We start from the raw sequence: 57,671 nt of genomic DNA, 5'->3' as shown, positions 1-57,671 counted from the left end.
CAGAGCTGGTAGCTGCGTAGGGCAAATATTTTGATGTTACCCTTCCATATTGATCGTAGGATATGGGTTGAACAATATCCATATTATTAGGTGATCCTTTTACCTGAACTGTTTGTGAGGGTCTCCCTAATCCATCCATATATTGTATAGATTGCATCAGATCACAACTAGAATAGCCAGATGTAGCAGGATTATAACCGGCATTCCGTGGAATAGAAGTCATGATATAGTTCTGCCCCTGACTGGGATTGGTTGTGAGTGGCTGACAATCTATACTAGCGATATATAGATGTAAACATTGTCCCGCACTGGCAGTGAAACTAAAACCCGGACTCAATACAATGCTACCATAACTGTAGTATTCTCCCGCAGCAGGTGTGGTTGTTAAAGGTTGGGTAACCAGGGTTTGTGCAGCTAATCCCGGCCCTAAGAATAAGAGGGCTAGAATAGAAGAGAAAGACCTTAACCTATTTATTATAGCTGAATGTTGAGTAAGCATGTTGAAAAGATTTGAAAGTTAATTCCTTGCCTATTGTCCCTGGAAGTGATAATTTGTACGTTTAATAATATTTCCATCTTTATTTCTGACGTTCATTAACCGCTGCAGTCCATCATATTCAAAATAAGAGATTTCGCTTTTAGGATCTGAAGAACTCGTAATACCTATTAATGGGTCGTAGGTATATGAAGTCATCTGTGCACCTGCCGGATAAAGCCTTAATTCATCCAGTACTAAACCACTGGTACCGTTTACAGAAATAGTACCCTGATTACTCATGGTTACCTGATGCTCAAAATACCTTAGTCCATGGCTGTCGCTATTTCCCAATAAGGCAGGTGCACCCCCGTTAACTGTAAGTGCGCCACTCGCCCAGTAAGAGACGACATAAGTCCCAGCAGTGACATTACACGTAACGGCTCCCGATCCAATGCCGTAAAGCGCCATTCCTTCGTGTATACCTAAGCCTGGTGATAATGATGTAGTATTTACTCCCGTACTGGTGTAATTCCAATTACCGGAACTGGCACTTCCTTCTTCAAATCCTGTGTAGGCAACCTGACCAGCCGTAGCATTCTTCACCTCCGCTATCGGATATTGTTGATTATATCCCCATATAAATCCTCCTTGCGGGCCTGAAGTTTGATGATATGATAGAAGATTTCCCGAAGAATTATAACTATCGTAATTCATATCACCTCGTAAATATGAATTAGGCGCACCAACATAGGTAGTATAAGGTAAATTAGTATTGAAAATACCTAACATTGTTTTTCCGATTTGAGTAGTATTACCAGAAGTTTTATAAACTGATTTACTGACAGACGCCATGTACTCAACTCCAGAGTTATGGTCTCTCAGCGTCCCATCGACCTCAATCGGCAGAATCTGATTATTCTGTTGCATCATCATCAGTGCCTTTACTGAATCTACTGATGAAGATAACTGAGAATTATAGCAGGATACATAAGAAGATAGTGCCTGATTATAGTCGCTTACAGCTTGCCTCACTGATGTACGGTAAGAAGATTTTATTGCCCCGTACTGATTATATAAGTCAATTATATTCTGATCATATCCATGGTAGTTATTGTCAATTAAACATTGATTATAACTGGTACTTCCGGAATGATTTGGCGTCAAACATCCCCCGTTAATATTCCACCTTCTAAATACATAAGTAATCCATTGATTGTAAACAGGTAGCGATTGTGCATCAAAAGTTGATTTTAAACTTGTCAAGGTCGCTTTCAAGTTGGTTAAAGGCGTATTAGGGTTACATCCATCCAGTGAATAATCAGTTGAATAGGTAATTCTTTGTATTGCTATGTCAAGGTTGCTTTTGCTCAACTCTTTTCTAGTAACCATGAGATGATTTGGATTGTCATACACATAATCAGTTTGCGTACTGACCGGGTTAGCTCCATTTAGGTCATAATCTGTTGTCTGAGTGCTGGATAAAGCATTCCTGTAATTCACCTGACTAATAAGAGACACATAATAGGTATTAAAATTCCAAACTTCAGGTCCGTTAATCGTACCATCGAATTGTCCTCCATTGTCGTCATATATAGGTTGGTTTCCCGAAGTCGGTCTGAAATCACCCTGATCAAAAAGCCGGTGCACGGTAAAACAGGCAGTAGAATCTTGTTGAGTGGGAAAAAGGTCGGCATAGGTATTTTTAACATCCTTAATTAGAATAAAGTCGCTGCCAGAGCTTTTATATGTCTTCTGTTCCAGCAGCTGATTCCGCCTCCATGAATTATTAATCCTAACATAAGAGAAATTATCTACCGCAGCATCCTGGGATTTATTGAAATCATAAACAGTTTTGCCCAGTAAATTACCACTTTGATCAACCTGATACTCTTCTACTTCCTGATAAGCAACTGAGCCATCAGTGGCACCCGCCATCGATACAGTAAAGTTTTCAGTGTAAGTTTGCAAATAAGGAAGTAAGGAAGGCGAGTAATCAGATTGCCAGCTCCCGGGCGAACGTTGGTATTTCAAAAAAGTATATCCTTTTCCAACATCACTAAAATCTCCATTAAAAACATCTGAAATATAATATGGCAATTTATAGTTGTATCTTCTTGCTGTCAGTACTCCATTATCAGAACCATAATTAATCACCTGCTTGATACGGAGCCCGCCAGTAAGGACTAAATCAGCATGCGGGGTACTTGTTACGCTTGTCAGGCCTGCATGAAGTAAAGTCGCTTCCATATGATACCTGGGTTGTGACGTACCATTACCCGGACTGGGAAAATAGAAACGATAAATATGACCCGCAACAAGGTTAACGGAAAGGGTACCAGAGTATGGCATAGGAGGCGTACCTGCAAAGCCTAAAAAAGCTACCTGTGATCCTGTTCCACCACTGGTGACGTCATTAATATAAACCTGCGCCATGTTTTGCAAACAGTTGCTTGTACAACCACTGGTAATAGAGAGCTGTAGGCTTGCCTTAATAGTCTGATTTGCTGTAAACGTCTGATCCGTAGAAGTAGAATTATAAAGACCTATAGTTGACAAATGGTAAGATTGGAATGTACTATCGCTCGTGGTATAATTTCTTGTTGCCCGGTTAGGTTCAAACTGAAACTCAGTTATGCCCCCAGTAGGATATTTTATAGACTTAATACTGCCTGCAATCATATAGGTAGAATCTGGTACGCGGCTTGAAGCCGTTCCAATGGGATTTGAAATAATTAAATCTGTATTGGACTTTCCATTCCAATAGCCCCACAGGTCCTGACCATATTCACCTAGATAGGCTATCTGCCCTGTATTTCCTAAAGTATTGTAATTGATAACATAAGGAGGGTTGATTAGACTGCTTCCATCCGCGTTGATCCCTTCTTCGGAAATACCATCCAGGCGGAGGCGGCTATTAATCGTATTATCAGAACTATTGACTACGATCTGAGAGGCCGTGGTAGTCGAAGTGAAATATGATTGGTTCATATTTAAGCGCTTAATCTCTTTAAAAGCACCCCCCTTTGCCTGATAAATCCTTATCCGGCTTAGCTTGTAGGTTCCACGATCTATACGACTAGCATATTCAAACAACACTTTGCCATTTTTAAAATCAATTTCAGAAAGGTTAATGTTATTGGTGGTCACATTGGATAACGAATTGCTACTGGTAGATTGATTAGAGACTCCCCCACCGACACTCAAAGGATGAAACATATTTGTAATCTTCCCTTGATAAGCAAGCGTGTTGGTAGCATTATACTGACTGGCGTATTTAAAGGAAATTGTATCAGTGAGATCTGAAGAGATCATTTCAGTTAGAAACCAGGCGGTGACATTAGTACCTGTTTGACTAGGCGAGGAAGAAGTAACCAGATGACCTGTCGGATCTATATAATTGTTATAGGAGGTAGTTTGTGTATAGGACGTTTCCGTTGCAGTACTGTTATCTTTTACTGATCTGCCAAAAACATAGGCTGTTCCATCGGAATCATGAATGGTAAAACTGTCTCCCCCATTTGAAAAGCTCTCCATGTATTGAATTTTTATAGGGGTATATGGGATTGTACTAAAACTTGCGGCAATAGCAGAATCTACCGTGTTTTTCAAGATGAACTTACCGCTTTTACCTCCAAAATTAAAAAAGAAGTCATCCGGTTGTCCATCAAATTTTTGTAAACCACTCTGACTAGGTGCCATAGAAAGGCGGCCATAGTAATAACGCTGCTCATCATTCATCGGATCAAGGTTAGCCGGACTGGAGCCTATCGGCGGACTTGCATGCGCTCCTTGTACAACAACTTTATGTTTATAGCCATTATAATCAAAATCGGGCAAATCATTGATCTGACGTGTAATTGCGCCTCCGGCATTTAATGTCCACCCTAATCCTACGCTCGTAGCCTGTTCATGTACCTTAATACCATTTGCATGATAGCTAAGGCTGAGAGGCAGTGACATCCTGGACGTTTTTATCTCATACAGCGGAATGGATATGTTAGGGGTTCCATTCGTATAAGAAATTGGATAATTGCCATAAGTTCCCAGCGCTGTAGCATTGGCCGAAGGCAAATTGGGAAATGGCAAAGCTGCACCCGGAGTGGGAACCTGCGCCATACCGCGCAAATAACAAGTAGTTAAAAAAAAGATAATTAAGGATATGTTCTTTATAACATATAGGTGAAAATCAAAGACGTTTCTTCTTTTGTTCATTGTTTCAGATATTATAAATCTATTTATAGCGGGATAAGAGCATTACTCCCTGGGCCTTAAGCAGCGGGTTCCGGAGTTTCTTCTTAAAAATAGAAAACAGTAGTGCATAGAGAATGCACTCTTCACTTCTTTTAAAAAAAAAATTTAGGGATAAAAACAAGAAAACCATCAGCACAATGCATGCAGGAATGCATTTAGAATACCCGTAAAAAAATAAAGGACCAAGAAATTTCTATAAGCTGCAAATTGTAGCAAATTAAAGTGCAGCTACATAACACTGACTATTCTTAAGTTGGAGAAACAGCCATCGCTTTTGTAAGCGCATCTACAACAGCCTGAGTTATTTCCGCTTTTTTACTTCTTTGAAAGCCAAAGAAAAAAAAACCTTCTTCAAAATAATAATAGGTTTTACGCATGCTATTATACTTAATAGGCGCATTAAAACTCTCTTTCATATCTTTCAATATTTTGAGCAATTGTCGCTTAGAAATACCAACCTGTTTGGCTAATTCGTCTGGCGAACCAGTTACTCTCAATTGTATCAAATCGTTTATTCGTCTGTAATGAGTTACGTTAATATTCATTATTTATAGAAATAAATTAGTTTACATGGACAATGTTGATTTAAATAACTTAAGGTTTCCTTTTCATTTGCTCCGACAATTGTTGTATCAATTTATCCTGAGCTTTATATTTTTCATCCTGTCTAAGAATACGTTCATTTTGATCAATCAGATAAAGTGTGAGCTCTTCAATTTTTTTAGTCTGTGCTTTAATGATTTCACCCAAATCTATACTATCTTGTATAACCTCATCTGCTGACGATATATCGGATAGATGATGATGCAGATTATTATTACCATTTGCGAGCCACTGATCGGAGTACTGATAAAGCGACTAAGCATAGTACAATTTTTTTCATATATACATTTTGACTATTACCTTAGATTACTCACCTTTTGCTCCAAGATATTTAAACGCTCTTCCAGACTTTGATTAATTTTCTGCTGATCTTTTAACTGCTGATCTTTTTCAATGAGGTAAAGTGTGAGCTCTTCGATTTTTTTAAGCAATTTTTCATTCATATCTCCAAGCTTTACTCCTTGCGCAAGGACTTCCTTTTCAGAAGGCATATCAGGCAAATGGTGATTTTGACCAATATAAGTTTTTACATCAGCTAAAGGAAGGATACTATAATCTGTATTAAAAACATAATCGGACCAGCCTTTCATATCTACAATAACTTCCTGTGAATGAACAATTCCATTTACTGCCAGTTTTTCCAAAGGATTTGTGATACCAATACCCACATTACCATTGTATAATATTCTCATTTTTTCTACATTATTACCTGTATTAAACGAAAGACTACCACCAGTAAAACTGAGTCCTCTCAAAAAATTTATTGAACTATTGGTTTGACCGTAAAAACTATGTTCAATTGCAAAACTCTTTACATCGTACAAACTAGGAACTGCAGCTGAGGTTTGCGTATCATATCCTTTAATCCCCAAATAAGTTCCACCTCCAACATCATTTCCTTCAGACACCCTGGCTAAAACAGAACCTAATTCGCCAGATGCTAACATCTTGCCTACATCCAGAACCGATTTTGGATTGATTGTACCAACTCCTACAGCATTTTCAAAAAATCCAGTACCAGTATGAAATCCGGTAGCACCAACATTGGGACTAGCAGTATTCCAGTTCCTGGTTCTCAAATTCCTTGTACCAGGCTCTACATCCAAATAAAGATCGTCGCTAATCGATCCCGTTGGATGCCAGTATGTAGATCTTATCGCTCCGGCTACTTCCAGTTTATCCGTAGGGCTCGATGTCCCGATACCAACGTTACCTGTATTTGTATTCACAATGTTGACATTATTTCCATCCACAGACCATTGCGCATAAGAAAATCTGGAGAAAGCAAACATGGCTATCAAAACCATATAAGTTCTTTTCATGATGATAATTATTAATTATAATATAAATTAGGGTTTCTTTTTCATCTGCTCATACAATTGCTGTATCAACTTATCCTGAGCTTTATTTTTTTCATCCTGTTTAAGAATACGTTCATTTTGATCCACCAGATAAAGTGTGAGCTCTTCGATCTTTTTTAATAATTTTTTATTCATTTCACCTAATTCAATACCTTCTTTATCCACTTGTTTTGCAGACGGCATATCAGGCAAATGCTTATTCGATTTAATGTATTGTTCAACCTCATTCAGAGGCATAGAGTGATAGTTTTTATCAAACACATAATCCGGCCAATTTGCTGTTTCCACTTTAACTTCCTGCGCACGGATCTTTCCATTTACCTGAAACTGATATGTTGGGCTTACTACAGCTGTTCCAATATTTACATTCCCCATAATATTCATTTGCTGAACTGCATGTGTTTCCGTCATATCGGAATTAAAATCTGAAATATTACTAATTAAAGTTTGGTTAACAGCCGCACCATTGACCATATAGTTGACAATTTTTAAATTTTCGCCGGTTGAATTTGACCAACCAGAAAAATTAAATCCAATATTTTGATAAGCATCCTCGTAAGGAATATCCAGGGCAATATATTTTTTACCATTGTACATGCAGGTTTTAAGTTTCCAAGGAGCATCATTTGATAGAGATTGAACAGAGCCAGATGTACCTACATATGCAGATGATGTATTAACATATGCAACACCAATTCTCATATACGCATTAGTAGCACCTCGATATGCAGTAACTGTTCCTACTGCATTATTAAATGGTAAATAATTGCCATTATAAATTTCATGCAGTAAAATTAAAGAGTGGGTATAATCCCCTTGTCCATTATCACCAAGAAAAATATCTTTATACCCAGATGGGCCTGTTACAGTTTGACTATTAACCTCTGTTATCCAAAGCAGGCCTATAATTAATAAAAGAAAATGCTTCATATTATTTTTGCTCCAATGTTTTCACTCTTTCAGTTAATGCTTCATTAGCACTTTTAAGCTCAATCATATAAAGCGTCAGCTCCTCAATCTTTTTGAGCAATTTCTCATTCATATCTCCAATTTTAATTCCATTTGCAATCACTTCCTTTTCGGAAGGCATATCAGGCAAATGTTGATTTTGATCGATATAGTTTTTCACATCATTTAATGAAGGAAGCTGATAATCCTTTTTAAATACATAATCAGACCAGCCCAATTTATCTACTATTACTTCACTGGAGTGAATAGTTCCATTCACGGCCAGCTTTTCCTGAGGATTAGTGATACCAATACCTACATTTCCATTGTATGAAATTCTCATTTTTTCTGTATTGTCATTGGTGTTAAAAGCAATACTACCTCCTAAAGTATTTCCACCCCTAAAAAAATTTATAGAGCTATTTGTTACCCCGTAAAAGCTATGTTCAATTGCAAAACTCTTTACATTATTTGCCGACTGATCTGTCGAAGAAATCTGGGTGCTGTACCCTGTAACACCTAAGTAGGTACCTACACCGATAGTGTTACCTTCAGACAGCCTTGCAAGCACAGATCCTAAATCTCCTGGATTCAGGGTCTTACCTACATCCAGAACAGCATGCGGAGTTGAGGTTCCAATACCTATATTTCCATTAACCATGACATTATTTATTCCGAAATCAGCACCTGAAGATGCATAACCAACCAATAAACTTGAATTAAAAATCTTGACTGGCTTAGTACTTTCGCCACTTAGATTTAATCCAAAATTCTCCTGTATGGCAGTATTTGCACCACCACTTTGAAAAAGCAATAGAGATCCATTACCTATAGGCCCTCCAACAACATAAGGGACAACAGTTTGACTAAAAGAAAAAGTATTGACACCAAATAACACCAACAGCGATACGTATAGTTTTTTCATATTTAAATCTATTTATAATAAGTTTTGAGGGTAAATACAGCAGATATTTATTTTGAAATCTCAACAGCCTCCAGTTTTTCCAGACGTTTATTTTGTTCTATTACAATCAGAGTAAGTTCTTCTATCTTTTTCAATAGCTTGGTATTCATCTCTCCGAGTTTGATACCATCTGTCTCAATTTCCTCAGCAGTTGGAATTTCCGGCAGATGTTTATATTTTTTAATGAAGGTTTCCAATTCTGATACTGTACTAAGCTTATAAGATTGATAAAATACATAATCTGGCCAGTTTGCAGTCTCCACCTTAACTTCCATTGCACGGATATTTCCATATACAGAAAGTTTGTCATTAGGCACCCTAGTCCCAATACCAACATTTCCATTACTCAAGACAGTCATTCTTACATTGTACACACTGCCGTTATAATCTCCAATGGTTAATCTCCCTGTTGTATACCCAACAGGAGGTGTAGAAAAATAAATACTATGCTCATACGGCCCTCCATCCATATCTGTCCCTAACCCCATCCAAGCATGAGGGTCTGCATCTAATCCATATAATTGTAATCTCGGGGAACCAGAAAAAGCACCGCCAATATTTATAGCGGCAGCGGCAGAAGTTTTTTGAACCTGTAAGTTGTAAAGCGGAGTAAGCGTCCCAATCCCTACATTTCCAGTCGGTTGAATTTGATTTGTCTGAGCTATTGCCCCCAGGGAAAGACTTGTCAACAGAAGTGCCGCAGTTAATTGTTTTAAAATCATATAAAGAGTGAATTCTTCAGTTTTTCAGTAATGTTTAATCAATTCCCGCAATAAAGGAATGAGCGATCCTGGTGGAATAGTTGTTTCTAAGTGCTAAAAAACAACACGATAGTTAAGGGAAATTTCATAAGAGCATTTAGTTAATAAAATAGATATAAAGAGATTTAATTTCATTCAAATATATAATTAACCTGTATATTTTCAAATTAATTTTATTATATATCTTATATAATAAGATATTGTTTATTTACTTCTAAAAAACAGTGTTAATACTCATAACCATAGCAAATTATAAAGAGCGCAATACAACTTTCACTAATGCTTTTAACTATAATATTGATAGCTATAGCGAAACCCATTATACTTACGACCAAAACAGAAACACATTAACTTTAAAAAGGAACAGTTCTACCCCCGGAATGAATACCCTTGTTGAAGTTGATAACTTGACCTACAGTTATGACGCAGCAAATCCAAATCAACTCTTAACAGTTAATGATGGCACAACTACTGATTATACCAGTTATGGCTTCCGTAACCTAACAGCGAATACCGGTGGAACCTATACTTATGATCCCAATGGAAATCTTAAAACAGATCCATATAAAGGAATAAAAACTACTGGAAGTCCAATAGTCTTCAGATAAGAAAATTGTTATTATACAATATTGTTGGTTACTTAAACAAAATATTCAAAGGCTCTTATGTGAATAGTATTTTTCGTAATCTTTTATTAGGAGAAAATTAGCCATTCTAAGCAGCCAATAATTTAAATATTACTATTATTTCGCCAATTTTGCGATCTGTATTTTCAATTCGTCTATTTGTTTTTGCTGTATTTTGTTCTGTTTATCTGTTTCCTCTTTTTGGCGAATAAGATATAGTGTTAATTCTTCCACTTTCTTAATCAGCAACTTATTCATCTCACCCAGATTCTGTCCGTTTTCAATTATTTCCTTCTCTGATGGTATGTCTGGTAAATGCTGATTTTGCTTGATATAAGTCTTTACTTCTGTAAGGGAAAGAAGTGTATAACCTGGTTTAAAAACGTAATCAGGCCAACTTTTAGTGTCAACTTTTACCTCATTTGAATGGATAGTTCCATTAACAGATAATTGCGAATCGGGGGCAGTTGTGCCTATACCTACATTTCCTCCCTGAAATGTCAATACAGGAGTAGAAATACCATTAGTTAGTTGTGTAAACCTATAATCGATACCTGCGTTACTATTGTAGTTTGATAGTGTTAAGTTATATCCGGTTATTAAAGGATCCCATTCCTGCATTGGTATATTTGTAAGTGCAGCAGGTGATTTGACAATATGAAGTGGCACAAGAGGATTTGTTGTACCGATACCAATATTACCTCCCCTGAATGTTAAAACAGGATAGGGAGTGCCATTAGTAAATTGTGTGAATCTATAATCTATGCCAGCATCACTATTGTAGTTTGATAAGGTCAAATTATATCCGGCTATTGATGGGTCCCATTCCTGCATTGGAACATTTGTGAATGCAACAGGAGATTTAACAATTTGGAATGGCACAACAGGATTCGCTACCCCTACGCCAGCATTTCCGGTGGGAGGAAACGCATTAGTAGTCTGTGCATATATAAAATGGCTTACTCCTATTATAGCAATGGTTAGAAATATCTTTTTCATTTATTAATATTTTTTGTAGAACATTTACTATTTAAAATGCGCCTCTAATATATTAATTATTGCGTGGCAATAATTAATTATCATATCTTTAAGGCATTCAATAAATTTAATCTTACAAAACTCTCTTATTAAAATGTACAAGATCATTCCCCTATTCATCCTTTTTTATTTAATGTTCAATTATTCTTATGCTCAGACAAATATATTTCCGGACAATGGCAATGTCGGAATTGGGACAGTAAATCCACAGGCGAGTTTAGATGTTAATGGTACCGAAAATTTAAATGGAAATTTGACCTTTTCAACCGATCAAAGGGCATATTTTGTCCATGCACTTCTGAATGGAGGTGCTATACGTTTTAGGTCTAATGCATTGAGTCCAACAGACAGAAACCTGCAGTTTGGTAATATGGATAATAACGGTACATTTTATAGTTACATGACGGTTGGAGAAACAGGAAATATTGGTATAGGTACAGTTAGTCCGCGGGTGCCATTAGACGTTGCAATTGATTTAACCAACCAAAAGCTTGGATCAGTATTTGGCAGATTGCCTGAAGGCGACAATCAGGGGGAAGGTACATTTCTTGGTGTAAGAGGGTATTCAACTAATCCTAATTCAAAAGGTTTTGCCATTGAGCACAGTTTTTACGGAATTATCAATAGTTCAATTAATTTTTTTAGAGGAGGCACTACCGATGATGGTTGTATCGCCTTCAATACCTATCATAATACAGAGAAAATGCGCATTGATGTCAATGGAAATGTAGGTATTGGCACTTCAACACCTAAGGAAAAACTTTCCGTAAATGGCAAAATCAGAGCTCAGGAAGTGATGGTGGAGACAGCTAATTGGCCAGACTTTGTATTTGAATCTTCTTATCACCAGAAATCAGTCGAAGGCTTAGAAGCATTCATCCAAAAGCATAAACATCTTCCTGACATGCCATCCGCGGAAGAAGCAGAAACTAGTGGCATAAGCCTTGGAGAAATGAATAAAAAATTACTAAAAAAGGTTGAGGAGTTGACTTTATACATGATCGAACAGCACAAGGAAATTGAAGCCTTAAAGAAAAAAGTAAAATATTCATCAAAATAATTAAACTCTGTCCATCAGATCAATATTGGATTTACTAGACTTGAGTATAAATAAGAAGGCTAATAGCTGTATCAATTTCAATAGCATTAATAAATTGATTTTGATTACTAATATTTATAGTATATTTTTATAGCCTGAAAGATTTTGAAGTAAACAGGGTATGGATTTAACATCACCTTCTAATTTTGATAGTATAATTGCAAGTTCTGATAAGGCTTCTAATCAGGTAAATAAACTTTTAAGAGTTTATCCCGGTGAAACACCATGGCATCGCAACTGGAAGAAAGCCTTTCCTCCAACATTTAGGGAAGTCAGCTTTTCCGATCTTATCCTGGGTGAGCTCCACAGAGCCGATGTACATACTCCCTGCGGCACTACATTAGAGTTTCAAAACTCCCCTATTACCCTCGAAGAACTCCAAAGCAGGGAAGCCTTTTATCCAAACCTGGTTTGGGTATTAAATGGGAAGAAATTCAAAGGTTTCAGGATCCTGAAAAGCTTACCAGATGTAGACCACCCAAGGCTTGATAATTACGAGTTTTGCCATACAGACCATCTTTCCATGATCAGGAAGTCTGAACTGATGCGAATGCATATCAAACCACAAATTTTAAACTTTTATCACCCCGAGATCAAAGGCATCCCCTTAACCTCTCATTATTATTCTTTCTGCTGGAAAAACCCGCATCGCGTATGGTTTCAGGCTAAGTTTCCGATCATCGTAGATCTGGGCGGCCACTTTTTATACCAGCTAAAACAACGGAAACAGCTTTCCGGTAATTATGCATATTTGCACATGATCACCAAGAAGTCTTTTATAGAACGTTACGTCATTTGAAATAAATAGCAAAAAATGACTATTGCAGTGTAGTTCTTGTACAGATAAATTTAAGCCTAATATTTACTTATGAAGATTCTGGCTTGTTTAATTCTATTGTTATGGCTGATAACTGGTCTATTACTAGGTGTAGGCGGAGTAACAAAACTAAACTCTGATGAAGCCATTGAAACGATTAACAGACGAAAAGAGGAATTAATCAAACAAACGATCCCCCCTACTACAACATCACAGGGCACCTCTGTCGCTAATCTTTATGAATTACTTATCGCTAATGAACATGAAGGTATAGCATACTTTTTTACATGGACTGTCAACTTCCCAAAATTTACTGCTCTATGTATTACGGCAATGTCATTTGGCCTGTTGGGTTCAGTGATCAGTTTAATAAAAGAGCTTATTGATAAGTCAGTAAGTCCCGATTCAATCAATTTTATAGCTAAACCATTTCTAGGCATATTGACCGGCTTGGTGGTTTTAGGTATCTCTTACATGCTGCCCACGATATTAATTAAAGGCGCCAGCGAAATCAGACCCATCACATTAATGTTTATCAGCCTCTTTTGCGGTATATATATCGACAAATTCTATAAAAAATTAGAAAGTAGCTTTGATAAAATCATCTCTGTAAAATGAAAAGAATCTTCATTATTGTAATATTTATGTTCTATGGCATGCTCTGCAAGGCCCAGTCTGTAGATAGCTGTAGATATCAAGATTCAGATATAAAAGTTGATAAAAACCTTTTCAGACGTAAAAGCCCAACTCAAATTATTTTACCAGACCTTAAAAATAAGGTTTCAGCTTTGCCTTTAAACCTAACTGAAAAGGAACTTGAAAAAATCATTCAGGAGCATAACCAGTTTCCGCTTATCACAAAGGGTTACAAGTATAATTACAAAATTGATTTTGGTAAAAAAGATGTGTTAAAGGTAGAAATACAAACAAAATCCTCAAACCAAGACGGCGATGAACCATATCGATCTTCAATTTATGAAACATACATTAGCTATATTTGTACTGATCAAAAACATGATCCTAAACATAATTCATCAAATCTGGAAATGATGAAAAAGATCCAGGCACAAAAGAAGTGCAGCGGATATAGCATGATTATCTATAATACCGGCGATCTTTAAGGATTATTTTATTTTCCTTAAAATCTTTTTACCACTCGATCGTCTCTACTATTAAACAATTATAGATTAACCAGCCGGATGAGTGAAGACAAGAACAGTTACCTTTTAAAAACCATACAGGATTATGGAAAAGGATTACTGTCTTTTATCCGCCGCCGGGTAAGCAACGATGCCGATGCACAGGATATTCTGCAGGATATCTGGTATAAACTCAGCCTGATGGTAAATACTGCTCCGGTTGAACAGACCAGTGCGTGGTTATACAGAGTTGCACGCAATACCATTACCGACAAGTACCGCAAGCGTTCTGAAAGTCTACTGGACGACATTTTTGGCGACGATGACGACGAACCCGACTACAGCGCTATCCTGTTCCCGGATTCTGCTACTCCCGAAACAGAATATGTACGCAGCCTTTTCTGGAAGGAACTATTTACTGCACTGGATGAACTGCCCGAAGAACAAAAGCAGGTTTTCATCTGGCAGGAGATCGATGACATCCCCTTTCAGGAAATTGCGGAGCTAACAGGCGTTAACGTCCAAACGCTGGTATCACGAAAGCGGTATGCCGTGCTGCACCTGCGCAAGCGGTTAAAACAATTGTACGATGAATTGACAGATTAAATTTTAAAATCATGAGAAGAATATTTTTTAACCTACCAGCCTGGAGCCGGTTTATTTTTGTCCCTATTATGGCAGCGGCCTTTTTAGCGCTGATTAGTTATGTGGTGATGCAGTTATGGAATAACCTATTGCCTGATATTATTCATGTAGGCACGATTACCTTAACACAGGCCGCAGGGATTTTTATCCTGTGTAAGATACTGTTTGGCTTTGGCCGGCCAGGAGGCCGATTTGGCGGAGACCGATCGATGTTTAAAAAACGCCTGGCTGAGCGGATGCAACATATGGATCCTGAAGAACGCGCCCGGTTTAAGGAACAGTTTGGAAACAAGTTCGACCGTTGCAGAAATAATCGCTGGGGATCAAAAGAAGATGAAACCAGCGATATCTAATTATATGAATACTTATTTTACACATTGACATAGCCAATTGCCCGGAATATATTACCTTACAGGCAATTTAAGCTATGTCAATATTTAAAAAATTACTCCAAATAACGCTACTCATTACGGGCCTGATGTTATGCTATTTCTGCTCATCGGCACAAAAGTTAATTTCCATTCCAACCCAGAAAGACTGGTCCAGAGAGGAAGAACCTTTTCGCATCGCAGGTAACCTGTATTATGTAGGTACCTACGACCTGGCCTGTTACCTGATCACTACGCCAAAAGGCAATATCCTGATCAACACAGGCCTTGCAGGTTCGGCACCTATGATCCGCAGGCATATCGAAAAACTGGGATTCAGATTCAGCGACACAAAGATATTACTGGCTACACATGCACATTTTGATCACGTGGGTGCCCTGGCGGAAATAAAGAAACAAACCGGAGCGAAAGTAATGATCAATGAAAAGGATGCACCCGTACTGGCAGATGGAGGCAATTCAGATTTCATATTTGGCGGCAAAGGAAGTTCTTTTGCACCGGTAAAGGCCGACCGTCTGCTGCATGAGCAGGATACGGTAAGGTTTGGCGGTATGCAGCTCATTGTATTACACCATCCCGGACATACCAAGGGAGCCTGTAGTTTTTTATTCGATGTTAAAGATGGACACCGCAGCTATCGCGTACTGATTGCCAATATGCCCAGCATCCTTGACGAAACGAAACTTGCAGGTATGCCCACCTATCCCAATGTAGGAAAAGACTACGCTTACACATTAAAAGCAATGAAAAAACTGCAATTTGATATTTGGCTGGCCTCTCACGCCAGTCAGTTCAACATGCACCATAAACATAAAGCTGGCGATCCCTATCATCCTGAGGTTTTTATGGACCGTGCCGGATATGATACTGCGATTAATGATTTACAAAAAGACTACCAGAAAAAGTTAGCTGAGCAACGAAATCAGTCAGGAAATAAATTATAAGGTGATCGTTAATCAGACATTAATTCATTAATCTGCTGTTCAACAACCGACTTTTTCCATTCAAGCTGATGCAGCTCTGCTGCATTAGCTTCTGCATTTTCAATAGCTTTTTGCCTGACTTCGTAATTCTGCTGTGTCTGACCAATATCCTGCTCCAGCTTCAGGTGTTGCTGAAGAACATCCATTTGGTGAACAAGCACAGTCAGCTGGTTATTTAATTCATCTATCCTGTTTGTCTTTTGCCTCTTTAATTCCTTCACCTGCTGTGCCTCCTGAGCTGCCCTTGAAGATTGAGCTGCTGCCAGCAAGTTCGCCTTACCCAATTGAGCGCACTGGTTGTAATTTGAGATCAATGATACCACAAGACCGCCAACAGCAACCATAGCCGTAACAATAGCTACATTCTTTTTCCACTTTGACTTTTTTACACCCAAATCTTTTAGCTATTTAATACTTCCAACTCCCTGTCTATGGCCTCTGCCCGGGTTATTAAATTGCTGATCTCTTCTTTAAGAATGGTAACAGCACTTTGACGCTTTTCAATTTCCCTGTTAAACTCTTCTATTTTATTCATACAGGTCTTTTTTTGCTCATCAAAATGCTGTAGCTGCGACCTTACCAGCTTTATCGTTACCTGGTTGGAGTCGAAAGCCCCGTAGCCTATCAGGATGATATGGGCTTTTAATAGGTTATCCCGTTCTTCCTCGGTAGCTTTTTTAATGTATTCCTGCAAAATATCTATTGGCTCTTTATCAAATTCATTGATGTAGGCTGTGGCTATTGGACTTTCTCTGATCACATGGTCTGCACTGTCTTTGATTGTATTACTGTAGGTATATTGATTATCCCTTTCCCTGGTTAAAGAATCTACACACTTTTTACAACTAATTACTTCATCCTGCTTGGTGCTGATGGATGCGGCAATAGTATTTTTTTCATCTGTTTTCTCAGCTATCTTTTTTCCGTCTTTGCAGGAACAGGAAAATAATTGCGTAATCAAAATAGCCACAGCTATCATAACCCTTTGCTTTTTTAAGATGTACATCAGTTTTATATTTTGGAAACGTGAAATTAGAACTTAAGAAGTAGGGTATCAATAGTCATATCTTGTCATATTTTACACCGGTTCAGGATATAAAAAGAAATTGTAGCAGCATAAATTCGTTGCATATTGATAAATTCGCTACGTCGATTAAATACAGGATTTATGCAGGATATCAAATGGGGAATAATTGGTTGCGGAGATGTAACTGAAGTCAAAAGCGGCCCGGCTTTTAATAAAGTACCTCACTCCTCCCTGATTGCAGTAATGCGCAGGGACGCAGTAAAAGCACAGGATTATGCCAGCAGACATGGTGTGCCAAAATGGTACAGCAATGCCGCCGACCTGATCAATGACCCTGAGATAAATGCTATTTATATTGCCACTCCTCCTTTACAGCATGAAGAATATACTTTACAAGCCCTGGCAGCAGGCAAACCCGTTTATGTAGAAAAACCCATGACCTTAAATGCCGCATCAGCAAAAAGAATGGCCGATGCAGCCATCCATTATGGGGTTAAGCTAACCGTGGCGCATTACCGGAGGGAACAGCCTATGTTCCTTAAAATTAAAGCGATGCTTGATGAACAGCTGATCGGTGACATCCGCTTTGTACAATTGCAAATGCTGCAGCCCAAAAGCACAGACCTGATCGCCAGTTCCGCAACCAACTGGAGAATAGATCCTGCCATTTCCGGAGGTGGTCTTTTTCACGACCTGGCGCCGCACCAGCTAGACCTGATGTTGTATTATTTTGGTGCGGTAAAACGTTCTTCAGGAATTGCCATTCACCAGGATGGCCTTCACACGGCAGACGATCTGGTAACCGGTCAGATCTTGTTTGACCAGGGTGTAGTTTTTAATGGTACCTGGTGTTTTACTGTTGCTGAAAGCAATCAGGCCGATAGCTGTGAGATTTACGGAGCCAAAGGAAAAATCAGTTTCCCCGTATTTGGCAGTAAGATAACCGTAACACTGGATGGAGCAGTTCAGGAATATCCATTTGAGCCGCTACAGCACGTACAGCAACCCATGATTGCTAAAGTGGTAGATTATTTCCTGGATAAAGGGCCAAATCCATGCAGTGCAGAAGATGCCCTTCAATCGATGCAGTTGTTAGATAGCTTCACGATATTTTAACGGTATTTAACGGATTTTATGGCACGATTTGCTTTTAGGTCATAAATTCGTTACAACTATTATCCCGGTTAATCTAACATTCTGCTGTTAATCTTGTTAGGCTTGTTCAACCAGGTGTAAAAGATGAAAACCATACTTATATTTCCACTCAATATTTTAGCACATTACCTTAGATGCCTGGTACTGGCCGACCAGTACGATAAAGAAGAGTATCATATCCTGTTCTTACATTCTTCAACCTATGATAAATATGTGAAAGAACGCGGTTACGGCCAGTTTTTCTGCGAACAGTTTGAACCTGAATATGTAATGAACTGTTCCCGGAATTTCGACTTTTCCTGGTTAAACAAGGCCGATCTGGAACGGATTATGGTAGCGCAGGCTGCAGTAATCGATCAGTACCAGGCTGATATTGTCATCGGAGACGTTACCCCTACCTTAAAAATGGCTGCAGAGCTGACTGACGTAAAATACATCTCCCTGGTGAATGGATACATGACTAAATATTATGCACTGCCCCGCAAGTTATCCAAAAACCACAGTAAGTATAAATTTTTAAATAAACTACCTGTTTCGGTATCGGATGGCATCACTGTTTTTGCAGAAACCTTTGTCTTTCGAAAGGTTCACCGCCCTTTTAAATATCTCAGGAATAAGTATTCATTGCAGCCAGTCACAGATTATCTTTCAGAAATTGAAGGAGATGAAAACATAATTTGCGATCAGGAACAGCTTTTTCCTCAGAAAGCACTTCCCAAAACCTACCGTTTTGTTGGTCCGTTAATCTATCATTCACTACAATCTGAAAGTTCCTGGCTTTCAAAAATCGATCAAAGTAAGCCGCTGATCTGCGTATGTATGGGCAGTACCGGCGACTGGAACAAGCTTCAGTTTTTAAACGATGCGTATTATGCCCGTTATACCATCATTACTGCCGGAGATACAGATCAGATACTGAATGCCCCGCATATCATTTCAAAGGATTTTGTCAATTTGAACCAGGTATTGGAAAGGGCAAGCCTAATGATCTGTCATGGGGGTAATGGTACCATCTATACCGGAATAGCCAACGGGGTTTTCATGCTCTGTCTTTCCAGCCATTTTGAGCAGGAATGGAATATCAGTGCCATTGAAAGAAAAGGTTATGGCAAATCTGCCGATGGGTTAGACGAACAGGGTTGGAAAACTGAGATACAAAAGGCTATTGAGTTGTCAGAGGTTTTATCTGCTGAAAACCCGGTTACCTACATTGCTGTTTAAATATCTAAATTCCATATAGGTTTGTTATATTTGAATTTTACAACACAGCTATGGGTATTATATCAGTAGAAGAGTTCTATGAGCAGATTGGGCAGCTCAGCGGGGATGAAGTGAATCAACTCCTCCCGGATGGTATCAACAAAGAGATCGGCCACTTTAATATTTTTAGTATTGCAGATATTGCTGCAAGGGCAAAAAAAAAGGGGGCCTTTATGGCTTATGACCGTCGTGCTTATTATAAGATCAGCCTGGTGAGGGGTAAAAATATTGCAGAGTATGCCGATAAGACGATCAATATTGATCACAATGCTTTGTTGTTTGCTACACCCAAAATCCCTTACAATTACGAACCACAGGATGATCAGCAGACTGGTTTTTTCTGCATTTTTACCTCGGAATTTTTATTGCCCAGTAAAAGCGGAGTAGTACTGGACGACCTGCCCTTGTTTCGTCCCGGAGGTTATCCTGTATTTCAATTAAAGGATGAAGAAGTGGAAGATATTAACCAGATCTTCAATAAGATGTATAAGGAATTATCTTCAGATTACGCCTATAAATATGACCTGATCCGTAACTACGTACTCGAGTTGATCCACTACGGACAAAAGCTGCAACCCGTAACTACACTGTATGCCACACATAATGCTTCCGCCAGGGTATCTTCTTTATTCGTTGAGCTATTAGAGCGCCAGTTTCCTATCAACTCACCACACCAAAAGCTGAGTTTGCGCACGGCCAAAGATTATGCCGACCGTTTAGCGGTACATGTGAACCACCTCAATAAAGTATTAAAGGAAAATACAGGAAAAACTACCACCAGCATTATCAGCAACAGGATTATCCAGGAGGCAAAGATCCTATTGAAACAGACCGACTGGAATATTTCTGAAATATCCTACTGCCTTGGTTTTGAACAGGTAGCACATTTTTCTAACTTTTTCAAAAAACAAACCTCATTTGCCCCCCTCTCTTTTAGGGATTAGCCCGATAGATTGAAATTCGCAAACATTGGATTGATGTTCGCAAACTTGCCGGTGGCATCTGCCCCCATCTTTGTATTACAATTCAACTCATAAATATTAAATCATGACAACAAATAAAATTGCATTGGTAACTGGCGGCAGCCGCGGACTTGGAAAAGATATGGCCTTAAACCTGGCAAAAAAAGGGATTGATGTGATCTTAACCTATCACAGTAAAAAAGATGAAGCCCTTGCCGTAGTAGCAGAAATAGAAAAAACAGGTCGGAAAGCAGCAGCTTTACAATTGAGCGCAGGTGAAGTGAAAACATTTGACGGGTTTTTTACTCAGTTAAGCACTGTATTGAAAAGCCACTTTGATGCCGATCATTTTGATTTTCTAATCAACAATGCCGGAGTAGGTTTAATGGCCCCCTTCGCAGAGTTTACAGAGGATCACTTTGATGAGCTGATGAATCTGCATTTTAAAGGCGTGTTCTTTTTAACGCAGAAAGCATTACCGCTGATCAATGACGGCGGACGCATTGTCAATATCTCCAGCGGCCTTGCCCGTTTCACTACACCTGGGGCATCAGCTTATGCCAGTATGAAAGGCGCCATAGAAACATTAACCATGTACCAGGCAAAAGAACTGGGAGCACGTGGTATTGCCGTGAACGTTGTGGCCCCTGGTGCCATTGCTACTGATTTTGGCGGCGGTGCAGTAAGAGACAATGAACACGTAAATGCACATATTGCCGGCATTACAGCACTAGGCCGTGTAGGTAAAGCAGAAGACATAGGGAGTGTTGTGGCTTTCTTATGTACTGATGACGCCAGATGGATCAATGCACAACGCATAGAAGTGTCAGGAGGAATGAACCTCTAGTCTGATCATCAATTAGAAAAAAGAAAGCCCTTCAGCATATACCGGTATGCTGAAGGGCTTTCTTTTACACAAGCATTCAATAAAAATCTTTTAATTGAATGAAGCCCTGAATTCCAGTGGGGATAAGTTTGTTTTATTTTTAAACAGCTTATTAAAGGACTGCGGATATCCATAACCCAGCTGATAGGCGATCTCACTAATAGACAGAGAGGTAGTGCTTAACAATTCCTTAGCTCTTTCCATTAACTTATCGGTGATATGCTGCTGCGCATTCCTGCCTGTAACAGACCTTAACATATCGCTTAGGTAGGTAGGTGAAATATGCAGCTGTGCCGAGATGTCCTGAACCGTGGGCAAACCCAATTCTTTCACTTTTCCTTTGTCAAAATAGTCTGACAAAATATCTTCCAGCTGGACCAGCAGATCGTTATTTACCTTTTTACGGGTAATAAACTGCCTGTTATAAAACCGGTTACAATAGTTGAGCAGCAGTTCAATCTGAGATACGATAATATCCTGACTATAATGATCGATCGGTTTATCATATTCCAGGCGGATATTTTTCATCGTGGTTTCTACCATTTCCTCCTCTTCCGGTGATAAATGTAAAGCTTCATTTACGGCATAAGAAAAGAAACCATATTCCTTTATCTTTTTCGACAGTGCGTAAGGTTGTATAAAATCAGGATGAATCAGCAACGACCAGCCAGAAAGTTTAATGGTTTCACTTAATTCAGCCGCAATCACTTGTTTAGGGGAAAGAAATACCATTACGCCCTCATCAAAGTCGTAATATTGCTGCCCATATTTCATCTTCCCAACAAAGCCTTTTTTAATGCTCACCGTATAAAAATTATACGATTTCAGCTTTAGCCGTTCGTCAGTATAGGATTTGATATCTCCATAATTCACCACACTGATCAGGGGATGTTTCGGTTTTTCCAGCCCCAATATTCGGTGGTGTTCGGAGATAGAGTTAATGAGATAAGGAGTTTCAGGTTTCATCTGCTGTAGCGTAAAAAACAGGAAGATGATTACTCTTCCTGTTTTACAATTATCTTAATCAAAGTTGGTAGACAGGGTAATTTCTTTATAAGCCTCAAATTCCGCTATATCCGCCGCCTTTTTGTCCGTGATCCATTTGTAACTATCCGGCCCCAATATTAAATGTACCGGTGGATTTTCGTTTTCCCCCAGCCTGATCACCTCCGTAACCAGCTTATCGGGATCTCCAGGCTGTGTTCCTGCCCTTACGCTCATTCCTTCCAGCGTTTTGTCGCTTCCGTATTCTTCAATACGGTGATCGCCGGAGCTCAGTGATCCCTCTTCCAGGAAATTGGTCCTGAAAGAACCCGGCAGCAGCACAGTGGCTTTTACACCAAAGGATTTTACTTCCAGGGCAAGCGCTTCGGTAATGCCAACAAGGGCAAACTTTGAAGCCGCATAACTACCTACATTTGCCAACGCTACATATCCACCGGCAGAAGAAATATTGATGATATGCCCTGATCTTTGTTTTCTCAAATAAGGCATTGCCGATCTGATTACGTTCACTGTTCCAAACAAGTTCACATCCAGTGCCTGGCGAAATTCTTTATCGGTTAGTTCTTCAAAACTGCCCACCAAAGCATAACCTGCATTGTTCACTATAACATCCAATTTTCCAAATTTATCTACTGTTTGTTTTACAGCTTCCTTCACGCTCTCATCAGAAGTAAGATCCACTTTAAGAGGTAAAAAATGTTCGGTAAATTCCGTAACCTTTGCAGTGAGGTCGGCTATATTTCTTGATGTAGCAGCTACTTTATATCCCTTAGATAGTAATGATTTCACTAAGGACAGTCCCATTCCTTTTGATGCCCCGGTAACAAACCAGACTTTCTTATTTTCTTCCATGATGTATTGTTTTATTAAATGATAACACAAAGCTAAGGTGAGCTGTCGGTTTAAAAGTATCCAAAGCCGGTATTGTTGTATCCGACTTGAGTTTCACTAGTATCAACACCCAAGTCCATTATTTGTGTGAATATAGGTTTTATATCAAAGGGTTGCGGATTCCTTTGATTTTTATGATCATGAATAGATTTCAACAATGGTTTTATCCCCATAAAAATCCTTTAAATTTGCGTTATGGGCAATGGCGGTACTGCAACTACAATTTTCGATAAGATCTTATCTTTTATTGACTATACCAATCAGAATATTTTTCTCACCGGAAAGGCCGGAACGGGAAAAACAACTTTATTGAGACAGATCAAAGAAAAGAGTTCCAAGAAAATGGTAGTCGTAGCCCCTACCGGTGTGGCTGCGATGAACGCCAAAGGCACTACCATTAACTCTTTTTTCCAACTGCCTACAGGTTCTTTTTTTCCGGGAGATATCAGTTTGGAGAATTTACAGTCGGGCATTGTATCTATCCAATCGGTGGTTTCAGACCTGAGTTACAACAGGGAAAAGCTCAGTCTGCTGCGGGAACTCAAACTGCTGGTGATCGATGAGGTTTCTATGGTGCGCTGTGACCTGATGGACGTTATCGATGCCATACTCCGTTCCGTAAGAAAAAACAATGAACCTTTTGGCGGTGTGCAACTATTACTCATCGGCGACCTGTACCAGCTCCCTCCGGTAGCTAAAAGAGAAGATTGGGCATTTTTAAGCAAAGCCTATGCTTCCCCTTATTTTTTTGAGGCCCATGTGATCCGCAGGAACCCGCTTCTGCAAATAGAACTGACTACCGTTTTCCGCCAGACAGAGCCGGAGTTTATCAATATTTTAAATTCGATCAGAAATAACCAGATCAGCACCGATGCACTAGCTCTGTTAAATGAAAGATATGATCCGCTTTTTAGTGCCTCGGATGAATTAAACCCAATTATCATTACCTCACATAATGCCGAAGCCAATGCGATCAACAAGCAGAAGCTGGATGAAATTCCCGGTACAGAATATACGTTTACCGGAGAGGTGAACGGAGAATTCAGGGAAGCAGGCATGATGGCAGAGCAGGTATTAAAATTGAAAGAAGGTGCGCAGATTATGTTCATTAAGAACGATACCGGAGAAGACCGCAAGTTCTACAACGGAAAGATCGGAAAAGTAAAGTCTATTATAAACGGAGAGATCTGCATTTCTTTTCCCGGGGAAGACGACCTGCAGCTGGAGAAATCTTCCTGGCAGTCTTTTGAGTATAAAACGGACCAGGATGAAGCCATCGTACAGCAGCAGGTAGGTGAATTTTCCCAATATCCGATTAAACTGGCCTGGGCAGTAACCATCCACAAAAGCCAGGGTTTAACTTTTGATAGTGCCATCATTGATGCAGGAAAGTCATTTATCGCCGGACAGGTTTATGTGGCTTTAAGCCGCGTGAGAACATTAAGCGGGCTTATCTTAAAATCAAAGATCAGTACAGAAAGTCTACGCTCTAACGCCGAAGTGATCAGTTACATGAAACCTGCGGATGAAGAGGAACTGGACAGCATACTGGTTGCCGAACAGGAGAAATATATCCTTCAGCTGGTGCTGGACCATTTTACATTGACCCGCATGCTCAGCGGACTGGAGGTTATTGTTTCCCATCCTGAAGTGGTGAAGCTTAACCTGCCGGAATATAAGTCCTTATTTACCCAGCTCAACAAGTCGGTTACAGACCTGATCACTTTGGCCGACCGTTTCCAGATGCAGGTGAAAAAATTACATAAAGAAAGTGGTTTCAAAGAACAGCAGGCATTGCAGGACAGGATAGATTCTGCTTTGGTTTACTTTAAAAAGGAAATCACCATGCTGCTGTTAAATCCGCTGAATAAAAACATCAGGGTTAAACCCAAAAATAAGGTACAGCAACAGGTACAAAGTTTGTTTATCAAATACAGGCAGGTGATCGAAAACAGGATTACCCTGATGCACTTTGCTGCAGAACTACTGAAAGAGCCGGTTAAAGTTGGAGATTACAGATCATGGATCAGCAAACATCAGTTGCCGGTAAGCACCAAACCAGATACGGCTTCAGGAAACCAGGAATCTGTTACGTTGCAATTGTTTTAACGTATAACCTTTTAAAAGAGCAAATTACTACAGGATTACTGAAGGAAATCGTATCATCTTTATACAGGTCTTAAATCAACCCCATGTAGCCGAGATTACCTCATTATACCAATGAAAAATCAATAACACGCTTATTTGGTGCTCAAAGACGGTGCATTTTTTACACGCGATTTGAGTACCGGCAAATATTTTTTCACATAGGCTTTAATCGCCTTATCGCCATCGCTTGACCCCTGCTGGAAAAAATTCACTGCATCCTGAGCATCACTCGTGATAAGTGAAACATAAGTTTTATCGAACTGGTCGTCAGGAATATGTGTCAGCTTACTGATCTTTTCATTCAGGTTTAAGGGAGAAGAAGGATTATGGCCTCTCCATGGAGAATTAGCAGCGGCAACAGTAGAAGGATCTACCTCTGGCAACTTTACATTTTTTGAGGCAGCGAGGGATTCCAGGTCGGTTGCTGCTATTGTATGATCTTTGATAATCGTGGATGCATAATTTTTAACGGCTTCATTTTTAGTCCTGGACAAAGCGATCTGACTCAGCGCTTCCTCAGTTCTTCCATTGAGTGCTGTTTCAACAATGAACCATTGAATAAAATCTTTATTGGCAACGGATTTGGATTTCTTCGCTACAATCCTGGTACCATCAGGCATATATCCCGGGTCGGGACTTGGCCCTGTAGTATTGGGTGTTCCTTCAATTGGTGTGGACCCCTGAATGGCACCGTATCTAAATGTTCCTGCTGTATTGGAACTGCCTACCAGATCAAGGTCTTCTTTTAAACTATCATTCCCCGCATTTTGATCTACAACTGTTGTACTATTTCCGCCTGTATTAATTAATGTGGCACAGGACTGTATAATTAATGCCAGAGCTGACAGCATCATTATATATTTTAACTTTCTCATGATTTGGGTTTGATATGAGATCCTTTATCAAACACCGTGCTAGATTGAAGCTTTTTTGCCGAATATTTAAACAAAAATACAGGCGGATTGTAGTGTTAATTCAAAAACCAAAAACCTATGAATAGCATCAATCAAAATCAGGAAGAACAAAATCACCAGGACCTGGACAATATATCGGCCATTAAAAAAATCAAAGAGCTGGCTGGTATCGCAAATACTTGTTTTTTCTCCACTCAGGCATCATCCGGCCCTTCCAGAGGCACAAGACCAATGAGCATACAACAGGTAGATGATCAGGGAAACCTTTGGTTCCTTGTTGCCAACGACAGCCATACTTATGAAGATGTACAGTCCAATAACGAAGTAAAATTATACTTCCAGGGATCTGCACATTCAGACTTTCTTTATTTGGAAGGTGAAGCCACACTGTCAGCAGATCCGGCAAAGATTAAAGAATTATGGCAGCCCATTTTAAAGACCTGGTTTACCGAAGGCGAAAACGACCCGCGTATCGCTGTGATACAGGTAAGCCCTTTTGACGGCTACTATTGGGATAACAAACATGGAAATGCCATTGCAGGGATAAAAATGCTGGTTGGGGCCGTAATTGGCAAAACCCTTGATGATTCTATTGAAGGCGACCTTACGGTATAATAAAATCATTGCCCACCAGGAGATAAATAAAACCATTGATCATCAGAATCAGATTTTGATGATCAATGATTTTAGATTAAGTTTGAGTTACATAACAACAAAAATGTTCTCAAAGATTATACAATTTGTCTTTCTCCTATTGATCTGTTCTTCGCTCAGCGCACAACCTAAAAGTGCTGTGCCGGCAGAATCCCCCGAGCTTATAACTATAGATAGTCTTCTAAAGGCTAAGGATTTTGAAACCGCCACCGCTAGGCTTAATGGGATCATTCTAAAAGGCAGGTCCTCACACAATAAGCCCCTTCTGGTAAAAGCATATAGCAGACTGGGAAACATACTGTTAACCCAGAGAAATTTTGATCAGGCTCTGAAGCAGTATTTTATTGCGCTTGACTATTTAGATACAAAAACCCCTCCCCTTGAACTCAGCAGGATTTACACCAATATAGGCAGCCTGTATGCGATCATAAAAGACCTCCCTAAAGGTAAAGCCTATTTTTTAAAAGCTTTGGCAATCAATACCACTGAAAACCCCGACCGGTTAAAAACCCTGTCCAACCTCACAGGCATATATGCAGAACTCGGCGAAAAACAACAGGCGCTGAATAGTTTTACCACAGCACTTCAACTGGCCCAAAAGCTGCATAACCTGCCCATTGAGGCCATCCTGCAAACCAACCTGGGCAATTATTTTATCAAAGAAAAAGAATGGGAAAAAGCAATCGCAGCCTGCAGGAAAAGCCTGGCCTTGCGTGAGCAACTGAAGCAGCCCCTATCTGTGATCACCTTAAACAACCTTGGTTATGCCCTTACCCATACCGGTCAGGTCAAAGAAGGAATAGCCAATTTCCAGGCGGCAATTCCCGCAGCCAATGCCCTGGAGAAAAAACAGCTCTATTTTAACTTGTACAATGCCAGCAAATCCCTGGGAAATCTGCCTGCGGCTTTAAAAGAATTAGAGTTGTACAATACGATCAGTGATTCCCTGAGCAGATTAAATTACGATCAGAAAGTTGCTTCGCTATCTGCTGCCTATGAAACTGATAAAAAACAGGTCCATATTAATGTGCTGGAAAAAGTAACTGCTTTTCAGCAACAGCAGCTGCGCCAGCAAACTTACCTGGCCATCGCCGCTGCCCTGATCCTGGTATTGACTGCTATCCTGATCTTTATGCGTGTTAAGAATTACAATGTAAAAGAAGCTTTCGAAAAATCGCAGATCAAACGTCAGCTGCTACTGCTTCAGCTTAACCCCCATTTCATCTTCAATGCTTTACAAAGCGTACAGCAATTCATTTATCATCGTGACCAGGAACATTCCCTGGAATATTTAAACAGCTTCAGCAGGCTGATCCGTTTGATACTGGAAAATTCTGATAAAGACATGATCCCTCTGGATGAGGAAATTGAGATACTCGAACATTACCTTCACCTGCAACAGTTGGGGAATACGCCCAATTTTAACTATCAAATAGAAGTTGCGCAACACATAGAAACAGAAACCGTTGAAATCCCTGCCATGCTGATGCAGCCTTTTGTAGAAAATGCTGTTATGCATGGCGTTAAAGACCATCCCGATGGAAAGATCCTGATCCGGTTTGAGCAGGATGCCGGTGTACTGCACGTGTTGATCAAAGACAATGGTAAGGGTTATGGAAAAATCAGCAACCAATCGGGTAATAGCCTTCACCGCTCTATGGGAATGGATATCATGAACCAGCGCATCATCGAATTTAACAAAGCGCAAAATAAAGCCATTCAATTGTCCGTTACCCATCAGCATACCGCAGATCCGGTTTATACCGGTACTGTTGTGCATCTTCAATTTAAGATCTGATGATACATTCCCCGACCAGCATGTTCTCCTGTCTTTTACTGGAAGATGACCCCAAGGCATTAGAGCTGATGAAAGACATTTTATCAAGGGCTTATCCCAGCTTAAAAGTCCATTCCTGTAAGAACCTTTCAGAGGCTGACGATTCTTATGCCCTGCACCGGCAAAAGCTGCTGATCCTGGATGTAAACCTGCCTGACGGAAATAGTTTACACTGGCTAAAAAAGATCAGCGAAGATGCGGCAGCCAGTTTTAGCGTAATCTTTATCACCGCTTTTGCAGATTATGCTGTGGAGGCATTTAAATTCAGTGCGCTCGACTTTCTTCTGAAGCCCTATCTGCCAGCAGATCTGGTCAAGGCACTGAATAAAGCAGTTCAGAATTTTAGCAACCAGCGTTACCATCAGCAGCTGGAAATATTTTTCCATAATTATGACCACCAGGCTAAGGAAGACAAGAAAATTGTATTAAAAACAGTAGAAGATATATTTGTGGTGCCGGTAGATGATATCCTGGTTGCTGAAGCTGATAACAGCTATACCCTCTTCATTTTAAAAACCGGCCAGCGCATCCTGGTTTCCCAGTCGCTGAAAGAATTTGACCAGCAGTTAAGTCCCTTGGGCTTTCTCAGAGTTCACCAATCTTTTCTGATAAACCTGAAATACATTAAAACGTTTAAGAAAAAAAGCAATCTGCTGCTGCTTGAAGGAGAACTCCAGGTTCCCGTTTCTCAACATAAAAAGATCAGGCTGATGGATTACCTGAATAGCTTATAGCTCAGATCGCATTAAATTCAAGACAGATAGGGTCAAATACTAATCGGGTGCCCTAAAGCCCTTTTATTGAAGCTGTGCGCAGTAAATTTGAAAGAATTTATTAAACCGTAACAGATCATGAGACACCGTTTTTTTATCACCAGCTTAATATTTTGCTTTGCGCTTGGCATCCCCTCTACCCAGGCGCAGTTCTTAAAGAAGATGCAGCAAAAACTGCAGGATAAGGTCGACAAAAAAGTGGACGATACCATGAACGGTAACAAGGACACCAAAAACACCGACGGCAATAACAGCACTTCAGCTAAACTTCCCCACATAGAAGAAGTGTATTCTTTTACCCCCGGAAATACCGTTATTTTCTCGGATAATTTCTCAACCGAAACCAGCGGTCGTATGCCCAAACACTGGAAATCAAGTGGCGGCGGCAGTATAAATACTGTTTCCGATATACCCGGCAAATGGCTTGCACTGGCACCAAAAACCACGTACAGAATAAATAACCTGCTGCCCATGCCCGGCAATTTTACTGTTGAATTTGATATCGTAACCCGAAGTATGGCCGCAAAGGATATTGGTGCAATGTTATTTGGATTTGGCAGTGACAACTCTAACAGGGAATACGTTACCGATGCCTATAATGAAAATGCAATAACCGCTACCCAGCTTCATTTTTGGAATAAGGAAGTGACCAATTCCAGCAGTGCAACCAAAATAAACAATCCGCTGTCATTCCCGCTGAACAATTATGCCAATGGACTCTTACATGTAGCCATAGCTGTAGAAGGTGAAAATATGCGTGTGTATATCAATAAATCAAAACTGGTAGATACCCGCATGTTCAATAAGGATACACTGAAGTATTTTTACATCAGTGCCCCTTATAGCTATGATGCAGATGCGATGGTCTACTTTAGCAATTTTGTTATTGCGAAATAACGTTAAAATTGTGCTTTGGAAACCCCGCCATCCGCCAGATATAGATTATCGATTCCAGGTGCTGTTAAGGCATAATTGACCATAAATGATACGGTTCCGCACCCTTCAATTTTAGCAGGTAACATGCTGCAAATAGAGGTCAGGCTAATTGGAATTGAATGAACCACACCAGATTTTCCCTTTTCATTTTTTCTTTATTTTATTAGTTGCAGGGGTTATCGGTATAGTATTTCTATTATATTTGTTCAACAGCCATTAACAGCCAGAAAATTTGAACGGATCTCAACTCAATACACAAATTAAAGCGATATTTAAAGGTTATGGATGGGTTCTTCATACGGCTTACTGGTCGATCGTCCTGATTTTATATTACAGCAGTGTACAAAGCCTAAGCAAAGCAGGATTATATCCACCTAATTTTTTGGTATATTCTTATGCCGTACGGTTATCCTGTCTATTTTTCCTTTGTTATTCATTTTTACTATTTTTAATCCCCCTTTACAAATCAGCTAACCAATTTTATTTCTGGCTGACCCTAATTGGACTCGTTATATTCTGGGACCTGGCCCATATTTCCCTGGTTGCACTTATTGCCCATAACTTCCCTTCCATACACCGTCAGCCCGACGGTACTTTTTACGGAATAATGAAAAACCAGGGTTTTATGTTCGCCTGTTTTTTCGCCTTTTTTATTGCTTTTTATTACTTCCAGGATATATTTATCCGCCAACGTGAGCTGCAAATGCTGATCAAGTTTAAAACAGAAAAAATAGCACTCGAAAGCAGTTTCCTAAAGTCTCAGATTAATCCTCATTTCCTGTTTAATACCCTGAATAACATTTATGCCCTTAGCCTGAAGAAATCAAAACAAACCCCGGTGATTATAGAACGACTGGAATCTTTGCTGCATTACATGTTATACGAATGCAAGGCAGATCTTGTTCCCCTGGCCGATGAATTTACTTTCACCAATAGTTATATCGATCTGGAAAAACTAAGGCACCGTGAAGAACAATGTGTGGTGACAGTGGCGATAAAGGGTGAAGTTGGCAATCAGCATATTGCCCCCCTGCTCCTGATCAATTTTCTGGAAAATGCTTTTAAGCATGGCACTAAAACTACTTATGGTAATTCATGGATCGATATGAAGGTGACTGTCTATCAGCAGTCGCTGCATTTTGAACTGCAAAACAGTAAACCATTGTTGACATCGGTTCTGCAGCCTAATATTGAATATAATGGGGGCATTGGATTGAAAAATGTAAGGCGGCGCCTGGAAATTCTGTATCCCGGTAAACATAAATTGGTGATCACAGATCAAAAAGACAGGTTTGGAGTAGATTTAAGGGTTAATTTTTAATGATGAATTCGTTTATACAACAGGAAATTAATAAAAGGACCAGGTGGGTTTATTTTTCGAATTACCGCTGGATAGCACATGTGGCCTATTGGACTTGGGTACTGGTTATAGGTACGCTCACCCGCGTGGCAGTACCCATAACACCTGGAGTGCTCCTGAACCATTTTGTGATGTCCAATATTTTCATATTCATATTCTATTACCTGTACTGTCTTTTTCTAATCCCCTATTTTTTTAAGAGAAACAAAAACCTGCAGTTCTGGATTTTACTGACCGTTTCTTTCCTTGTACTTACAATAAGTAATGTATATTTTGATAAACGATATCTACGCTTATCAGAATATGCGGGGGAAGGTATGGACATGGGCTTCTGGAAAAATTACCTGCGTATAGTTTCAGGTTATGTTTTCAATTTTCTCTTTTTTACGATGCTGCTTTTCTTTATGGAGAAGAACGAGGAAAACAGCCTTTTTTCTGAGTTAGAAGAGGAAAAAAAAGAAATAGAATTGGTAAAACTCGATTTATTGAAAACAAATATCAGCCCTGATTTCATTCTACGTTCCCTCAAACAACTAAAAAAAACAGCTGCTGATGAGCAGCCCTATACACCACAATCTATCATTACTTTTTCTGAATTGCTGCGTTACCGCTTATATCGTGGTAAACAAACGCAAACACCTTTGCAGGAAGAAATTGCGGCCTTGCAAACATTTATTGAATTTATCACTTTTAACAGCCAGAACAATAACCTGATTGCAGAACTGGAGATCAGCGGAGACGTAAAAGACAAATTTGTTGTTCCTCTGGTGTTGGTGAACATATTGGAGATTTTCTGTAAGGTTATTCCTGAAAACCCTGCTCAACTGAGCCTGAAGTTACTGATCAAAGAAGATCTATTGATGATGACCATCATTTACGATAAAAAAGCGGAAGGACAGCTGTTTGCCGACCTTGAACAGTATGGAACCGATTACAGCTTGCTTTACGGGGAGATGATCGATTTCACATTCGACAATTGCGAAGACGAAACCTGCAGGATTGAGATGAAAATGAAGCTGTTATCGGGCAAGGCCTAGTTAAAAAATGTTAAGCTTTTATCAGTCGTTAGCAAGCTGAAACGTGCCTGGTAAAGACCACTAATGTTTTGATCTTTAGCTGGATGCCAATGAGATCATCGTGTCAATTTCTCTGACAATTTCATCATCATTGTCGGATGCACCAGTCATTTTAAACCTGATATTTCCCTTACCGTCAATGATAATTTTGGTAGGGATGGCGGTTACCTTATACTGATCAGCCACATCAAAATCAGTTGCGTCCCTTTTGTTCTGTGTATCCAGTAGTACATTAAAAGAATATTTCGTGGTATTTAAATAATCCTTAACTGCCTTTTCCCGTAGGGCATCACGCTCAAAAGTGTCAATAAATAAAAAAACAATGTTAGGGTTGTCCTTGTACTTGTTCACTGCATTTTGCATTCCCGGAAAGGATGCTTTACAAGGCCCGCACCAGGTAGCCCAATAATCAAGAATAACGATCTTACCTTTGTAATCTGACAAACTGATTTTTTGGCCTTTTAAATTCACTAAAGTAAAAGCGGGTGCTGGAATATTGACCATTTTATTACGCCATACTTCCTTCTCGTGCACAGCACCGGCAGATTCCAGTCTAGACAAATACTCATTGTAGTTTCCTTTCTTACCCAGTTTGGCATATAATATTTTTAAATCGTTTCTGGTAGAATCTGTACTACCACCATTTTTAATTATCATTTCATCTTCAGCTAAGGCTTTTTCCAGCTGATCAGCTTTTTCTAAATAATCGTGATAACTCCTATGCATATCTATGTCTGCATTTTTAGTTAAAGCGAATGCTTGTTCTTCATAAGCTACAGCTTCTTTATATCTCCCCAACTTATAAAGTGAAAACGCATAGTTACCCGCATATGTAGCATGATAATTATTTAGTTTTTCCATATACCTATCGGAAGTATAATAATTTGGCGTAGCTTCGCTTTTAGCCGCAACAATCAAATCAATTGATTTTTTAGAGATTTCTGCAGCATAGGCAGTATCTTCATTTTTATCTAACAGTATCGAGGCGAAAGAGTTATAAGTACTTGCCTGTGTAAGTTGATCAGTGATTCTGCTGGCGTAAAACTCAAATTTTTCTGTGTTTCTATCTTTAGCATAAAGGTCAGCAAGCCTGGGATATAGGTGAACGATGTGACGTTCATCAGCCTTATTATTTTCATCCAACTTAAATTTAGCGATCAATGTATTCAGTTTCCCTTCAAATATGGCCGCGTTCTTTTCAAAATTGAGTGAATCCTCCGCCATAGCAAGAGCCAGGCGGCCTGTAGGATAATATTTAAATATTCTGCTTTTTTCAGCATCTGCTGAATCCTTTTCCCCTACCATATGATATAAATTAAAGACCGTAGTCATATCCTTTTCACTTACCGCCTTATCCTTAATTATATACTCATTGTGGGCATTTAGTCCATTACTTTCACCAATTTTTTCTGAAATCGCCAGGGATGCACCTTTGTCGTTTGTCGGATTGTCGTTTGTGATCCGCTTTATAAGTGCTGGTTTACCTGCCGGACTACCGCCCGGGATCTGCTCAATGTATTCAGAAATTAACTTAATTCCTGCTGTTTTGTCCAGCCTGTGACTCATTAGTAAATAATCGTAAAGCATCTCTTTTTTTAACGCCGGATCTAAAATAAATGCCTGTTCATAATCTGCTAATCCCTTTTCAAGGTCTGGTTTTGTTCCGAAAGTATATTCTCCAAATCTGGTTAGTAAATACCCCTCATTAGCATATGCGGAGGCATTTAATGTGCCATGATGATATAATTTGGTATAGTAGCTATGTGGGTTGCTGTCATTTAGACTATCCTTATAAAAGTAGAGCGCAATCAAACTTGTGCTATCTGTAGTAGGAACAGTCGCATTATAAAGTGCAGCACCTTTAACTAAGGAAATAATTAAAGTTTTTGGCGACCCCTCAACCCTTGGAGACTTTGAATCAAATAAAAAAACCTCACACTTAATGTTTTTGGTATTTTCCAATGCTGTTCCCTTCGGATCATAAGTAAAACTGACGTTTTTCCCGGCTTCTTGTTTCAGCTCTGAGAATTTAACTTGCTGGGCTTGTATGGTTACGGTTGAAACAAGCAGTATGGAGAGTAATTTTAAAGATTTCATAACGAATAATTCGTTTATAATACTATCAGTCAAAGAGATGTTAAACTATCAATTGTTGTCTGATCTTTAGCTGGATGCCAATGAGATCATCGTGTCTAATTCTTTGACAATTTCATCATCATTGTCGGATGCACCAGTCATTTTAAACCTGATATTTCCCTTGCCGTCAATGATAATTTTGGTAGGGAGGGCGGTTACCTTATACTGACCGACTACTTCAAATTGTCCACCCTGCTTTTTACTTTGGACATCCAGCAATACGTTAAAGGTATATTTTGTACTGTTCATATAATCTTTGACAGTCTTTACTCTAAAATCATCACGCTGCAGGGTATTGATAAATAAAAAAACAACGTTAGGATTATCCTTATACTTATTGATTGCTTTTTGCATTCCGGGAAAAGTAGATTTACATGGACCACACCATATAGCCCAATAGTCCAGAATAACGATCTTACCTTTATAATCTGACAAACTGATTTTTTGGCCTTTTAAATTCATTAGCGAGAAGGCTGGAGCAGGAATATTTATCATTTTGCTACGCCAGTTTTCCCTTTCGTGCACTGCCCCTTCCGATTCCAGTTTAGACAAATACACTTTATAGTCTCCCTTTTTATCCAACCTGGTATATAACCCTTTTAAATCATTTCTGATGGAATCTGTGCCGCTGCCATTTTTTATGATAATTTCATCTTCTGTTAAAGCTTTTTCAAACTGTCCATTTTTTTCCAAATAGGTCTGATACCTGATATGCATATTTATATCATCATCTTTAGTGAAGGCGAATGCCTGTTCTTCATAAGCTACTGCGTCTTTGTATTTCCCTAACTTATAAAGAAGCGATGCATAAGTATCAGCATACGTTCCAGCATCGTTATCCAGTTTTTCAGCATACTTATCCGGAGTAGTATAATTAGGTAAAGGGTCACTTTTGACGTCGGCAATTAAATCGATAGATTTTTTTGAAAGTTCTGCAGCGTAAGCAACATCTTCATTTTTTTGTGCGAATAAAATAGCGGAGGAATTATAAATACTGGCGCGTGTAACTCTGTTTTTGATTCTGTTGGCATAGAAATCAAACTTTTCTTTATTTCCTTCCTTAGCATACAGGTCGGCAAGCCAGAGGTAGGTAAAAAAGATATGAAAGGCATCCTTATCATTGTTTACATCGAGCTTATATTTTGCGATAATGGCATTCAGCTTTTCTTCAAATACCGTAGCGTTATTTTCTAAATGAAGCGAATCGGCTGCCATACGAAGTGCAGTCGAACCTGTCGGATAATATTTCAACAGCCTATTTTTTGCGGCATCTGCCGAATCAATTTCCCCCAAAATCCGGTATAATTTAATAGTGTTGGATAAATCGTTTTCACTCATTTTTTTTGGGATTACCAGGGATGCATCTTTGTCATTTGTCGGATTGTCGCTAGTGATAGGCTTCGTTAGAGCCAATTTATTTACAGATCTGCTGCCGGAGATCTGCCCAATATACTCCATCATCAGTTTACTGCCCACTGTTTTGTCTAGCCGATACCGTATCACTAAATAATCGAACAACAATTTGTCTTCTAAAGAAGGATCTAATATAAATGCCTGTTCATAAGCTACCTGTGCCTTTTGAAGGTCTGGTTTCGTTCCAAAAGTGTATTGCACAAAACTTGTCAATAAATAAGCTTCATTAGCATAAGTTACGGCATTCAATTTCCCATGATGATATAACGGGGTATAATAGCCATCTGGGTTGTTATCACTTTTACTGCCCGAGTAAAAGTAGAGCGCTATCAAACTGGTACTATCATTAGTAGGAACAGTTGCCTTATAAATGCTCCCATCTTTTAGTAAAGAAATAATCAAGCTTCTCGGTGAAACTATAACTCCTGCCGATTTTGAATCAAATAAAAAGACATCACACTTGATGCTTTGAGAATTTTCCAATGCTGTTCCCTTCGGATCATAAGTAAAACTGACAGTTTTCCCGGCTTCTGGTTTTAAGTCTGAAAATTTAACTTGCTGGGCTTGTAATGCGCTTATCGAAAATAGGAATACGGAAAGTAATTTTAAGGATTTCATCGCTCTTTATTAATTAATAATAAAGATACTTTAATGTTTTAATTTTCCTTAAGATCAATAATAATTTAACAAAAATTAACTTATTGCCCTACCCATGATCCACAATTTGCTTAAATTAAAATATAACCTTCATTAAATACTCAATGATAAAAATAGATGGAAAAACCAATCAAATTGTATAAATTGCTTTTGCAGATTATTTATTTCCATCATTAATTGAACAGACGATTTTGGAAATACAAGCTTTTATGCTCTTAACCCTCTCTATATGCAAAAAATATACCTGTCCTTAATTCTTTCCTTATTAACCCTTTCAGGATTTTCGCAACAACGTTATCCAGTTACTTACCAACAGTTAAAAGAATACGAAGGTCATTACGAGTATATCAATCACACTACACTTAAGATTGCAGCTTCGCCAACCGATACTTTGTTGTATGCTATTATTAACGAAAGCAGGTATAGGCTAAAGCCTTCCGGTAAAGACCTTTTTTTGAATATGGGCAATCAAAAGATCCAGTTTTTCAGGGATAAAACGCATCATATTACAGGTTATACTTTAGAAAATAAAAGTTATCAGTTACTGGACAAACATGTTTTTTTTCCTCAGTCGATCTGGTATCCAAGGTTAGCCTCAGCTAAAAATTTTCATTACAAATATCAGCAGCCAAAAGACCTTAAAGATCAAATTCAAATTGGGAGCATCAATCAGTCGGGCTTAGATACTGCTTTGTTAAGCCAAATGATGCACAAGATCATTAAGGGTGACTACCCTAATGTGCACAGTATTTTAATCATTAAAGATGGTAAACTGGTGTTTGAGGAATACTTTTATGAGTATACTAAAGACAGTTTGCAGGAACTGCGGTCCGCTACAAAAAGCTTTGTATCTGCGCTGACAGGTATTGCTATTGACAAGGGCTTTATCAAAAGCAAAAGTGAGACTGTGCTTTCCTATTTTCCTGAATATACCTTCAAAAATATGTCCGAAGCTAAAAAGAAGATTACCCTTGAACATCTTCTGAGTAATCAAAATGGCCTTGATTATGACATCACTAATCCCAAAGCAGCAGGAAATGAAGTTGACATGGGTTATACGGACGACTGGGTAAAATATACATTAGACCTACCTATGATTGACACGCTGCATGTCAAAGGCATGTACTCTTCGGGCAATCCGGTAATCCTGGGACGGATCATTGAGAAAACCACGCATCAGGCCTTACCTGATTTCGCCAGCCAAACACTATTTAACCCTATGGGAATTAAAAAATTTAAATGGCATTTTAAGCCGGATAAATCGAGTGCAGAAACGTTCTGCCAGCTTTATCTAACCCCAAGGGAGATGGCTAAATTTGGCCTGCTCTATCTTAACAAAGGTAATTGGAACGGCCAGCAATTGGTGTCTGCCGGTTGGGTCTCGCAATCCCTCGAAAAACATGCCGTAGTGCAGGGTGTTGATTACGGTTACTTATGGTGGCTTAAACATTTAGATGCTGATGGCGTAAGGTACTACGGCAAAGCTGCCCAGGGCAACGGCGGACAAAAGATCTACCTCTGGGAAGATCAGCATATGGTTACTGTAATTACCGGAGGCAGTTTTAACTCACAATCATCTTCAGATGAACTAATTAAAAAGTATATCCTGCCGGCATTTAACCAAAAAAAATAGTTTACCACCCTATTCCATAATCTTCGCCATGGTTACTGGAACCGCCCCAAAGGCTGCCATGTTTCCAGTCGAAATAAATGGCATTGATAGGCCCGCTGGTGCGGTCGCCAAAGCTTAATTTATAACCCATTTTTTTCAGTTCATCCCGTACTGCCTCTTTGGTATTGCTATTTAATAAGATCTGTCCGGGTTTAGGTTCACGGTCGGCTGTTTGCGTACCCCCGAGTGAAAGCCAGAGCTGATTGGTATTAAAGTTTGCTGCCTCGGTAGCCTGTTGAACATTCATCCCAAATTCAGTCATATTTAAAAAGAACTGCAAAAGATTCTGGTCTTGTGTATCCCCACCCTGAACAGCAGATGATAAATAGGGCTTTCCATCTTTTAGAGCCATAGATGGCGACAAGGTTACTCTTGGCCTTTTTCCGGGTGCAACAACATTAAAAGGATTGATTGCGGAATCGAGCACAAAACTTTGCATCCGCTGGCTCATCCCCACACCGGTACTACCTGCAATACAGGCCGGCAACCATCCGCCGCTTGGCGTAACCGATACTACCCAGCCTTCTTTGTCGGCCGCCTCAACAGACGTAGTGCCTAACCAAAGTCTTTCCTGGTAAAGTGCATCGGGAGTGTTGTTCACCAGATCGTGCTTAGGTGCAAAATTGCGTTTCGTGGTATCCAGTTCATACCCCCTGGTTTTAAGCAGGTTGATATAAGGATTTTTCTTTCCTTCAAACGGATAAGGATCACCCGGACCAATATTAGGATCGTTTTTCTTGTATTGTATCAGTTTTGCCCTTTGTTTGGCATATTCCTTACTTAACAAACCTTTCATCGGCTCCATGGAATTGGCATAAGGATCTCCATAATAAAAATCACGGTCGGCAAAGGCCAGGTTCATTGCCTGATAAACGGTATGAATATATTGAGCGCTGTTATACCCCATACCTTTAAGGTCGAAGTTTTCCAGGATGTTGAGTGTCTGCAACATTACCGGCCCCTGCGTCCATTGTTTCAGCTTGTAAACATCTATTCCTTTGTAATTGATTTGAAGGGGTTCTTCTTCCAATGGTTTCCATTTGGCCAGGTCCTGCATCGTGATCAGTCCGCCTTGCTCCTGACATCCGCGTACAAATTCCTGGGCAATATCACCTTTATAAAAACGGTCGTATGCAGCCATCAAAGCTTGTTTACGTGTTTTTCCTGCTTTTAGTGCTTTTCTTTCAGCTTCAACCATTTTTGTGAGCGTTACCAGCAGGTCTTTCTGCACAAAGATTTCTCCTGCTTCAGGAGCTTCCCTTTTTTCTCCCGGATGTGTAAAAAATACTTTTTTACTGTAAGGCCATTGACTAAGCTGAGCTTTATCGTGTTCAATCGTATTGGCAGCCTGTGCTTCAATAGGATAACCCGCTGCCATTTTCATTGCTGGCGCGAGTACCTGCTCCAGGCTCATGGTACCATAATTTGCCAGTACATAAATTAAACCTCCGGGTGTACCGGGTGTTGTTGCAGCCAGGGGGCCATATTCAGGAGGAAAATTATAGCCCTTTTTCCGGAAGAAATCGGGAGTGGCACCGGTTGGCGCTACACCCATGGCATTGATAGCAATTACCTTTTTTGTTTTAGGATTATAGATCAGTAATTGTGTTTCGCCTCCCCAGCTTAACGTATCCCACATGGTACAGGTTGCTGCCAGCATCGCACAGGCCGCATCCACTGCATTTCCCCCTTTTTCAAAAATCATAGCCCCAGCTGTTGCGGCTAGGGGTTTTCCCGTGATGGCCATCCAGCTGCTGCCATGTAATGCAGGTTTTTGAGTTTGTTGCGCCCATAGGGACTGCAGGGAAATTGAGAAAATGAGGAGTGTTAATAGAAAAGGTTTCATAATTACTGAATAAATAAAATTATGTACAATTTAAATATAGTGAAATTTAGTTTTTCAAAAGCCTTGTCACAATATAGATACCCGTTATGGCTAAATTAATTAACTTCGCGCTTTCAATTTTAATAAATAATATGGTACTGGAACAACAACTGCTTCAAAGAGGTGAAAATAAGTGTGAATTATGCCAATCGGAGGAAAGTCTTTCCTTATATGCTGTGCTTCCCCAATCAGGAAATACCGCAGACAATTGTTTCATGATCTGCGACAACTGCCTGTCGCAATTGGAGAAGAGAGAGGAAATGAACACCAATCACTGGCGTTGTCTAACCACCAGCATGTGGAGCGAGGTACCTGGTGTACAAGTAGTTTCATGGCGTTTACTCAACCGGTTAAGCAGCAGCGAAGGCTGGGCAGCAGACAACCTGGATATGATGTACCTGGATGACGAAACCCTGGCCTGGGCAAAAGCCGGTGCGGAAGATGAAGACGAAGCACCTGCAGAGTTTCATAAAGACAGTAACGGCAATTTGTTGCAGAATGGTGATTCCGTTGTGTTGACTAAAACACTGGATGTCAAAGGATCTTCATTGAATGCCAAACTGGGTACTGTGGTAAAGAATATTCGCCTGGTAGATGATAATACAGACCAGATTGAAGGCAAAATTGAAGGCCAAATGATTGTTATTCTAACCAAATACCTTAGAAAACAAAGCAATTAGCTTCTGTAGCTTTTTTGCTTACGGGTTATGGTTTCTATACCACCATCCTTATAGTTTGTTCGGACCTTGTTTTACCACAAAACTGATTGGTGGTGGCGAATCAGACACCATAATGTTCACCATCAATGAAAAAGGAACTTATGATTATGTATGCTCCTTTCCAGGGCATTCTGCTTTAATGAAAGGTAAATTGATCATTGAATAATCAATAAATATCAAATATAAGATGAGTCCCTTTTATCGCTCATCTTATATTTTTGTTATAGTCCTGCGCTTATTATAAAATTATTAGCTTTAGCGCATGGAAAATGAAGAAAGCAATCCTTACCAGCAGTTCAACAAACAGATCCTGGATAACTGGAAAGCTGAAGGGGTAAAATACATTAAACTGGTTGAACTGGATACAGACCTGCCGGTGAAGTTCTTCGAGCTGATTCCCGATTCAGTGGTGATGGACTCGGACGAAACCATCTATCCCATTGGCTCAGAAGATATTTCAGAACTGCTGATGCCTGTAGCCAAGGTCAAGTTCCTGGTTCATAAAATATATCTGGAAGAAGAAGATTAATTCATTACCAGAATAATCTTGCCGATATGCTCGCTGCTCTCCATTAACCGATGCGCATCTGCAGCTTCAGCAAAAGGAAAAGTTTTGTAAATGACAGATTTGTATTTCCCTGAAGTGATCATCGGCCATACATTTTTGAACACTTCTTCAGCAAGCGCTTTTTTAAAAGCATAATCCCTGCTTCTAAGCATACTGCCGGTAATGCTGATCCGCTTTTGCATTATCTTAATAATATCCAGCTCCGGCTTGGCGGCAGAAGCATTGATATACACCAGCCGGCCCTCAGGACGCAGGATATTGATATTCTTTGTCAAATATTCTCCGCCAACCATATCCAGGATAACATCTATTCCTTTCTTAGCCAGCTCCTGCTCAAAATCCTGGGTTTTGTAGTTCACATATTGAGTTGCTCCCAGCTCCAGACAGGTTTCTCCTTTTACTGTTGAGCCAACAGTTACAAACACATTGGCACCCATTGCTTTAGCGATCTGTATTGCGGTGATACCTATACCACTGGAACCTCCGTGAACAAGTAAATTCTCACCGGGCTGGAGGCCACCCCGCTGGAAAATATTAGACCATACAGTAAACGTAGTTTCAGGTAATCCTGCGGCATCCGCAAAACTAAATCCTTCCGGTACAGGCAAACACTGACCTTCTTTTACGGCTATATATTCGGCATACCCACCGCCAACTACCAGGGCACACACTTTATCACCCTGTTTCCACTGGGTAACTTCAGCTCCGCATTGCTCAATAATTCCGGCTACTTCAATGCCTGGAATAGTAGCCGGGGCATCATCGGGGATGGCATATCCTCCTTTTCGCTGTAAAACATCCGACCGGTTAAGGCCAGCAGCCTGAACTGCAATTAATACTTCAAGCGGACCCGGCTGGGGTTTAGGGTATTCCTGTAATTGTAATACTTCCGGACCTCCGGGATGACTGATAACAATAGCTTTCATGATAGGATAACAACAAACCAACAGGGGAGTTTTTAATAATCAGCTGCATGTTACATCTGCTTTGCAAAGCCCGGTCATCTTTCACAGGATTAAACTTATCTTTGGCCGATGCAGCAATTTATTTATGAAGACCAGTATAAAGGAAAACCCAGGAAATTATTGATCTTAATGCCACAGGACGGGCTGGATTACAGGGTGTTCTGTGATTCCATTTTTTTAGGTTCCATCAGGCCGGTAAAGGATAACAGTGAGGCAGTACTTTGGAAAACAGAATACAATATCCTTAAACCTGTTGCAACTAAAATAGGTGAATATATCCTTATGCAGGAAGATAAATAAAAACAGGTGCATTTAAATAACGCACCTGCATTTATTTATTTGGCATTTACCGTGGATAAACCAGCAGACTTAAACCGGCTCTCGGTAAATAATAAAGAAACCAATAACAGAAATCCGATTATAAAAAAGCCATCCAGCACCAAAGCAGAATCACGCATTTCATGTGTCAGGGATTCTACAAATCCAAAAGTAAAAAGCCCTACAACGATGGATAGTTTTTCTGTGACATCGTAAAAACTAAAATAAGAAGCTGTATCGGGTATATCCTGCGGGATAAATTTTGAGAAAGTTGAGCGGGATAAAGTTTGCACCCCTCCCATCACTAATCCAACAAAGGATGCTGCTACATAAAACTGATTTGCATTGGCAATAAAATATACCGCAGCACAGATGATCGACCAAATGAAGACGATGGAACTCAGCACTTTCACGTTTCCGAATTTCGCCGATAAAGTTGATGTTAATGCGGCACCGATAATGGCAACTACCTGAATGATCAGGATCACCGCAATCAGGCTTTCTTCGGGCATATGTAATTCTTTGGCACCAAAGTTTGCTGCGACCAGCAAAATAGTTTGCACACCAACGGAATAGAAGAAAAATGCAGGAAGAAACCTTTTCATGAGCGGCATTTCTTTTACCTGCCCCCATACTTTGGCCAGCTCTTTAAAGCCACCGGTCAATACATTGCTTTTATGGGTTCCTGTATTGGGCTTACCTTTTGGAAGGAGATAAAAAGGGATCAATGAAAAACCAATCCACCAGATAGCCACAATCAAAAATGAGATGCGAGCAGGAAGGGCATCATCGGTAATTCCAAAAGTTTTCGGAGACAGCACAAAAGCAAAACAGATGACCTGCACTACGATACATCCGGCGAAGCCGTATATAAATCCCTTAGCACTTACAGCATCTTGCTGGTCTACAGTAGCAATCTGCGGCAGATAAGAGTTATAAAATACAAAGCCCCCGCAATAACCAATGGAAGCAAGACCAAAGCAGATCATGCTAAAGTTAAAGGTATCCATGGTAAAAAAGAACATGCCCGCACAAGAAAGACTGCCCAGCCAGGTAAAGAGCTGCATGTATAATTTTTTATTCCCCTTATAATCGGCAATGGAAGTTAATATAGGCAATATGGCAACGATGATCAGGTAAGATGCGCCCAATACATAGTTGTAAAGTACAGTATTCACGAAAGGATGACCGAAAAAAGAAACGATATCCCCATTTTGCTTATTAGCAGTAACCGCTACATAATAAGCAGGGAATATGGTCGACAGGATCACCATGTTGTAAGACTGGTTCGCCCAGTCGAACATTGACCAGGCCCATATTGTCTTTTTATTATTCTTTTCCTCCATTTATTTGATGTTGTAATAATCGTTGATAGATTTTTCAAATAAACCACCAGGCAATATACGTTTCAAAGGCACAGAAATCAGCTGTCCTAATTTTCCTATTAAATAACGATGTGATGGATTTGATGAGGCAACGATTTTACTGATTTTTTTACCCACCATTGATGGATCTGATCCGGCAGTTTCATCCTTTTCTATCTTTGCCAGTACCGTATTGTAATCGGCCTCTAGTTTTGCGTCATTTAATGTAAATGGAGATTTACTGCGGCTTCCGGTGAACCCGGTAGAGAAATCACCAAGGTTAAGCAATACCACTTTGATCCCTGAACTGCGTAGTTCCATCCTTAAGCTTTGGGAGTACCCCTCTACAGCGTATTTGGAAGCTACATAGAAACCTACATAAGGCAGTCCCATTAAACCAGCGATGGAACTCACGTTAACGATTAAGCCATTTTTATTTTCGATCATTCCTGAAAGCACGGCATTACTTACGCGAACCACACCGAAAAAGTTAACCTCAAATTGTTTTTTAGCAACCTCAACAGGAGTTGCGTAAGAAGGTCCGGAAATACCATCGCCTGCATTGTTTACCAATACATCAATTTTACCTTCGGCTTTAATAATTTTATCAATTGCATTTTTTACTGAGGTATCATCAGTAATATCCAGTTCAATCGGCTTAAATGAAACTGATTTCATGTTAGCCAGGTTACGGCTCGAGCCATAAACAGTATGACCATCGGACTGAAGTGCATTTGCACAGGCTAAACCTATGCCTGATGATGCCCCTGTAACAAGGATTACTTTTTTCATTTGTGTATATGTGTTATTTGTGTGTTTCTTATGTGTTTTATCTTGGTATTTATTGTTTTGTCTTCTCTCTTATTGCTTTTCAATTGTCTTCCAACTGCCTGTGGCGGTTTTTAATGCCTTCTCGCTGCCTGCAGCGTTTTTGGCAGTTATGAAGCTTGCGTGAGCTTTTTATCTTTTGATAGTTGTAAACTATACAACTATCTTTTGAATATATTTAAATAAGTACTTCCTTATATTTTTTAATATTTTATTGATGCCTTCAACGGTTACATATTAGAATCAAATTAAAATTCAAATATATTCTTTTTTAGAACACCTGAACGTATTACCCGCATTTGTGGTATAATTTTCGCCAAAAAGAATATTTTTATTGATCTCCTCAACAAAGTAAATTGGAGCTTTTGGGAAAACCTAACGCACTGCAACCGGGCTAACTTTGCTCCACTAAATCAAGTCACAATGAATAAAGTAGTATTGATCACAGGGGCATCTTCGGGCATGGGCAAGGAAACAGCCAAATTACTGGTGCAAAATGGATATAAAGTTTATGCTGCCGCACGAAGGATACAGTTGATGGGTGATCTTCAGCAGCTGGGCTGTAAAATTATCGAAATGGATGTGAGCCAGGAAGACGCGATGGTAAATGGCATAAACAGCATACTTGCTGAAGAAGGCAAAATTGATATTTTAATTAATAATGCCGGTTTTGGGTCTTATGGAGCAATAGAGGATGTAGACCTGAAAGATGCCAGATATCAGCTAGAGGTTAATCTCTTTGGTGCAGCACGATTGATCCAATTGGTTATTCCGGCAATGCGCAAACAAAAATCGGGCAAGATTGTGAACATTTCTTCTATTGGCGGAAAATTCGCTACCCCTTTAGGTGGCTGGTACCATGCCAGTAAGTTTGCTATGGAAGGTTTAAGTGATAGCCTGAGAAATGAGTTAAAAACCTTTGGCATAGACGTTATTGTAATTGAACCTGGTGGGGTCCAAACAGAATGGGCAGACATTGCGATGGATAACTTAATAAAAGCATCAAAGGACAGGCCTTATGAAAAACTGGCGAATCAATTTGCTGCACTGAGCAAAAAAGGCGGTGGAAAAGCGGCGTTGCCAATAGACATAGCCAGATTAATTCAAAAAGCCATTGTTTCTAAAAAGCCAAAAACAAGATATTCAGGCGGATATGGGGCGAGTTTATTGTTGTTTTTGAATAAGGTACTTTCAGACCGTATGCTGGATAAAGTATTAAACAGTCAGTTTAAGTAAGTATTTATATCTTTAAATAAGATGGAAGCAAAATCTAACCACAATCTTCTGATCAGTAATATACTTTATTCCTGCGTAGACAGTAAACAAAGGGAAAGTGAACAATATATACAGGAATATTCCCTGGGATTTATTGTATCCGGAGAAGTTCATTTCGAAACAGCCAGTGAAACGCTGGTTTACCGGGCTGGCACCATTGGTCTGGCGAGAAAAAACCAGCTGGTAAGATCGTTAAAAGTGCCCCCGCCCGGAGGAGAGTTCAGGGCTATAAATATCTTCCTGAACAAAGACACCCTGCGTAAATACGGTGCCGCACATCATATTAAAGCGGAGAACGATCCTAACGGGATGATCACTACTTTGAAACAGAAAGCGTTTTTTGAGCTGGATGACGATCCGATCATCAGGGGATTTTTTAATTCATTAATTCCTTATTTTGACCTTCCGGATAAACTAACCGAACCTTTAATTCAACTAAAAACCAATGAAGCGATAGAATTACTGCTACAGCGGAATAATTTGTTGAAGGACATCCTTTTTGATTTTAGCGATCTCTATAAAATTGATATCCAGGAATTCATGGATAAGAATTATAAATTTAATGTATCTACGGAACGCTTTGCACAATTAACCGGCAGAAGTATTGCCGGGTTTAAAAGGGATTTTGAGAAAACGTTCCGGATGTCTCCCGGGCGCTGGCTGCATAAAAAAAGACTGGAGGAAGCTTATTATCAGATCAAACAACAGGGCCGAAAACCGTCTGACGTGTATCAGGACGTAGGTTTTGAAAACCTTTCGCACTTCTCTTATGCGTTCAAAAAGACTTATGGTATTTCTCCTTCTCTATTGGGAGCTAAGGCCTGAAGTCAAAATGTAGAAAGGCCTTAAATGCATTCAGCCCATCCGATACCTCTTTCTGCCAAAAGATGCACCAGACGGGCCTGAATGACTAACCCAAGGTATTTAATACCTATATCTTTTCTTTCCGGGCTACTTTATTCCTGTAAGCCAGGTAAAATATGATAGGAAAGATGAACAGATTAAAAACAGTATCACACATTAATCCCCCAATAACTACTGTTGCCAGTGGTTTGGAAGTTTCTGAACCGATACCGGTAGACATTGCTGCCGGTAACAGGCCTATGGCAGCCATCATTGCTGTCATGATCACAGGACGTATCCTGGATTCTACACCGGTTCTGAGGGCATCAACAAATGTCCATTCCGGATGCATGTAACGCATTTCTTTAATATTTGATTTGAACTTGGTGATCAGGATTACCCCATTCTGCACGCATATCCCAAACAGGGCGATAAAACCTATTCCTGATGAAATACTAAAGTTAATTCCCGTGATCAGCAGGGCCATGATCCCCCCGATGATGGCAAAAGGTACGTTATTTAATACCAGCAGCGAATCACGAATGGTACCAAACAGGATAAATAAGATGAAGAAGATCAGCAGGATACTGATAGGTACCACCTGTGCCAAACGATGTGTGGCACGCTGCTGGTTTTCAAAATCGCCTGCCCACTGCATCGAATAACCTTCGCCCAGTTTAATTTTAGCATTTACTTTGCTTTGTGCTTCCTGAATAGTACTTCCCATATCGCGACCGCGGATAGAAAATTTAACGGCACCATAACGCTGGTGGTCATCCCTATAGATCATACTTGGACCAACGATCTTCCTGATGGAAGCTACTTCGCGCAGCGGTACTTTATTTCCGCTTAAGGTAGGCACCCTTAAGTCGCCGATAGAGTTTTCGTTATTCCTGAAATCTTCAGGGTAGCGAATCCTGAGATCGAACTTACGTTCTCCTTCATAGATCTGCGTAGCGGCTTTACCGCCTATGGCCATTTCAATTACCGCATTTGCATCAGCTGGGGTAACGCCATACAGCGCCATTTTATCCTGATCCAGGTTAATTTGCAATTCAGGCTGTCCCAGGTTGCGCAGGATACCCAGATCCTCCACTCCTTTTACCCCCTTCATGATCTTAACGATCTGCTCTTCTTTATTTTCGATTACTTTAAAATCGTCACCGAATAGCTTGATGACAATAGATCCTTTTACACCCGAAACAGCTTCTTCCACGTTATCCGAGATGGGCTGTGAAAAGTTAAGGTCGATGCCGGGGAAGAAATTCAGCTTCTTCTGCATTTTCGCGATGAGTTCCTGTTTGGACTCTTTCGCTTTCCAGTCGTCCTGCGGATACAGGTCTACATGGAATTCTATATTGTAAAAACCTGTGGCATCGGTACCATCATCCGGACGTCCGGTCTGTGAGATCACCTGTTTCACTTCAGGGAAAGTGAGGAAGATCTTACGCATTTCATTGGAAATGGATACCGACTGACTCAGTGAGGTACTTAAAGGGCCGGTAGCGCGAACATAAATTGATCCTTCATTCAGCTGGGGCAAAAACTCTGAACCCAAAAACTTAAAACAGAATAAACCGCCAACCAGAATTATCGCAGCAATCGTCAGCGCTACCTTCCGGCCTTTAAAACAGATATTAAAAAATTTCATGGAACTCCTGGTGATCCACTCTACAAAGATGTTGTGTTTTTCACGCACATCTTTTGTCAGCAGTACACTGGCCATTACCGGCACCAGGGTAAAAGTCAAGATCAGGGCTCCCAGCAGGGCGAAACCTAAAGTCCAGGCCAGTGGTGAGAACATTTTACCTTCTACTTTTTCAAAGCTAAAGATTGGGAGTAATCCTGCAATGATGATCAGCTTGGCAAAGAAGATTCCTTTTCCGTTTACCAGACAGGCTTCTTTGATCATGCCCAGTTTGCTCATCTTGTTAAACTTATCCATTCCCATTTTCTCGGCCCTGTGATCGAGGATGACGAAGATCCCCTCCATCATGACAACGGCCCCGTCAATGATAATCCCGAAGTCAATCGCCCCCATCGATAACAAGTTGGCAGACATTCCTTTTAACTTCAGACAGATAAAGGCAAAGAGCAGTGCGAGTGGTATAATTACCGCTACAATGATCGTTGTCCTCCAGTCGGCCATAAATAAAAACACAATGATGGTCACGAAAGTAATCCCTTCCAGCATATTGTGGAGCACGGTATGGGTAGAGAAATTCACCAGGTCTTCCCTGTCATAAAAGGTACTGATCTTCACATCAGCAGGAAGGATATGTGTATTCAGCGCTTTGATTTTCAACTTTAACGCTGCAATTACTTCACTTGGATTTTCGCCTTTGCGCATCACCACAATACCTTCAACTACATCAGGGTCCATATCTCGTCCTACCTGTCCTAAAGCAGGCAGTCTTGACTCGGTTACTTCAGCTATATTTTTGATATAAATTGGTGATCCCTTGATATTATCAACGATTACATTTTTGATCTCATCGATATTATTTAGTAAGCCTATACCTCTTACCACATAAGCCTGTCCGCTCTGCTCGATCACATCACCGCCTACATTGATATTACTTTTAGAAACAGCATCAAACACTTCTAAAGGCGTTACACCATATTGCAGTGATTTTTCGGGATTAATGGTAATCTGGTAGGCTTTAGTTTCGCCACCAAAGCTGTTTACATCGGCTACGCCGGGTACAGATCTGATTTCGCGTTCCACTACCCATTCTTCCAGCGTTTTCAATTCACGCACAGATTTTTTATTGCTTTTCAGGGTATATCGGAAAATCTCCCCTGTTGGTCCATAAGGTGGTTCAATTTCTGATTTTGCCCCATCAGGCAGATCCGCATCATCGATATGGTTATTGATCTGCATCCTGGCGAAGGCATAATCCACATCATCCTCAAAACTAATCTTGACCACAGAGAGCCCAAATAAAGAAGAAGAGCGGATAGACGTCTTTTTCTCTGCCGGGTTCATGGCAATTTCCAGCGGACGCGTCACAAACTTTTCTACCTCTTCGGCGCTTCTGCCCGGCCATTGGGTGATAATGGTTACCGAGGTATTGGTTACGTCAGGAAAGGCATCTATGCTGATGTTCTTAAAGCTGATATAACCCGCAATCAGCAGCAAAAAGGTCATGAAAAATATGAAGAACTTATTCTTGAGAGAGAATCCCAGAACAGCTTTAATTACTTTGTTCATTTCTTTAGATTTATGGTCTGATTAATCTTTTAACGATTCGTAAATAAAGAGCTGTCTGGAAGAGATGATCTCATCTCCGGCTTTCAGTCCTGATTTAATATATACGCGGTCTTCGGTTCTCTTGGCAATCTCGATCGGCTGTATGTGTACAGCAGCTGGCCCCGTTTTCTGGATCACATAATACCTGTCATTATCAAAGATCAGGGACCTTGAATTGATCATCGGCAGCTGATCGCCGTTTAAACCTTTGATCAGCACTTTGGCAAACATCTGCGGTTTTAGCAGGTTACCAGGGTTATCAATTTTCACCCTTGCACGCATCACTTTATTATCAGGATCTATCATACTATAGATCTTATCAATTTTACCGGTAAAGATCTTATCAGGATAAGAAAGCGTAGTGATCTTTACTTCGTCGCCCACCTGTACACTGGAAATATCAGACTCAAATATATTTGCCAGTACATAAACATCAGATAAATCAGCTATAGTGAACAGGTTCTGACTGTTATCAGCCCTTACCTGCATGTTGTTCGTTAAGTTTTTCTCTACCACATAACCAGCTATAGGGGATTTTAATTCATATCCTTTACTGCTGCTGGTATTGATAGACATTACCGCAGATGACCTTTTATTTTCTGCTGCTGCCTTATCATAATCTGCCTGTGCACGCTGCAGGTCCATACCTGATGCCAGTCCGCTTTTATACAGATCTTGTGTTGACTGAAGCACTCTTTTGAAGCTTTTCATATCTGCCTGTGAAGAGATGTAGTCTTTGGTAAAACCGGCCATCTCACTACTGCGCATAATAGCCAGTGTTTGTCCTTTTTTCACAAAGTCGCCTAATAAAACATTTACGTCACCTACAATACCGCTCACCATAGGAAAGATCTTTACCATTTTATTTTCATCGGGCGCAATGGCACCGCTCAGTGAAATTTCTGATTTGGCACCACCGGAGCTTACCGTATCGGTAACCAGGCTTTTTAATAACGTGTCTGTCACTTTAAAACGCGGGGCTTTGTCTTCACCATCATCTTTATGAGAAGTACAAGCGGAAATGAGCAGGGCACAAAAGCAAAGGGCTAATGCCGATGATTGATATTTTCTAGACATGAGGTGGTTATTTATCTGTTTTATTAAATAAAGCGGTTCCGGTTACATAGTTCAATTGCTCCAGCGCATTTAAACGATTCATTTGCAGGGTATTTAGCTGAAGGGTATTGGTTTTATAAGAATCATAGAAATCGAGAAATTCAAGCAGCCCGATGTTTCTCTTTTGATAATTGATCATCACCTGGGTGATCAGGTCGTTAAAGTCTTTTTTAAAGCCGGGATCAAATCCTTTGAATAGCGTTTCCAGTCGGAGGGCACTTTGAAAGCTGTTGTCGAGATCGCTCTGCACCTGGTCCTGCTGCTGGTTAAAAGCTAATTTGCTGTCATCTACCGCTACCTTAGCTGCTTTAATATTTCCCTGGTTTCTGTTGAACAGCGGAATTGGAATACTGATTCCGATACCGGAATAGTTTCTCACATTACTACCGTTTTTATCATAGGTAAGAGAAAGGTTAACATCAGGCACAGCCATTGCATGCTGCAATTTGAGGTTCATGATACTGTAATCGATACCTGCCTGGGCTACTTTCAAATCATAACGGTTATGTGTAGCGGAGTCTAGCAAAGTAGTATAAGTTACGTTGCTCAGGTAATTTCCAGGATCTGAATCGGCGCTCACATCCGGAAGAATATAGGTGTTGGCATTGGCCCTGATCAGCAATTTAAATTCACTCTGTGCGTCATCTATACCATCCTGCAATTCAGACAATTCAGCTTGCAGTGAATACAACTGCGATTGTATCCTCAATACTTCTTTTTTAGAGATGTTATCATGTTTATATTCTTCCTGGAAAACAGAAAGGGTTTTAGAAAGGGAACTGATCTCTTCTTTATATACCAGGGCAGATTGTTCCTGGAAATAGATCTTGTAGAAATCGGACCTCAGCGTGTATTTTAATGTTCTCAGCAGGTCGAAAAACTGAAATTCTGATTGTTGAACAGATATATTGGCCAGTTGTATATTTTTATTTCTCTTTCCTGCGGTTTTGAACAGCTGGCCAATACTAGCGTTATACTCACCACCATTGTAGCTCATGTCAAGGATCCTTTTGGTTTGAGGGTTATACAGGATATTCTCAAAGCTGGCTTGAGGATTATCGAACAGTTTTGCGGTGATGATTCCGGCTTTAGCTGTTTCAATGGCATATTTACCGGCCAGCAAGCTAAGGTTCTTTTCCAGGAACTGATCTTCTGCCTGTTTTAAGGTAAGCTTTACTTCAGTCCTGCCCAGGTTTTGTCCTTTGGCTGTTACTGCCACGGCGAGCAGCAAAAAAACCGCTGTAATGTGGCGCAGACCAATTTGATTTTTTGACATAAACATCTTTATTATATGTATATGTCAAAAGTAATTGGAGGGGATTAAAGGGTTCTTAATGTGAGGTTAGAGAGTCATTAGATATTGATTAGAATTCTCTAATGTGGGCCCGATATTGTCACGGCAGCGTTAAGATCTAATAGGCAGGGAAAATCAGGTGAAATTCTGTGCCCAGGCCAGGTTCAGATTTCACCTTTATTCTTCCGTTATGCAACCGCATGATGTTCTGCGTTAGGGAAAGCCCGATGCCATAACCAGCAAAGCTTAATGCGGTAGAAGAGCGGAAAAAAGGCTGGAATATTTTATTGAGGTCGGCCGCCGGAATACCTATCCCTTCATCTTTGATGATGATGTGGACACCTTTAGCATCTGCAAAAATCTCACAGTGTACTATTTTTCCGTCGGAGAATTTAATGGCATTTTTAAGGATATTGTTGATGGCGATGAACAGCAGCTGCCTGTTTCCCTGTATGGTATATACGCTGTGGTCTTCCGGGTGGTTGTAATTCACTTCAACGATACGGTCGGGGTGTTTGCTGCACATTTCATCAACTACTTCCCAGAGCAGCTCATCCATGCTGATATCCTGAAAAGCATTGTTGGATATATTGGTTTGCACCAGGTCCATCAGGCTGTTGATGATAAAGTTGAGCCGTTCCGTTTCTTTAATGATGTTAACGAGGGTCTGCTTGTAGTCCTGCGAACTCCTTTCATTCATTAAAGATATTTCAGCTTCGCCCATGATGGTGGTAATGGGTGTTCGCAGTTCATGGGATGCATTGGCGATAAATGCCTCCTGGCTATCAAATGATTGCTCCAGATGTTCCAGCAGGTTATTAATTCCTATAGATAAAATATCAATTTCATCCACATGGGTTTCACTGACGGCCAGCCGGTGGTTTAAACTGGAAGACCTGATGATCTTGAGCTGGTTAGTGATTCCTAATATGGGTGAAAGTGCCAGCCTGGAGAAGATCTTGCCGGAAAAGAAGGTGATGATCAGGGAGATCAGAAAGAAGGCCAGCATGATAAAAGCCAATTCCGTTCTGTCGTGATGCCCCTGCTCGTCAATAGCCGAGACCAGGATAATGAATGGCCCGGAGTTATCTACATAATAAATTCCTGTCACCTGCCTCTCCCCTTGTCTGAAATAGATTTCTTTATTGGCGACTACAGATTTTAAGATACTGGAATCCCAGTGAATTGAATCTTCAGGGATAAAGCGGGCTTTGAAATTGGCATCGTAGATACTTATCCTTTCGTCGGTAAGCGATTGAGGAAACCTTTTGAGTACGTGTTCAAATTTTTCTTTGGAAAGGTTGTCTTCAGCAAGATAAAACTGGCTGATGGTTACTGCCCTGCTGTTGAGTTTGGTATAGAAGTTTTTTACCCAGTTATGCTCCACAAAGAAGTATATTCCGGTAAGTGCGAAGAGCAGCAACACCGCGAACATAAATGTAAATTGAAGAGATAACCGGTTACGTATGGTCATTGTTAGGCTTTAAGTACGTAGCCCATACCAATTACTGTCTGGATTAAAGGTTTTGAATAACCTTTGTCTACTTTACTTCTCAGGTAGTTGATATATACGTCGATCAGGTTGGTTCCTCTGTTGAAATTAATCCCCCAAACCGATTCAGCAATATATACCCTGGATAATACCCTGTTTTTGTTAAACATCAGTACTTCCAGCAGTGTAAATTCTTTGACCGTAAGCTGGATGTCTTTCCCTGCCCTGGTAACTGTTTTTCTGTAACAGTCCATTTGAAGATCTGCTACCTGATATATGGTATCAGGCAGTACATTGGAACGTCTGCGGTCCAATGCCCTGATCCGTGCCAATAGTTCATCAAAGTGGAAAGGTTTGGTGAGATAGTCATCTGCTCCGTTTTCCAGACCTTTAACTTTATCACTTACTGTTCCCAATGCAGATAACATCAGAATAGGCAGTTCTTTTTTGAATTTCCTGATTTGTTTGCACAGATCGAAACCATTGATCTCCGGAAGCACTACATCCATGATCACTAAATCGAAATCTGATTCGAGCGCCAGTTTAGAGCCCGTGTTTCCATCATAGGCCAATGTAACACTATTTAGTTGCTCCTCTAACCCCTTTTTTATGAATGCAGCCACTTTTGGCTCATCCTCAATTAACAGAATGTTCATGTGCTTTTTTTTCAAATGTAGACCATTTATAAATATAAAAATAACACATTAATACATTCTAATCTCATTTCGAAGGAATTAACTTTTAGCTGACTGTTTGAAACAGCCCGATTTATTTTGTTTTTAGGGCTTGAATATGAGGGTGATGCGATTGTTGATTTTTATTGAAGTTCTGTATTCTTAAGTTTAATAGCGAGATTGGGCATTAGATTCAGCTTAAGTTTTGCTTATTCAGAGAGCTACCGAATTTTATTTTCATTTATTTTCATAATTAATTGCAACTTAATAATTAATTTCTATCTTTGCACCTCCTTAATCAAAGGGAATTGATTCCGTAGCTCAGCTGGTAGAGCATTACACTTTTAATGTAGTGGTCCTGGGTTCGAATCCCAGCGGGATCACAAGATTCAATATCAAAACGTATAAACCCCTGTAAACGCTATGTTAACAGGGGTTTTGCCTTTTTAGGGGTGACAAAATTCGCATATTTTCTCATATAAAAAGTGAGTAATTAGGTGCGTAATTTTGAAATCTGTTCTACTCACCGAATAAATTGTAACTATTTGTATGACAACTAGTTCAACCACTGTACATCTTGTGTACGTCTTACTGTAAAGCTAATTTTGTTTAACCCTTAATGTGCAACATTGTGAAAATTAACTTTAGCCTGCTTTTCTATTTGAAAAAGCAAAAGAACTACATAAGCGGTACTGTCCCTATCTACATGCGGATTACGGTGAAAGGAAAAAGAGCGGAAATGACTACTTGCCGTGAGTGTGAACCTGCCCGCTGGAATGCCAAAGCTGGCAAGGCAATCGGTACAAAAGAAGAAGTGAAATTATTAAATACTTATCTCGATCAATTACAAACCTCAGTTTATCAGGCATATCATTCGCTTGACCAAGCAGGAGAAATTATTACTTCGGAAGCCATTAAAAACAGCTATCTAGGGAAAACGGTTGTTTCTCACACCCTATTGGAAGCGATTACAAACCATAACCAAAAAATGAGAGCTTTGGTAGGCAAGGAATATGTGCAGGGCACATTAAACCGTTATTTGGTACTGGAACGTCACATTAGTGCATTTATACAATCAAAATATGGCATTGCTGATATGGACATTAAGAAGATAGATCAACCTTTTATAAATGATTTTGATTACTATCTAAGAGCTGATAAAAACTGTTGTAATAATTATGTGGTCAAAAATATGAAGAACCTCAGCAAGATCATTCACATTTGTTTAACAAATAGCTGGATCGCTAGCGATCCATTTCTAGGCTATAAGGGCAAATCTAAAAATGTAGACCGTTATTACCTCAACAATGAAGAGATACAGCAGATTGCAGATAAGAAATTTATCTCTGAACGCCTTGGTCAGGTACGGGATGTCTTTCTCTTCTGTTGTTTTACCGGACTAGCCTACGTAGATGTGTTTAAATTAAAACCCTCCCATATCAGTAAGGGTAATGACGGGGAACGCTGGGTTTTCACCAGCAGGCAGAAAACTAAAACACGTTCTGCAATTCCATTATTGCCTACTGCTGTTGCAATCGTTGATAAATATGCGACAAACATTACTTGTCTACATAAAGGAACATTATTGCCTGTTCCCAGCAATCAAAAGATGAATGAGTTTTTAAAGGAGATTGCAGACCTGTGTGGCATTGAAAAGAAACTGACCTCTCATATTGCCCGCCACACTTTTGCAACCACTGTAACCCTTTCTAATGGAGTTCCTATTGAAAGTGTCTCTAAGATGCTTGGGCATACCAATATTAGGACTACGCAGCATTATGCTAAAATATTGGATATTAAGGTTGGGACTGACATGGCAGTATTAAAAGAAAAATATTCAACTAGTCTATAATGTAACTGTATATCGATTTATCGGGATATCTAGTGATATTCTTATTTAGGCATGAAATCTTTAGGAGAAAGCCCGAAATGGTCAGCCAGCTTGGCAATGTGCACAAGATTATATTTTGCACGGTTTTTTGCACTTTCTACATTCGTGATAAACGTGCGCTTAACATTCAAAATGGTAGCAATATCTTCCTGGTTCAGGTTCTTCTGCTTCCTTAGTTTGATGACATAATCAATGACAAACTGCTCAATTGGTGCTATGTTGATATTCTCGCTCATTACCCTGTAAAGGGATAGAAAATAAATAATAGAAAGGTCATACAGGTATGACATATTTATCTTATATTTACACTTAATGAAGTTTA

At 39.8% G+C, this 57,671-nt stretch carries 54 protein-coding genes and 1 tRNA gene (1 of these 55 cut by a window edge); 28 read left to right on the top strand and 27 right to left on the bottom strand.

Annotated elements, in window-relative coordinates:
• The 8 genes from GSQ84_RS28155 to GSQ84_RS25905 all read right to left on the bottom strand — a co-directional run.
• Positions 1-499, bottom strand: partial view of a DUF6443 domain-containing protein gene (locus GSQ84_RS28155; protein ID WP_254070992.1) — the beginning only. 3,065 nt of this gene lie to the left of the window's left edge; 499 of the gene's 3,564 nt are visible here — the first part of the coding sequence; it begins with the start codon at positions 497-499; its stop codon lies beyond the left edge, outside the window.
• A 30-nt stretch (positions 500-529) separates the two neighbouring features.
• Positions 530-4,690 (bottom strand): hypothetical protein, encoded by a 4,161-nt coding sequence (locus GSQ84_RS25935; RefSeq protein WP_158800264.1) that lies wholly within the window; start codon positions 4,688-4,690, stop codon positions 530-532.
• A gap of 287 nt (positions 4,691-4,977) precedes the next feature.
• The gene (locus GSQ84_RS25930) at positions 4,978-5,274 is read right to left on the bottom strand and encodes a hypothetical protein (RefSeq protein ID WP_158800263.1); all 297 of its coding nucleotides are present in this window, start codon (positions 5,272-5,274) and stop codon (positions 4,978-4,980) included.
• Positions 5,275-5,323: 49 nt separating this feature from the next.
• Positions 5,324-5,479, bottom strand: a complete 156-nt coding sequence (locus tag GSQ84_RS25925) for a hypothetical protein (protein ID WP_158800262.1) — start codon at positions 5,477-5,479, stop codon at positions 5,324-5,326.
• 149 nt (positions 5,480-5,628) lie between these two features.
• Positions 5,629-6,654, bottom strand: a complete 1,026-nt coding sequence (locus GSQ84_RS25920; RefSeq protein ID WP_158800261.1) for a hypothetical protein — start codon at positions 6,652-6,654, stop codon at positions 5,629-5,631.
• A gap of 27 nt (positions 6,655-6,681) precedes the next feature.
• Positions 6,682-7,623 carry a hypothetical protein gene (locus GSQ84_RS25915; RefSeq protein WP_158800260.1) on the bottom strand — a complete coding sequence of 314 codons (942 nt, stop codon included), beginning with the start codon at positions 7,621-7,623 and terminating at the stop codon, positions 6,682-6,684.
• Between the two features lies 1 nt (position 7,624).
• Entirely contained in the window at positions 7,625-8,566 is a 942-nt protein-coding gene (locus GSQ84_RS25910) for a hypothetical protein (RefSeq protein WP_158800259.1), read from the bottom strand.
• Positions 8,567-8,613: 47 nt separating this feature from the next.
• Entirely contained in the window at positions 8,614-9,327 is a 714-nt protein-coding gene (locus GSQ84_RS25905; RefSeq protein ID WP_158800258.1) for a hypothetical protein, read from the bottom strand.
• 263 nt (positions 9,328-9,590) lie between these two features.
• On the opposite strand from GSQ84_RS25905, the gene GSQ84_RS25900 reads away from it, so the two are divergent.
• Positions 9,591-9,974 carry a hypothetical protein gene (locus tag GSQ84_RS25900; protein ID WP_158800257.1) on the top strand — a complete coding sequence of 128 codons (384 nt, stop codon included), beginning with the start codon at positions 9,591-9,593 and terminating at the stop codon, positions 9,972-9,974.
• Positions 9,975-10,109: 135 nt separating this feature from the next.
• Here GSQ84_RS25900 and GSQ84_RS25895 read toward each other — a convergent pair whose 3' ends face one another.
• Positions 10,110-10,991, bottom strand: coding sequence for a hypothetical protein (locus GSQ84_RS25895; protein WP_158800256.1), 882 nt, complete (start codon positions 10,989-10,991; stop codon positions 10,110-10,112).
• 133 nt (positions 10,992-11,124) lie between these two features.
• On the opposite strand from GSQ84_RS25895, the gene GSQ84_RS25890 reads away from it, so the two are divergent.
• From GSQ84_RS25890 to bla, 7 genes are all read left to right on the top strand, one after another.
• Complete coding sequence (locus GSQ84_RS25890; RefSeq protein WP_158800255.1) at positions 11,125-12,090, top strand: hypothetical protein; 966 nt, start codon at positions 11,125-11,127, stop codon at positions 12,088-12,090.
• A 160-nt stretch (positions 12,091-12,250) separates the two neighbouring features.
• Entirely contained in the window at positions 12,251-12,928 is a 678-nt protein-coding gene (locus tag GSQ84_RS25885; protein ID WP_254070991.1) for a competence protein, read from the top strand.
• A gap of 69 nt (positions 12,929-12,997) precedes the next feature.
• Entirely contained in the window at positions 12,998-13,564 is a 567-nt protein-coding gene (locus GSQ84_RS25880) for a hypothetical protein (protein WP_158800254.1), read from the top strand.
• Positions 13,561-14,067, top strand: coding sequence for a hypothetical protein (locus tag GSQ84_RS25875; protein ID WP_158800253.1), 507 nt, complete (start codon positions 13,561-13,563; stop codon positions 14,065-14,067). Before GSQ84_RS25880 ends, GSQ84_RS25875 begins: the two co-directional genes overlap by 4 nt.
• A 78-nt stretch (positions 14,068-14,145) precedes the next feature.
• Entirely contained in the window at positions 14,146-14,691 is a 546-nt protein-coding gene (locus tag GSQ84_RS25870) for an RNA polymerase sigma factor (protein WP_158800252.1), read from the top strand.
• Between the two features lie 11 nt (positions 14,692-14,702).
• Positions 14,703-15,083, top strand: coding sequence for a hypothetical protein (locus GSQ84_RS25865; RefSeq protein WP_216849034.1), 381 nt, complete (start codon positions 14,703-14,705; stop codon positions 15,081-15,083).
• Between the two features lie 74 nt (positions 15,084-15,157).
• Positions 15,158-16,063 carry a subclass B3 metallo-beta-lactamase gene (bla, locus tag GSQ84_RS25860; RefSeq protein WP_158800251.1) on the top strand — a complete coding sequence of 302 codons (906 nt, stop codon included), beginning with the start codon at positions 15,158-15,160 and terminating at the stop codon, positions 16,061-16,063.
• An 8-nt stretch (positions 16,064-16,071) separates the two neighbouring features.
• On the opposite strand, the gene GSQ84_RS25855 is transcribed toward bla, so the two are convergent.
• Both GSQ84_RS25855 and GSQ84_RS25850 read right to left on the bottom strand, forming a co-directional pair.
• The gene (locus tag GSQ84_RS25855; RefSeq protein ID WP_158800250.1) at positions 16,072-16,497 is read right to left on the bottom strand and encodes a hypothetical protein; all 426 of its coding nucleotides are present in this window, start codon (positions 16,495-16,497) and stop codon (positions 16,072-16,074) included.
• A 5-nt stretch (positions 16,498-16,502) separates the two neighbouring features.
• Positions 16,503-17,108 carry a hypothetical protein gene (locus GSQ84_RS25850; protein WP_158800249.1) on the bottom strand — a complete coding sequence of 202 codons (606 nt, stop codon included), beginning with the start codon at positions 17,106-17,108 and terminating at the stop codon, positions 16,503-16,505.
• Between the two features lie 162 nt (positions 17,109-17,270).
• On the opposite strand from GSQ84_RS25850, the gene GSQ84_RS25845 reads away from it, so the two are divergent.
• The 4 genes from GSQ84_RS25845 to GSQ84_RS25830 all read left to right on the top strand — a co-directional run bounded on the left by GSQ84_RS25845 (position 17,271) and on the right by GSQ84_RS25830 (position 21,353).
• Entirely contained in the window at positions 17,271-18,245 is a 975-nt protein-coding gene (locus tag GSQ84_RS25845) for a Gfo/Idh/MocA family protein (RefSeq protein ID WP_158800248.1), read from the top strand.
• Between the two features lie 123 nt (positions 18,246-18,368).
• On the top strand, positions 18,369-19,505 hold the full coding sequence (locus GSQ84_RS25840; protein WP_158800247.1) for a glycosyltransferase: 1,137 nt from the start codon (positions 18,369-18,371) through the stop codon (positions 19,503-19,505).
• 50 nt (positions 19,506-19,555) lie between these two features.
• The gene (locus tag GSQ84_RS25835; protein WP_158800246.1) at positions 19,556-20,488 is read left to right on the top strand and encodes an AraC family transcriptional regulator; all 933 of its coding nucleotides are present in this window, start codon (positions 19,556-19,558) and stop codon (positions 20,486-20,488) included.
• Positions 20,489-20,591: 103 nt separating this feature from the next.
• Entirely contained in the window at positions 20,592-21,353 is a 762-nt protein-coding gene (locus GSQ84_RS25830) for an SDR family oxidoreductase (RefSeq protein WP_158800245.1), read from the top strand.
• 90 nt (positions 21,354-21,443) lie between these two features.
• Here GSQ84_RS25830 and GSQ84_RS25825 read toward each other — a convergent pair whose 3' ends face one another.
• Both GSQ84_RS25825 and GSQ84_RS25820 read right to left on the bottom strand, forming a co-directional pair.
• Positions 21,444-22,358 (bottom strand): AraC family transcriptional regulator, encoded by a 915-nt coding sequence (locus tag GSQ84_RS25825; protein WP_158800244.1) that lies wholly within the window; start codon positions 22,356-22,358, stop codon positions 21,444-21,446.
• A gap of 54 nt (positions 22,359-22,412) precedes the next feature.
• The gene (locus tag GSQ84_RS25820) at positions 22,413-23,249 is read right to left on the bottom strand and encodes an SDR family oxidoreductase (protein WP_158800243.1); all 837 of its coding nucleotides are present in this window, start codon (positions 23,247-23,249) and stop codon (positions 22,413-22,415) included.
• A 234-nt stretch (positions 23,250-23,483) separates the two neighbouring features.
• Between GSQ84_RS25820 and GSQ84_RS25815 the strand changes: the two genes are divergently transcribed.
• Positions 23,484-25,397: an ATP-dependent RecD-like DNA helicase gene (locus tag GSQ84_RS25815; protein ID WP_158800242.1), complete on the top strand. Its 1,914-nt coding sequence runs from the start codon at positions 23,484-23,486 to the stop codon at positions 25,395-25,397.
• A 131-nt stretch (positions 25,398-25,528) separates the two neighbouring features.
• Here GSQ84_RS25815 and GSQ84_RS25810 read toward each other — a convergent pair whose 3' ends face one another.
• Positions 25,529-26,311, bottom strand: a complete 783-nt coding sequence (locus tag GSQ84_RS25810) for a DUF4142 domain-containing protein (RefSeq protein WP_158800241.1) — start codon at positions 26,309-26,311, stop codon at positions 25,529-25,531.
• Between the two features lie 117 nt (positions 26,312-26,428).
• On the opposite strand from GSQ84_RS25810, the gene GSQ84_RS25805 reads away from it, so the two are divergent.
• The 4 genes from GSQ84_RS25805 to GSQ84_RS25790 all read left to right on the top strand — a co-directional run bounded on the left by GSQ84_RS25805 (position 26,429) and on the right by GSQ84_RS25790 (position 30,511).
• Positions 26,429-26,965, top strand: a complete 537-nt coding sequence (locus GSQ84_RS25805; protein WP_158800240.1) for a pyridoxamine 5'-phosphate oxidase family protein — start codon at positions 26,429-26,431, stop codon at positions 26,963-26,965.
• A gap of 103 nt (positions 26,966-27,068) precedes the next feature.
• The gene (locus GSQ84_RS25800; RefSeq protein WP_158800239.1) at positions 27,069-28,802 is read left to right on the top strand and encodes a tetratricopeptide repeat protein; all 1,734 of its coding nucleotides are present in this window, start codon (positions 27,069-27,071) and stop codon (positions 28,800-28,802) included.
• Positions 28,802-29,575: a LytTR family DNA-binding domain-containing protein gene (locus GSQ84_RS25795; RefSeq protein ID WP_158800238.1), complete on the top strand. Its 774-nt coding sequence runs from the start codon at positions 28,802-28,804 to the stop codon at positions 29,573-29,575. Before GSQ84_RS25800 ends, GSQ84_RS25795 begins: the two co-directional genes overlap by 1 nt.
• A gap of 117 nt (positions 29,576-29,692) precedes the next feature.
• Positions 29,693-30,511 (top strand): hypothetical protein, encoded by an 819-nt coding sequence (locus tag GSQ84_RS25790; RefSeq protein ID WP_254070990.1) that lies wholly within the window; start codon positions 29,693-29,695, stop codon positions 30,509-30,511.
• A 2-nt stretch (positions 30,512-30,513) separates the two neighbouring features.
• On the opposite strand, the gene GSQ84_RS28245 is transcribed toward GSQ84_RS25790, so the two are convergent.
• A complete protein-coding gene (locus GSQ84_RS28245) occupies positions 30,514-30,636 on the bottom strand; it encodes a hypothetical protein (RefSeq protein WP_256377551.1) in 123 nt (40 codons plus the stop codon).
• Positions 30,637-30,782: 146 nt separating this feature from the next.
• On the opposite strand from GSQ84_RS28245, the gene GSQ84_RS25785 reads away from it, so the two are divergent.
• Positions 30,783-31,871, top strand: a complete 1,089-nt coding sequence (locus GSQ84_RS25785; protein WP_158800237.1) for a sensor histidine kinase — start codon at positions 30,783-30,785, stop codon at positions 31,869-31,871.
• On the top strand, positions 31,871-32,947 hold the full coding sequence (locus GSQ84_RS25780; protein WP_158800236.1) for a histidine kinase: 1,077 nt from the start codon (positions 31,871-31,873) through the stop codon (positions 32,945-32,947). The genes GSQ84_RS25785 and GSQ84_RS25780 overlap by 1 nt, the downstream gene beginning before the upstream one ends.
• A gap of 75 nt (positions 32,948-33,022) precedes the next feature.
• Here the strand turns inward: GSQ84_RS25780 and GSQ84_RS25775 are convergent, their stop codons facing one another.
• Entirely contained in the window at positions 33,023-35,083 is a 2,061-nt protein-coding gene (locus GSQ84_RS25775; protein ID WP_158800235.1) for a TlpA disulfide reductase family protein, read from the bottom strand.
• A gap of 66 nt (positions 35,084-35,149) precedes the next feature.
• Positions 35,150-37,153, bottom strand: coding sequence for a TlpA disulfide reductase family protein (locus GSQ84_RS25770; protein WP_158800234.1), 2,004 nt, complete (start codon positions 37,151-37,153; stop codon positions 35,150-35,152).
• 268 nt (positions 37,154-37,421) lie between these two features.
• On the opposite strand from GSQ84_RS25770, the gene GSQ84_RS25765 reads away from it, so the two are divergent.
• On the top strand, positions 37,422-38,825 hold the full coding sequence (locus GSQ84_RS25765; RefSeq protein WP_158800233.1) for a serine hydrolase: 1,404 nt from the start codon (positions 37,422-37,424) through the stop codon (positions 38,823-38,825).
• Between the two features lies 1 nt (position 38,826).
• Here the strand turns inward: GSQ84_RS25765 and GSQ84_RS25760 are convergent, their stop codons facing one another.
• Positions 38,827-40,710 carry a gamma-glutamyltransferase family protein gene (locus GSQ84_RS25760; protein WP_158800232.1) on the bottom strand — a complete coding sequence of 628 codons (1,884 nt, stop codon included), beginning with the start codon at positions 40,708-40,710 and terminating at the stop codon, positions 38,827-38,829.
• Between the two features lie 86 nt (positions 40,711-40,796).
• Here GSQ84_RS25760 and GSQ84_RS25755 point away from each other — a divergent pair, with 86 nt between their 5' ends.
• The 3 genes from GSQ84_RS25755 to GSQ84_RS25745 all read left to right on the top strand — a co-directional run bounded on the left by GSQ84_RS25755 (position 40,797) and on the right by GSQ84_RS25745 (position 41,997).
• On the top strand, positions 40,797-41,429 hold the full coding sequence (locus tag GSQ84_RS25755) for an alkylphosphonate utilization protein (RefSeq protein WP_254070989.1): 633 nt from the start codon (positions 40,797-40,799) through the stop codon (positions 41,427-41,429).
• Positions 41,430-41,484: 55 nt separating this feature from the next.
• Positions 41,485-41,634: a plastocyanin/azurin family copper-binding protein gene (locus GSQ84_RS28240; RefSeq protein WP_256377550.1), complete on the top strand. Its 150-nt coding sequence runs from the start codon at positions 41,485-41,487 to the stop codon at positions 41,632-41,634.
• Positions 41,635-41,730: 96 nt separating this feature from the next.
• Positions 41,731-41,997: a hypothetical protein gene (locus tag GSQ84_RS25745; RefSeq protein ID WP_158800231.1), complete on the top strand. Its 267-nt coding sequence runs from the start codon at positions 41,731-41,733 to the stop codon at positions 41,995-41,997.
• On the opposite strand, the gene GSQ84_RS25740 is transcribed toward GSQ84_RS25745, so the two are convergent.
• On the bottom strand, positions 41,994-42,962 hold the full coding sequence (locus tag GSQ84_RS25740) for an NAD(P)H-quinone oxidoreductase (protein ID WP_158800230.1): 969 nt from the start codon (positions 42,960-42,962) through the stop codon (positions 41,994-41,996). The two genes, GSQ84_RS25745 and GSQ84_RS25740, sit on opposite strands and share 4 nt — an antisense overlap.
• 108 nt (positions 42,963-43,070) lie before the next feature.
• Here GSQ84_RS25740 and GSQ84_RS25735 point away from each other — a divergent pair, with 108 nt between their 5' ends.
• Entirely contained in the window at positions 43,071-43,301 is a 231-nt protein-coding gene (locus GSQ84_RS25735) for a hypothetical protein (RefSeq protein WP_158800229.1), read from the top strand.
• Positions 43,302-43,336: 35 nt separating this feature from the next.
• On the opposite strand, the gene GSQ84_RS25730 is transcribed toward GSQ84_RS25735, so the two are convergent.
• Complete coding sequence (locus tag GSQ84_RS25730) at positions 43,337-44,665, bottom strand: MFS transporter (RefSeq protein ID WP_158800228.1); 1,329 nt, start codon at positions 44,663-44,665, stop codon at positions 43,337-43,339.
• A complete protein-coding gene (locus GSQ84_RS25725; RefSeq protein ID WP_158800227.1) occupies positions 44,666-45,475 on the bottom strand; it encodes an SDR family oxidoreductase in 810 nt (269 codons plus the stop codon).
• A gap of 459 nt (positions 45,476-45,934) precedes the next feature.
• On the opposite strand from GSQ84_RS25725, the gene GSQ84_RS25720 reads away from it, so the two are divergent.
• Both GSQ84_RS25720 and GSQ84_RS25715 read left to right on the top strand, forming a co-directional pair.
• Positions 45,935-46,747 carry an oxidoreductase gene (locus GSQ84_RS25720; protein WP_158800226.1) on the top strand — a complete coding sequence of 271 codons (813 nt, stop codon included), beginning with the start codon at positions 45,935-45,937 and terminating at the stop codon, positions 46,745-46,747.
• 21 nt (positions 46,748-46,768) lie between these two features.
• On the top strand, positions 46,769-47,611 hold the full coding sequence (locus tag GSQ84_RS25715; RefSeq protein ID WP_158800225.1) for an AraC family transcriptional regulator: 843 nt from the start codon (positions 46,769-46,771) through the stop codon (positions 47,609-47,611).
• A gap of 106 nt (positions 47,612-47,717) precedes the next feature.
• Here the strand turns inward: GSQ84_RS25715 and GSQ84_RS25710 are convergent, their stop codons facing one another.
• The 5 genes from GSQ84_RS25710 to GSQ84_RS25690 form a co-directional block, all read right to left on the bottom strand.
• Positions 47,718-50,843, bottom strand: a complete 3,126-nt coding sequence (locus GSQ84_RS25710) for an efflux RND transporter permease subunit (RefSeq protein WP_158800224.1) — start codon at positions 50,841-50,843, stop codon at positions 47,718-47,720.
• A 21-nt stretch (positions 50,844-50,864) separates the two neighbouring features.
• Positions 50,865-51,959, bottom strand: coding sequence for an efflux RND transporter periplasmic adaptor subunit (locus GSQ84_RS25705; RefSeq protein WP_158800223.1), 1,095 nt, complete (start codon positions 51,957-51,959; stop codon positions 50,865-50,867).
• 7 nt (positions 51,960-51,966) lie between these two features.
• A complete protein-coding gene (locus GSQ84_RS25700; RefSeq protein WP_158800222.1) occupies positions 51,967-53,274 on the bottom strand; it encodes a TolC family protein in 1,308 nt (435 codons plus the stop codon).
• A 136-nt stretch (positions 53,275-53,410) separates the two neighbouring features.
• The gene (locus GSQ84_RS25695; RefSeq protein WP_158800221.1) at positions 53,411-54,766 is read right to left on the bottom strand and encodes a HAMP domain-containing sensor histidine kinase; all 1,356 of its coding nucleotides are present in this window, start codon (positions 54,764-54,766) and stop codon (positions 53,411-53,413) included.
• Between the two features lie 2 nt (positions 54,767-54,768).
• Positions 54,769-55,440: a response regulator transcription factor gene (locus tag GSQ84_RS25690; RefSeq protein ID WP_158800220.1), complete on the bottom strand. Its 672-nt coding sequence runs from the start codon at positions 55,438-55,440 to the stop codon at positions 54,769-54,771.
• Positions 55,441-55,768: 328 nt separating this feature from the next.
• Between GSQ84_RS25690 and GSQ84_RS25685 the strand changes: the two genes are divergently transcribed.
• A tRNA-Lys gene (locus GSQ84_RS25685) sits at positions 55,769-55,841 on the top strand.
• A 248-nt stretch (positions 55,842-56,089) separates the two neighbouring features.
• Positions 56,090-57,310 carry a site-specific integrase gene (locus GSQ84_RS25680; RefSeq protein WP_158800219.1) on the top strand — a complete coding sequence of 407 codons (1,221 nt, stop codon included), beginning with the start codon at positions 56,090-56,092 and terminating at the stop codon, positions 57,308-57,310.
• A 41-nt stretch (positions 57,311-57,351) separates the two neighbouring features.
• On the opposite strand, the gene GSQ84_RS25675 is transcribed toward GSQ84_RS25680, so the two are convergent.
• Positions 57,352-57,639, bottom strand: coding sequence for a helix-turn-helix domain-containing protein (locus GSQ84_RS25675; RefSeq protein WP_158800218.1), 288 nt, complete (start codon positions 57,637-57,639; stop codon positions 57,352-57,354).
• Between the last annotated feature and the right edge of the window lie 32 nt (positions 57,640-57,671).

Origin of the sequence: Pedobacter sp. L105, from assembly GCF_009765875.1 — a bacterium.
In the GTDB taxonomy this organism is placed as follows: Bacteria; Bacteroidota; Bacteroidia; order Sphingobacteriales; family Sphingobacteriaceae; genus Pedobacter.
This window is presented reverse-complemented; position numbering and strand designations above follow the sequence as displayed.

What these genes read in the sequence shown, in the direction of transcription:
- GSQ84_RS25810 (WP_158800241.1), bottom strand. Translation starts at nt 26,311, where the DNA reads ATGAGAAAGTTAAAATATATAATGATGCTGTCAGCTCTGGCATTAATT.
- GSQ84_RS25815 (WP_158800242.1), top strand. Translation starts at nt 23,484, where the DNA reads ATGGGCAATGGCGGTACTGCAACTACAATTTTCGATAAGATCTTATCT.
- GSQ84_RS25700 (WP_158800222.1), bottom strand. Translation starts at nt 53,274, where the DNA reads ATGTCAAAAAATCAAATTGGTCTGCGCCACATTACAGCGGTTTTTTTG.
- GSQ84_RS25690 (WP_158800220.1), bottom strand. Translation starts at nt 55,440, where the DNA reads ATGAACATTCTGTTAATTGAGGATGAGCCAAAAGTGGCTGCATTCATA.
- GSQ84_RS25695 (WP_158800221.1), bottom strand. Translation starts at nt 54,766, where the DNA reads ATGACCATACGTAACCGGTTATCTCTTCAATTTACATTTATGTTCGCG.
- GSQ84_RS25720 (WP_158800226.1), top strand. Translation starts at nt 45,935, where the DNA reads ATGAATAAAGTAGTATTGATCACAGGGGCATCTTCGGGCATGGGCAAG.
- GSQ84_RS25930 (WP_158800263.1), bottom strand. Translation starts at nt 5,274, where the DNA reads ATGAATATTAACGTAACTCATTACAGACGAATAAACGATTTGATACAA.
- GSQ84_RS25830 (WP_158800245.1), top strand. Translation starts at nt 20,592, where the DNA reads ATGACAACAAATAAAATTGCATTGGTAACTGGCGGCAGCCGCGGACTT.
- GSQ84_RS28245 (WP_256377551.1), bottom strand. Translation starts at nt 30,636, where the DNA reads ATGTTACCTGCTAAAATTGAAGGGTGCGGAACCGTATCATTTATGGTC.
- bla (WP_158800251.1), top strand. Translation starts at nt 15,158, where the DNA reads ATGTCAATATTTAAAAAATTACTCCAAATAACGCTACTCATTACGGGC.
- GSQ84_RS25790 (WP_254070990.1), top strand. Translation starts at nt 29,693, where the DNA reads ATGAGACACCGTTTTTTTATCACCAGCTTAATATTTTGCTTTGCGCTT.
- GSQ84_RS25755 (WP_254070989.1), top strand. Translation starts at nt 40,797, where the DNA reads ATGGCTAAATTAATTAACTTCGCGCTTTCAATTTTAATAAATAATATG.
- GSQ84_RS25795 (WP_158800238.1), top strand. Translation starts at nt 28,802, where the DNA reads ATGATACATTCCCCGACCAGCATGTTCTCCTGTCTTTTACTGGAAGAT.
- GSQ84_RS25890 (WP_158800255.1), top strand. Translation starts at nt 11,125, where the DNA reads ATGTACAAGATCATTCCCCTATTCATCCTTTTTTATTTAATGTTCAAT.
- GSQ84_RS25910 (WP_158800259.1), bottom strand. Translation starts at nt 8,566, where the DNA reads ATGAAAAAACTATACGTATCGCTGTTGGTGTTATTTGGTGTCAATACT.
- GSQ84_RS25850 (WP_158800249.1), bottom strand. Translation starts at nt 17,108, where the DNA reads ATGTACATCTTAAAAAAGCAAAGGGTTATGATAGCTGTGGCTATTTTG.
- GSQ84_RS25725 (WP_158800227.1), bottom strand. Translation starts at nt 45,475, where the DNA reads ATGAAAAAAGTAATCCTTGTTACAGGGGCATCATCAGGCATAGGTTTA.
- GSQ84_RS25735 (WP_158800229.1), top strand. Translation starts at nt 43,071, where the DNA reads ATGCAGCAATTTATTTATGAAGACCAGTATAAAGGAAAACCCAGGAAA.
- GSQ84_RS25915 (WP_158800260.1), bottom strand. Translation starts at nt 7,623, where the DNA reads ATGAAGCATTTTCTTTTATTAATTATAGGCCTGCTTTGGATAACAGAG.
- GSQ84_RS25845 (WP_158800248.1), top strand. Translation starts at nt 17,271, where the DNA reads ATGCAGGATATCAAATGGGGAATAATTGGTTGCGGAGATGTAACTGAA.
- GSQ84_RS25825 (WP_158800244.1), bottom strand. Translation starts at nt 22,358, where the DNA reads ATGAAACCTGAAACTCCTTATCTCATTAACTCTATCTCCGAACACCAC.
- GSQ84_RS25820 (WP_158800243.1), bottom strand. Translation starts at nt 23,249, where the DNA reads ATGGAAGAAAATAAGAAAGTCTGGTTTGTTACCGGGGCATCAAAAGGA.
- GSQ84_RS25740 (WP_158800230.1), bottom strand. Translation starts at nt 42,962, where the DNA reads ATGAAAGCTATTGTTATCAGTCATCCCGGAGGTCCGGAAGTATTACAA.
- GSQ84_RS25705 (WP_158800223.1), bottom strand. Translation starts at nt 51,959, where the DNA reads ATGTCTAGAAAATATCAATCATCGGCATTAGCCCTTTGCTTTTGTGCC.
- GSQ84_RS25775 (WP_158800235.1), bottom strand. Translation starts at nt 35,083, where the DNA reads ATGAAATCTTTAAAATTACTCTCCATACTGCTTGTTTCAACCGTAACC.
- GSQ84_RS25675 (WP_158800218.1), bottom strand. Translation starts at nt 57,639, where the DNA reads ATGTCATACCTGTATGACCTTTCTATTATTTATTTTCTATCCCTTTAC.
- GSQ84_RS25770 (WP_158800234.1), bottom strand. Translation starts at nt 37,153, where the DNA reads ATGAAATCCTTAAAATTACTTTCCGTATTCCTATTTTCGATAAGCGCA.
- GSQ84_RS25905 (WP_158800258.1), bottom strand. Translation starts at nt 9,327, where the DNA reads ATGATTTTAAAACAATTAACTGCGGCACTTCTGTTGACAAGTCTTTCC.
- GSQ84_RS25870 (WP_158800252.1), top strand. Translation starts at nt 14,146, where the DNA reads ATGAGTGAAGACAAGAACAGTTACCTTTTAAAAACCATACAGGATTAT.
- GSQ84_RS25730 (WP_158800228.1), bottom strand. Translation starts at nt 44,665, where the DNA reads ATGGAGGAAAAGAATAATAAAAAGACAATATGGGCCTGGTCAATGTTC.
- GSQ84_RS25885 (WP_254070991.1), top strand. Translation starts at nt 12,251, where the DNA reads ATGGATTTAACATCACCTTCTAATTTTGATAGTATAATTGCAAGTTCT.
- GSQ84_RS25745 (WP_158800231.1), top strand. Translation starts at nt 41,731, where the DNA reads ATGGAAAATGAAGAAAGCAATCCTTACCAGCAGTTCAACAAACAGATC.
- GSQ84_RS25865 (WP_216849034.1), top strand. Translation starts at nt 14,703, where the DNA reads ATGAGAAGAATATTTTTTAACCTACCAGCCTGGAGCCGGTTTATTTTT.
- GSQ84_RS25935 (WP_158800264.1), bottom strand. Translation starts at nt 4,690, where the DNA reads ATGAACAAAAGAAGAAACGTCTTTGATTTTCACCTATATGTTATAAAG.
- GSQ84_RS25760 (WP_158800232.1), bottom strand. Translation starts at nt 40,710, where the DNA reads ATGAAACCTTTTCTATTAACACTCCTCATTTTCTCAATTTCCCTGCAG.
- GSQ84_RS25920 (WP_158800261.1), bottom strand. Translation starts at nt 6,654, where the DNA reads ATGAAAAGAACTTATATGGTTTTGATAGCCATGTTTGCTTTCTCCAGA.
- GSQ84_RS25880 (WP_158800254.1), top strand. Translation starts at nt 12,998, where the DNA reads ATGAAGATTCTGGCTTGTTTAATTCTATTGTTATGGCTGATAACTGGT.
- GSQ84_RS25835 (WP_158800246.1), top strand. Translation starts at nt 19,556, where the DNA reads ATGGGTATTATATCAGTAGAAGAGTTCTATGAGCAGATTGGGCAGCTC.
- GSQ84_RS25875 (WP_158800253.1), top strand. Translation starts at nt 13,561, where the DNA reads ATGAAAAGAATCTTCATTATTGTAATATTTATGTTCTATGGCATGCTC.
- GSQ84_RS25800 (WP_158800239.1), top strand. Translation starts at nt 27,069, where the DNA reads ATGTTCTCAAAGATTATACAATTTGTCTTTCTCCTATTGATCTGTTCT.
- GSQ84_RS25765 (WP_158800233.1), top strand. Translation starts at nt 37,422, where the DNA reads ATGCAAAAAATATACCTGTCCTTAATTCTTTCCTTATTAACCCTTTCA.
- GSQ84_RS25715 (WP_158800225.1), top strand. Translation starts at nt 46,769, where the DNA reads ATGGAAGCAAAATCTAACCACAATCTTCTGATCAGTAATATACTTTAT.
- GSQ84_RS25805 (WP_158800240.1), top strand. Translation starts at nt 26,429, where the DNA reads ATGAATAGCATCAATCAAAATCAGGAAGAACAAAATCACCAGGACCTG.
- GSQ84_RS25780 (WP_158800236.1), top strand. Translation starts at nt 31,871, where the DNA reads ATGATGAATTCGTTTATACAACAGGAAATTAATAAAAGGACCAGGTGG.
- GSQ84_RS25710 (WP_158800224.1), bottom strand. Translation starts at nt 50,843, where the DNA reads ATGAACAAAGTAATTAAAGCTGTTCTGGGATTCTCTCTCAAGAATAAG.
- GSQ84_RS25895 (WP_158800256.1), bottom strand. Translation starts at nt 10,991, where the DNA reads ATGAAAAAGATATTTCTAACCATTGCTATAATAGGAGTAAGCCATTTT.
- GSQ84_RS25840 (WP_158800247.1), top strand. Translation starts at nt 18,369, where the DNA reads ATGAAAACCATACTTATATTTCCACTCAATATTTTAGCACATTACCTT.